This is a genomic window from Mesorhizobium sp. CA13 (assembly GCF_020165235.1).
Classification (GTDB): domain Bacteria; phylum Pseudomonadota; class Alphaproteobacteria; order Rhizobiales; family Rhizobiaceae; genus Mesorhizobium.
The window spans coordinates 334,457-387,662 of record NZ_JAIUHS010000001.1 but is presented as its reverse complement, the minus strand read 5'-3'; the positions used below and the strand labels follow the sequence as shown (position 1 = coordinate 387,662).

Here is a 53,206-nt window from a genome sequence, read left to right as displayed (position 1 = left end):
CTCGACCGGACCTCGCGGGTGCTGGTCGTCAACACCGAAGGCGCCACCGATCCCAAGCGTTATGCCGAACTCGTCGGCCTGGCCGCCGCGGACGTGCTTGCGGGTATGGTACTTTCTGGAGCAACGCCATGATCTCGGTTGACGCGCAGCGGCTGCTTGGCCGTATTCGGGACCTCGGCGCCATCGGCCGCGACGGCGAGGGCCGGCTGGTGCGGCTTGCCGCCTCGGACGCCGACCGGCAGGGCCGCGACCGCTTCGTCGGCTGGTTGCGCGAGGCGGGGCTCGAAGTCGCCATCGACCGCATGGGCAATATTTTCGGCATCTGGCGCACGCCTGAGAATGCCGGGCAGGCGCCGATCCTGATAGGCTCGCATATCGATACGGTCATAGATGCCGGCATTTATGACGGCTGCTACGGCGTACTGGCCGGGCTGGCGGCAATCGAGACACTGAAGGCGTCAGGCTTTGTCCCGTCGCGCCCGTTGGCCGTCGCCGCCTTCACCAATGAGGAAGGCGTGCGCTATTCCCCCGACATGATGGGCTCGCTGGTTCATGCCGGCGGCGTCGCGATCGAGGAGGCGCTGGCGGCCGTGGGGACCGACGGCAGCGTGCTCGGGCAGGAACTGGCGCGCATCGGCTATGCCGGCGACGAACAGCCGGGCTTCCTAAAGCCGCATACCTATCTCGAACTGCATATCGAGCAGGGCCCCGTGCTGGAGCGCGAAGGCGTGCCGATCGGCGCGGTAGAAAACCTGCAAGGCATCTCCTGGCAGCGCATCACCATCGACGGGGTCGCCAACCATGCCGGCACCACGCCGATGTCGATGCGCACTGACGCCGGCCATGCGGCCGCGCGTGTCGTCACCTTCCTGCACGATCGTGCCAAGGCTTCGAACACGCCGACCGTCGCCACCGTCGGCACGATGCATTTCGAGCCCAACGCCATCAACGTCATTCCCGCGCGAGCGGTCTTCACCATCGACCTGCGCGATCCTTTCGAGCACCGGCTGCAGGCGGAGGAAGCAGCACTCGCCGCTCAGCTCGAAGAACTCGCCGCCGCCGAAGGCGTGACGATCTCGGTCGAGCGGCTGGCGCGCTTCGAGCCGGTGATCTTCGACAGCCGCATCGTGGAGCTGATCGAGGCCGCTGCCATCAATCGCGGTCTGGTTTCGAAGCGCATGACGTCCGGCGCCGGCCATGATGCGCAGATGATGGCGCGTATCGCACCTGCCGCGATGATCTTCGTGCCGAGCGCCGGCGGCATCAGCCATAGTCCGCGCGAATACACCGAGGATACCGAGCTCGTCGCCGGCGCCAACATTCTGCTCGATGTCGTCACCCGACTTGCAACCTAGTTGAGAGGGGCGGAGAAATGGCCAAAATCGATCTCGATGCCTTGAAGCAGGAGATGACCGGCTGGCGGCGCGATCTGCATGGCCATCCGGAATTCGGGTTCGAGGAAAAGCGCACCGCGGCCTTCGTCGCCGCCAAACTGCGGGAATTCGGCCTCGACGATGTGACCGAGGGCGTCGGCGGCACCGGTGTCGTCGGCACGCTGAAGCGCGGCAGCGGCAACAGAGCGATCGCGCTCAGGGCCGATATGGACGCCCTGCGCATCACCGAGCAGTCGGCCGTGGCCTATCGCTCGCAAAATCCCGGCCTCATGCACGCCTGCGGCCATGACGGCCACACCACCATGCTGCTCGGCGCGGCAAAGCTGCTGGCCGGGGAGGGTGGGTTCAACGGCACGGTGCGCTTCATCTTCCAGCCGGCCGAGGAGTGGGGCAAGGGCGCGCTGGCCATGCTCGACGATGGCCTGATGCGCCGCTTTCCCTTCGATGAGATTTTCGGCCTGCACAATCTGCCCGGATTGCCGATTGGCCATTTCGAAACCCGCCCCGGCCCGATGATGTCGGCCGAGGACGTCTTCGAGATCGTTCTGAGAGGTCTTGGCGGCCACGCTGCCGGGCCGCAGGACGGCCAGGAGACACTGGTCGCCGCTTGCGCGCTGGTTACCAATCTGCAAACCATCGTCTCGCGCCGGCTGAGCCCGGCCGACATATCGGTGGTCTCGGTGACCGAACTGATCACCGACGGCACCCGCAACGCGCTGCCCGGCCTTGCCCGTATCCTGGGAGACGCCCGCAGCTTTCGCCCCGAGGTCAGCGCCGAGATCGAAAAGCAGATGCGCACCATCGCCGCCGGCACCGCCGCCGCCTACAACGTCACCGCCGAGGTCGCCTACAGCAGGGAATTCGTGCCGCTGCACAACGACGCCGAATTGGTCGACGAGGCCTTTGCAGCCGCCGGAAACGTGTTCGCGCCCGAAGACATCGCCGTCGCCCGCGAGCCGATGACCGGCTCCGAGGATTTTGCCCGTTTCCTCGATCACGTGCCCGGTTGCTTTGTCTTCCTCGGCAATGGCGACACGGCGCCGCTGCACAATCCGAGCTACGACTTCAACGATGACGGCCTGCTGTTCGGCACGAATTTCCATGCCGCGGTCGTCAGACGGCGATTGGGAGCATGAACGGCGCGGTCTTTCCAGAACTTTGCGGGAAGCCAAAGGGGTGGAATCCCCATGACGCTGCGGCAAGACTCAGCTAACATCCACTTGCGGCGGACCTGATATCCGCCTGGCCGGCGCTATCAGGCACCTCCCAAGCGGCGCCGGCCGTCCTTTCCAGGCTGTGCTTTGTGCTGTCCCGCTGTGGTCCGCGCCATTGCTGCACGTATGCCAACTCATTTGCCGGTCTTATCGGCTACAGGGTTGCCGGCGGCGTGCGGGTTTTCCGCTGCCGGAGCTTTGGTTGGCGGGACGTTGTTGTCGCAGGCCGAGACTGCCAGAATGATCAGCAAGAGGCCTAGGGAGAGCTTCTTCATCGCTACCTCCTCTCGCCTGACAACGGGACGACCTCGGTTTGGTTGCGACGATCAAGCCAGGGGAACAAAACCCCATGTCCCCGGTTGGATCAGGCAAAGGAGGACTGCTGGATGATCCGTCTGCTCTTGGCCTGCACCATCGCCTTTGTCACTTACCGCCTCGCGCGCAAGCTGATCGAGGACGTGCCCGACACCGTCGATCCCCTGTTGCTGCCGGTCCCAAAGAATGATCGGGAGGCATTGCGCAGGCAGTCTGCGGCCATGGGTGTCGATCCGGAACGCTGACCTGTCGACGCTGAGCTCGTTGCGCCGCTTCCTTGTTGCGAACAAAGCGGAAACGATGCTTGATGGGCGATGAACCTCGCCGCTCATGATTCGACATTTTCGGAATCGAGTTCCCAGCCCGCTTATCTCGCGAGGCTGAACGACGCCCAGCGCCAGGCCGTCGAGCATGGCGACGGCAGGATCGCCGGACCGCTCCTGGTCATTGCCGGCGCCGGCTCGGGCAAGACCAACACGCTGGCGCACCGCGTAGCTCACCTGATCGTCAAGGGCGCTGATCCGCGCCGCATCCTGCTGATGACGTTTTCACGTCGCGCCGCCTCCGAAATGGCCAGGCGCGTCGAGCGCATCGCCGGCGAGGTGCTCGGCCGCGACGCCTCTATCGTCACCGATGCGCTGACCTGGGCCGGCACCTTCCATGGCATCGGTGCGCGGCTGTTGCGCGATTACGCGCAGGAGATCGGTCTCGACCCGGCTTTCACCATCCACGATCGCGAGGATTCGGCCGACCTGATGAACCTGGTGCGCCACGAACTCGGCTTCTCGAAGACGGAAGCGCGCTTTCCCACCAAGGGCACCTGCCTTGCCATCTATTCGCGCGCCGTCAACGCGCAGGCGCCGCTCGGCGAGGTGCTGGGCTCCGCCTTTCCGTGGTGCGCCGGTTGGGCCGAACAGCTGAAGCAGCTGTTCGCCGGCTATGTCGAGGCCAAGCAGGCGCAGAACGTGCTCGATTACGATGACCTGCTGCTCTACTGGGCGCAGATGACGGCAGAACCGGAGATAGCGACGCACCTGGGCGGGCGCTTCGACCATGTGCTGGTCGACGAATATCAGGATACCAACCGGCTGCAGGCCTCGATCCTCATGGCGCTCAAACCCGATGGCGCCGGGCTGACGGTGGTCGGCGACGATGCGCAATCGATCTATTCGTTCCGCGCCGCTGAGGTGCGCAACATTCTCGATTTTCCCAAGCAGTTTGCGCAGGCCGCCGATGTGGTGATGCTGGAGCGCAACTACCGCTCGACCGAAACCATTCTGGCCGCCGCCAATGCGGTGATCGGCGAGGCCTCGGAGCGCTTCACCAAAAACCTGTGGTCGGAACGCAAATCCGCCGCCAAGCCGAGGCTGGTGACCGTCCGCGACGAGGTCGAGCAGGCCAATTTCGTCTGCGAGGCGATCCTGGCCGAGCGCGAGGCCGGCACGGCGCTGAAATCGCAGGCGGTGCTGTTTCGCGCCTCGCACCACAGCGGGCCGCTGGAAATCGAGCTGACGCGGCGCAACATTCCCTTCGTCAAGTTCGGCGGGCTGAAATTCCTCGATGCCGCTCACGTCAAGGATGTGCTGGCGGTGCTGCGCTTTGTTGAAAACCCGCGCGACCGCGTCGCCGGATTTCGCGTGCTGCAGCTTTTGCCGGGCATCGGCCCCTCGGCCGCCGCGCAGATCGTTGAGACGATGACATCGGCGCTGGATGAGGCGATGGGCCTCGCCGGCTGGCGGCCGCCCCAACGCGCGGCGGATGACTGGCCAGGCTTCGTCTCGCTCTACACCGGCCTGCGTGCAGGCGCCAAATGGCCGGCCGATCTCGAACAGGTCAGGCTCTGGTACGAGCCGCATCTCGAGCGCATCCACGAGGACGCAACCACACGCCGGGCCGACCTTCTGCAGCTCGAGCAGATCGGATCCGGCTACGCTTCGCGCGAACGGTTCCTGACCGAGCTGACGCTCGACCCCCCGGACGCGACCAGCGACCAGGCCGGGCCGCCGCATCGCGACGAAGACTATCTGATCCTGTCCACGATCCACTCGGCCAAGGGCCAGGAATGGAAGAACGTGTTTGTGCTCAACACTGTCGATGGCTGCATTCCGGCCGATCTTGGCGTTGGTACCAGGGAAGATATCGAGGAGGAGCGCCGGCTGCTTTACGTGGCGATGACAAGGGCCAAGGACAGCCTCAACCTGGTCATGCCGCAGCGCTTCTTTCCGCATGGCCAGGCGGCGCGCGGCGACCGCCATGTCTATGCCTCGCGCACGCGCTTCATCCCGGCTTCCCTCCTTGCGGCATTCGAACAGACGGTATGGCCGGCAGCGCAAGCAGCACCGGGCAGGGCACCTCGGCCGGAGATACGCGTCGACATTGGCGCGCGCATGCGCGGCATGTGGAAGTAGCCGCGGCGATGGCGCCAGTCAGGATCGCAATTGCCGGTGCGCTCGGCCGCATGGGGCGCCAGATGGCGGACGCCGTGCAGGCCGACTCTCGGCTGGCGCTCACCGCCCGCTTTCATCGAACGGGCATTGCCGGCGATGGCCTGGTCAGCCGCGACGAGGCGCTCGGCCTGGCCGATGTGGTCATCGATTTTACCGCGCCCGCGGCATCGGCCGATTGAAGGCTCGGGCCTGCCACGGCGAGTGCGACGCCACTCCGTGGAGAATACGGCGCGCCTCTGGGCCGTCCTCCACCCCGTTTGCAAGCCATAATCCTGACCCAGCTCAACGCCGGGATGCCGCTCGCGCGACCGCTCCTGTATAAAACCGAACCGTTCGGTTCGATTTCTGTTGACGGACCGTGCATCAAACGGTGAACGCAGGCTCCGCAAAAAAACGGGTAGGCGCAATAGAGTTCCCTCAATAAGTCACTGAATAGAAATGATAAAATTGTGGCACGAAGCGAGGGTTTTCAATTTCAAGGGTCATTCCCAGAGCTTTTTCGGCACATTTTCGTGACTGGAAACGACAACATCGCAGACCCATCTCGGGGTGGTCCGAGCGACGCGAAATCCTCCCAAGGGCACGCCACTAGACGGACAGAACAAACATACTGGAGTAACCAAAATGACCAAGATCGCTCTTACCGCCGCTGCCATCCTCGTTGCCACGGGCACCGCTTTCGCCGGCAGCGACAATTATGGTTCGGCCAACGCCAATCAGCCCGCCGCCGCTGTCGACCATTCCGTCACCGCTTCGACCTCGAAGACGAACGGAACCGTCCAGGCCCCGGCTTCGCAGGGCGCCGACCGCAACCTTTTCGGCCGTTGATCGCGACTGCCGACATCAATCACTTGAACTCAGGAGTAAAGAAATGACCAAGATCGCTCTCACCGCCGCCGCCATTCTCATTGCCACGGGCAGCGCCTTTGCCGGCAGCGACAATTATGGTTCCAACAATGTCAACCAGCCGGTTGCCAACCAGTCGACCTCCAACATCGACACCACGCATACCGGCTCGATCGCCAAGTCCGTAAAGGCGCAGGGCGACGCGAACGCCAACGTGCCGGCTCAGTCTGGCCAGGGCATCTGGGGCCGTTGATTCTGTAAGTCTTCGACCACAAAGAGCGGTGGGCTTGGCCCGCCGCTCTTGTTTTTTGCGCATGGCCAATCCTCCAAGCTCGGCAGAAAACAATCCGAGCCCAGGAATAAAACAGGACTGCCTGGGGTCTTGTCCTTAGCGGAACCGTCCTCCCAAGACGCCGCCTAACCGATGAACCCAGGAGATTGAAATGAACAAGATCGCCCTCGCCACCGCCGCCATCCTCGTTGCGACCGGCAGCGCCTTTGCCGGCAGCGACCACTATGGCTCCGACAATGCCAACCAGCCCGTCGCCCCGATAGCGGGCGTGGACCACGTTGTCACCGGTGCGCTCAAGGATACCGGCATGGCCGGCCACGAGACAGGCGATGCCGAGACGAAGCCCGCTACCGGCTGGCCCGAACCCGGCCAGGGCATCTGGGGCAATTAACGTCCCGCGCGTGCAGCGGCCTTTGGCTGCCAGCTTAACCCCGGATTTCTAGCGCAGGTCCTTCGGACGCAGGCAATGCGTCAGCCGCGCGGACGACAGGTTGGACCAGGCGCCCTCGAAAACGAAGCGCGCAAAGGCTGCCGTTGGAAATTTTCCTTCGAGCCTCCTGCGCGCCTTGGCCTCTGACCCTGGCCCGGCAAGTTGTTTCGCCAGATATTGCAGGCCGGGATTGTGGCCGACCACCAGCAAGCTGCCGTTCGAGGGATCGACGTGACGAATCTGGCTCAGAATATCCGTCGCCGAGGATTCATAAAGCGCGTCGGAGAACGCGACCCGTGGATGCGCCGGTAACTCCGCATCCACCAGCCGCCAAGTCTCGCGGGTACGCAGCGCCGGCGATACCAGCGCCTGGTCCGGCAACCACCCGCGCGCCGCGAGTTCGCGCCCTATCAATTGGGCCGCCTTCAATCCGCGTTCGGCGAGCGGCCGGGCGAAATCGTCGAGATCCGGGTCGTCCCAACTCGACTTGGCATGGCGAAGCAGCAGAAGCTGTTTCACCGGCATTGGTCAGGGCCGGCGAAGCTGGCCAGACGAGTGCGGGCCTTTTGCTTGATCGCCTCTATGTCGAAGGAATCGAATGGGTTCCAATCCTTCAAGCCAAGCTCTGCGTAGCCTATCCGTTTCGATCTGGTGTGAATTCTGATTTAGCGCTTCCGAGCCAAGCGACATGCCATCATTCCCGATCTGAGTCCTTACGGCGTGATCCGCGCCAATTGCTCGAAATCGATTTCCTCGCGCAGCGGGCTCGGTGCAATGATCGTCGAGGTTGCATTGTCGGCATCGTCGGCGAAGCGGGCAAACACGGCGCGGCCCTTTTCCATCCGGACCTTGCCCTCGGCGACCAGCCCCAGCGCCAGCGGATAGAGCTGGTGTTCCACCTTCAGCACCCGTGCGGCAAGTGTGTCGGCATTGTCGCCGACCATTACCGGCACCGCCGCCTGTGCGATGATCGGACCGTCATCCATCTCGGACGTGACGAAATGCACCGTGCAGCCATGGATGCGCATGCCCGCCGCAAGCGCGCGCGCATGCGTGTCGAGCCCCTTGAAGGCCGGCAGCAGGGCAGGGTGGATGTTGATCATGCGACCCTGCCATTTCTGGACGAGGCCGGTGGTCAGAATGCGCATGTAGCCGGCCAGCGCCACGATCTCGGCATTGAAGGCCGCGAGCGCCGCATCGATCGCGGCGTCATGGGCCTGCTTGCTGGCGTGGTCGGACCGGGAAATCACCTGGGTGGCGATGCCGCGCGCCCTCGCCATGCCGAGTCCGGCGGCATCCGCCTTGTCGGAGATGACGCCGACGATTTCGGCGGGGAAAGCCGGGTCGCTGGCGGCGGCGATCAGCGCCGTCATGTTGGAGCCGCGCCCCGAGATCAGGACGACAGTGCGTTTCTTCTGCGCGCTCATAGACCGATCGAACCCCGATAGATGACGCCGGCGTCGCGGCGTGGCACGATCCGGCCGATCGGCGTCACCGTCTCGCCGGCCTCCTGCAAGACGGCAGCGACCTGCGCCGCCTGGCCGGATGCCACCGCCAGGATCATGCCGATGCCGCAGTTGAAGGTGCGCATCATCTCTTCCGGCGCCACACCGCCGGTCTTGGCCAGCCATGAGAACACAGGCGGCACGTCGATGGCGTCGAGATCGAGCTCGGCCGAGAACTCCTTCGGCAGAACGCGCGGAATGTTTTCAGGGAAGCCGCCGCCGGTGATATGGGCCAGCGCCTTGATACCGTGCGTGTTGCGGATCGCCTTCAGGATCGATTTCACATAGATCCGGGTCGGCTCGAGCAGCGCCTCGGCCAATGTGGCCTCGTCATTGAAGGGAGCCGGATCGGTCCATGCCAGGCCGCTGGTCGCAACGATGCGGCGCACCAGCGAAAAGCCGTTGGAATGCAGGCCCGACGAACCCAGCCCCAGCAGCACGTCGCCCTCGACGATGTCGTCGGTGGGCAGAAGCTGGCCGCGCTCGGCCGCGCCCACGGCAAAACCGGCAAGGTCATAGTCCTTGCCGTGATACATGCCCGGCATTTCCGCCGTCTCGCCGCCGATCAGCGCGCAGCCGGCCTGCCGGCAGCCCGCGGCGATGCCGCCGACGATCGCCGCACCCTGGTCCGGGTCGAGCTTGCCGGTGGCGAAATAGTCGAGGAAGAACAGCGGCTCGGCACCCTGCACGACGATGTCGTTGACGCACATGGCTACCAGGTCGATGCCGATCGTGTCGTGCTTGCCGGCGTCGATGGCGATCTTCAGCTTGGTGCCGACGCCGTCATTTGCTGCGACCAGCACCGGATCGGTAAATCCGGCGGCCTTGAGGTCGAACAGGCCGCCGAAACCGCCGATCTCGCCATCGGCGCCCGGCCGGCGCGTGGCCTTGACCAGCGGTTTGATCTTCTCGACCATGAGATTGCCGGCATCGATGTCGACGCCAGCCTCGGCATAGGTGAGCCCGTTCTTACGCTTGACTGTATCGCGCTTCATATCTGGCTTGTCGCTGTTTCCTTTGCGGCTCTTCGCATGAACGGTTTCGGTCCGCAAGGAAAACGGCGCTGAAACTGCTGCTCCCCACCAGGGGGAAGCTCGGCAGCTTCTCTCTTGCGCCTATCCCTCATCTCCATCATCTATCGTTCAGACAGAAGCGACGGGACATGCGCTTGACCATCCCCAACCTGATCACAATCATGCGCCTTGTCCTGGTGCCTGCCGTGGTGCTGGCCATGTTTCAGGCGCGCTGGGATTGGGCCTTTGCCGGGTTCCTCGTTGCCGGCATCTCCGACGGCATCGACGGCTTCATCGCCCGCCGGTTCAACCAGCATTCCAAGCTCGGCGCCTATCTCGATCCGGTGGCCGACAAGCTGCTCCTGGTTTCCGTGTTCGTCGTCCTTGGCTTCATCGGGCAATTGCCGCTGTGGCTGGTCGTCACCATGGTATCGCGCGACGCGCTGATCATTTGTGCGGTGCTGTTGTCCACCGTGATGGCCCACCCCGTCGAGATGAAGCCGCTCCTCGTCTCCAAGGTCAACACCGCCATCCAGATTGTACTGGCGGCGCTGGTGCTGGGTGAGCTGGCTTTTTCGATCCATCTCGATCCACTTCGTCCCGCCCTCATAATGCTGTCCGGGGTCTTGACCGTGGCTTCGGCCGCAGCCTATCTCGTGGCTTGGCTGAGGCATATGAGCGGCTATGGCGAAGGCTCCACCCCGGGCACCTGACAAAGAAGTTGCGGCGAGCGCGCCGGCGGCAGCCGGTGATGATCCATCCGCCGGATTCCGCCGGCAGATCTTCTTCTGGCTGGCCGGCGTCGCCGCGCTCGCGCTTTTCCTTTATGTTTTCAGCGCCATCCTCTTGCCCTTCGTGGCCGGCATGGTGCTCGCCTATTTCCTCGATCCCGTGGCCGACCGGCTGCAGCGGCTCGGCCTCAGCCGTTTCATGGCAACGGTAGTCATCCTCATCACCTTCCTCGTCGTGCTGGTGCTGGCCTTCGTCATCCTCATCCCGGTGCTGGCGACGCAGATGGCCGATTTTGCCGGCAAATTGCCTGAGTACCTGACCCGGCTGCAGAGCCTGATCACCTCGTTCGATCCGAAATGGCTGGAACAGAAATTCGGCGTCAACGCCAATGGCCTGCGCGACGGATTGAACTCACTGCTGACATCCGGCTTCGGTCTGCTGACGACCGTGTTCACCTCGATATGGAGTTCGGGCGTGGCGCTGGTCTCGGTGGTCAGCCTCTTCGTGGTGACGCCGGTGGTCGCCTTCTACATGCTGCTCGACTGGGACCGCATGGTGGCGGTGATCGACAGCTGGGTGCCGCGCGACAATGTCGCCACCGTGCGCGCCATCGCCAGGGACGTCAACACGGCAACGGCCGGCTTCGTGCGCGGGCAGGGCACGCTGTGCCTGGTGCTGGGCGGCATGTATGCCACCGGCCTGACGCTAACCGGTCTCAATTTCGGCATCCTCATCGGCCTGTTCGCCGGGCTGATCTCCTTCATACCCTATGTAGGCTCGCTGACCGGGCTGGTGCTGGCCGTTGGCGTTGCCTTCGTCCAGTTCTGGCCGGACTGGACCATGATCGTCGCGGTCGCGGTGGTGTTCTTCATCGGCCAGTTCGTCGAGGGCAATATCTTGCAGCCGCGGCTGGTGGGCAAAAGCGTCGGCCTGCATCCGGTGTGGCTGATGTTCGCGCTGTTCGCCTTCGGCGCGCTGTTTGGCTTCGTCGGCCTGCTGATTGCGGTGCCTGCATCGGCCGCGGTCGCGGTGCTGGTGCGCTTTGCCATTGCGCGTTATCTGGAATCGCCGCTCTACAAGGGTCACGGCAAGGCCGTGCCGCCATTGCCGGCCGATCGTCGCAAAGGCATCAATCCATGATCCGGCCTGGCCGGGTCGCGCGGCTGAGCCTGGCATGAGCGACCAGAGGGCCGACCCGCCGCGCCAGCTGCCGCTCGATCTCGGCCATGGCACCGGCTATTCGCGAGACGAACTCGTCGTCTCCGGCACCAACAGCCAGGCAGTGGCGCTGGTCGACCGCTGGCCGGAATGGCCCTCGCCGGTTGTCGTGCTGGCCGGCCCGGCCGGCTCCGGCAAGACCCATCTGGCCTCGATCTGGCGGGCGCGGGCGGATGCCGTTCAGGTCGAGGCGCGCCGCGTCGGTGACAGCATCGCAAATCTCGGCGCCCGGCCGGCGCTGATCGACGATGTCGATACCGGCACCGTCGACCAGCAGGGTTTGTTTCATCTGATCAATGCGGTGCGCGGCAGCGGCTCGCACTTGCTTTTGACAGCGCGCCGCTTTCCCTCGGCCTGGGGCGTCACGCTGCCGGATCTGGCGTCGCGGCTGAAGGCTGCGGCAACCGTCGAGATCCACGAACCCGACGATCTCCTGCTGGCAGGTGTCATCACCAAGCTGTTCGCCGACCGCCAGGTCGAGGTCGAGCCGCATGTCGTGCAATATCTGGTGCGCCGCATCGAGCGGTCCCTGGCGACGGCCATGCGCGTGGTGGAGCGGCTGGACCGCGCCGCGCTCGAACGCAAGACGCCGATCACCCGGGCGCTGGCGGCTGAAACCGTCAGCGCCATGGACGAGGGGCAGGGCGAGTTCGAGGTCTAGCGCGCGATGGTCGCCGGCCAGCAAACGGTGGTTCCATGTCCCTTTAGCCGTCCCATTTCGGGAAACAAAAGCTGGCACCGATCTTGCGATATAAGCTTGCCGGCTGACCCCGGTCCTGATTGCGTTCCAAATCAGGTTGTAGGCTCGCCGGGAGTGGGGCGGTTGGGGTTCTCGCCCGGCGAGCTTGCCTTCATGTGACTTCAGTCACCCTCACTATTGCCGCGCGTTCGGTTTGCCTGCGCAAATGCCAAGCTGCGTGAGAGAAGAACGGGTATTAGTCAATTGGCGGTTACCCAAAACGGCGACGAGGCCACCGAGTCGCTGAAATGCCGGCGCTCGGTGAACTCCGTGGCTAAGGCGAACGAGCCATATGCCCGCTGCTTGGCGTTGATCTCGTCAGTTGGCCTTCTTCGCCTTGTTCACATAGTCGTTCGTGTACGTCTGCGTGATGTCGATCTTGGCGTTGGCCACATCGGGCGAACCGAGAGAGAAAACGTCGAGCACGGCCTGCGCGCCTTTTGGATCCATGAGCCCAGTGGTCGAATACATGGGGATCGCATTTTTCAAGGCGGCCAGGTAGGCGTCCTTGTCGCTGCCGATCAGATTGTCGGGGATCTGGGCCATGATCTCTTCGGCGCTGTGGGAGTGAATGTAATCCAGCGTGGCAAGCATGGCGTTGGTCAATCCCTGCGTTGCCTGGGGATGCGCGGCCATCCATTCCGGCCGGGTGTAAAGCGCTCCGCCGGGATAGTCGCCTCCGAATACCGCCTCCGTATCCTTCTGGGTGCGCGTGTCCGCCAGGATGGTCAGGTCCTTATGCCTGGCCTGAAGCACGGTGACGGCCGGATCGAGCGTCACCACGGCGTCGATCTGCCCTTGCTCCATGGCGGCGACGGCGGTAGCGCCCAGCCCAACGCCGATCACGGCGGCGGATGTCGGATCGATGCCGTTCCTCTGCAGAAGGAACTTCAGGAAGAAGTCGGTCGAGGAACCGGGAGCGGTCACGCCGACCTTTTTGCCAGCAAGGTCCTTCACTGACTTGATCTTGCCGGTCTGGCCCGGCGCCACCACCAGCACCAGTCCAGGGAACTGGTCGTAAACGACGAAGGATTGCAGGCGCTGGTTCTTGGCGGCCAATTTCACCGTGTGATCGAAATAGCCGGACACGACATCCGCGCTGCCGCCCAATACTGCGGTCAGCGATTGAGAACCGCCCTTGAAATCGACGAGGTCTGCATCGATGCCGGCTTTTTCGTAGGCGCCGATCTGTTTGGCGAGCACGGTCGGCATGTAGCAGAGGCATGACGCTCCGCCGATCGAAATGGTGACCTTTTCGGCAGCGCCTGCGCTTGTGGCCGCCGCAAGCAATACGACGGCGGCGCCCGCCAGTTTCGAAATGATCCTCATGATCTCCTCCTTGAGCTGGATTGGGCCCTATCGGCCTGGTTTCGAGAATTCAGGCCGCCAGACAAGCAGCCTTTTTTCGACCAGCGTGACGATCCAGTCGATCAAGAGCACAAAAGCGGCGAGGACGAACATTCCGGCAAAGACGCCCGCCACGTCGAACACGCCTTCGGCTTGCTGTATCAGATAGCCCAGTCCGCCGGCGGCACCGAGATATTCGCCGACCACGGCGCCGACCACGGCAAATCCGACGGAGATATGGAGCGATGAAAACACCCAGGACAATGCCGATGGCATATAGACGTGGCGCAGCAATTGCCGCTCGTTCATGCCGAGCATTCGAGCATTGGCCAGCACCGTCGTGTTCACCTCCTTTACGCCCTGGTAGACATTGAAGAAGACGATGAAGAAAACCAGCGTCACGCCCAAGGCAACCTTGGACCAGATGCCGAGACCAAACCAAAGCGTGAAGATCGGCGCCAGCACGACGCGGGGAAGCGCATTGGCCGCCTTCACATAGGGATCGAAGACGGCCGCAAGTGTCGGCTTGCGGGCAAACCAGAAGCCGATCGCGATCGCTGCCAGCGAGCCGATGGCGAAGGCCAGCATGGACTCCCACAGAGTGATCCACAGATGATGCCAGATCGTCCCGGTGGCAAACCACTTCCATATCTGGCCTGCCACCGCCAACGGGGTCGAGAAGAAGAAGGAAATGTTGTTCGGATCGCCGATCAGGTGCGTCGTTGACGCTGCCTGCCAGAGCGCGATGACGATGACGGCCACGGTTAGCTGTGCGAAAAACAGAGTCGTCCTTTTCATCAGATCGCTCCTTCTTCAATCTCGCCGTAAGCCTTGAGCACTTCCTTCTTCAGCATGTGCCAGATGTCGCGATGCAATTCCTGGAAGCGCGGTTCCAGCCTGATTTCCGAAATATCGCGTGGACGCGCCAGCGGGATTGGAAAGTCGCCGATGATGCGTGCGGAGGGACCGGCCGACATCACCACCACACGATCAGCCAGCGCGATCGCTTCCTCGAGGTCGTGGGTGACGAACATCACCGCCTTGCGGTCATCCGACCACAGCTTGAGCAGAAGGCCGCCCATGATCAGCCGCGTCTGTGCGTCGAGCGGTCCGAAGGGTTCGTCCATGAGGATGATCTTGGGGTCGCGGATGAGCACCTGCGCAAGAGCAACGCGCTTTTTCTGGCCGCCTGAAAGCATGTGAGGGTAGCGCTCGCAGAAAGCAGCCAGGCCGACGCGTCCGAGCCATGCTCGCGCGCGCTCCTTTGCCTCGGAAGAGGGCACGCCTGCCACTTCCAGCCCGATGGCCACATTGTCCAGAGCGGTCTTCCAGGGCATCAATGCATCCTGCTGGAAGAGGTAGCCAGCCTGTCTGTTGAGACCGCGAAGCGGGGCGCCGAACACACGGACGCTGCCTGCCGAAGGCACGAGAAGCCCTGCGCCGGCATTCAGCAGCGTTGACTTGCCGCAGCCCGTCGGACCAATGATCGCCACGAATTCCTGGTCGCCGACTTTCAGATCGGCGCGGGCGACCGCCTGGAAGCTACGCCCAGCCGCCAATGCGAAATCTATGGTCACTCCATCGAGATCGACGGCGATGCCGGGTCCGGCTGGCGGCTGCCTGAATTTTGTCTCCGTGCCGCCCGTGGCGGTTTCCGTCGTCATGCTGAATGCCGCCCTGCGCCGAGACGGGTGGGTGTCCAACTGTCGCTCATGGTTCCTCCGTGAGGCTTTAGCGGAGACCGTCGATGTCCGATGGTCATCTGTCGCCCCACACAGTGTCGTGTTCCGGCTCACAATAGTCGATGCGGTGGAGCAGGCAACTTTGCCGTCCGTGGCTTTTCTTGCGACCGTGACATGCAGCAGCAAAGACCACTGGGCGCGCGGAGATTGCCGACAGCCCCATTCTGCACCCGACACATTGCCATTCGCAGGCGCCAACGGCCCTCGATTGCCTTTTCTGTGTGAGGTGGTCGGAGTGGAGAGATTCGAACTCCCGACCCTCTGGTCCCAAACCAGATGCGCTACCAGGCTGCGCTACACTCCGAACGGTCTGTTGCCTATTCATTTCAGTGTTGCATGGCAAGTGCAAAAACCTGCAAGTGCAAAAACCTTGCCGCCGTCGGCATTGCGCAGTAATGACGGGCGAAGAGGCGGCCATGCTGCCTTGCACAGCAACGAGGTGGTCATGTCCGCGCGCATTTTCAGTCCAGCCAAAACCGCGATGCAGTCCGGCACGGCCAAGACCGGCCACTGGGTGCTGGAATTCGATCCCGAGATGCGCAAGAAGATCGACCCGCTGATGGGCTACACCACTTCCGGCGACATGAGGAGCCAGATCAAGCTGACCTTCGACACGCGCGAAGAGGCCGTGGCCTATGCCGAGAAGGAAGGGCTCGCCTACCGCGTCGAGGAGCCGAAAGAGCCCAAGCGCCGCCAGATTTCCTATGCGGAAAATTTCCGCTATGACCGTAGGACGCCCTGGACGCATTGACCGGCAAAGCCCGGGCGGGCGCCAGCGCAGACATCTTACCGGCTCCGAGCCGGCCAGCGGTCCCGTAGCTCAGCTGGATAGAGCACCGGCCTTCTAAGCCGATGGTCACAGGTTCGAATCCTGTCGGGATCGCCAATACTTTCAATGGCTTAGCTGCTCCGGAGGGGAAAAGTTCCAACGTGGGCAGGAACCCGGTTGGACCTTTTCATCCCTTTTCGTCTGAACGAATGCGCTTGCAGCCGAGTCGGCGGGATCCCCGCCGCCGCCGCGCCCTTTCCGTATTATTTCGTGACCTTGTCGCGCGGGAACCTTCGCAAGGATCAGGCGTTCGGGGCCTTGTATTCGCGGCGTCTCATAAACATAAGCATGCGGGCTGCGAATGGCGGGCAAACAAATATGGGTTGGGGAAGGAGAGAACGCCGTCATGTCGAAACGTGAAATTGGAACGTCGCCCGCCTTGGGGCGACGTATCGCCGAGCTCAAGGCCAAGATGCAAACCGCCCGGATTTCCGACCATGAGATGAAGGCCTTCCACAAGGTTGCCGCCATCATGGGGGCCGGCGAAGGCTCTCTAGGCCTGGATGCCGACGATCTGATCGCGGCATCCTTTGTTGCAGAGACGCTGGGCGAATCGGCGCCCAACGGCTGACGGCAGGACCCTCCTGTCGTAGGTCCGGATCGATCATCCGGACAAATCTTCCAAACGCAGGCCGGAGGCGGCCGCCGGTCCGGCGGCCGTGGTCCTGCGACTTCCGCTGTCGAATTGAAGGGAAAGTCTTATCCTTTTGTTTGCGTTAGCGCGTCATAGTAGACGCGGCTAACGGAGTACAAGGGAATGAAGCTCGACCTGTCGCCGACGAGTTGGGGCAGGGTGATCGCCGTCACCGCCGCCGGCACGGCCTTCTTCATTGGCGTGGCGTTTTTCGTTGATTCGTTCAATTTCCCCTATCTTTCGCCCGAGGCTGTGTGGCGGGCACAGCTGACCGACATTCTGTTGCCGCTGGTGCTAGGTGGATCGTTTCTCTTCTTCCTGATGTGGAAGATACGCCAGTTGGCCATTGCCCAGCGTGACCTCAGCGTCGTTGCCGCCACGGACAGCCTGACGGCGGTGCTCAACCGTGGCGCTTTCTCCATGCTTGTCGAAGCCTATCTCGAACAGGTCCGCAAACAGGCGTCGGCCAATTCCGGTGCGCTGCTGATCATCGACGCCGATCACTTCAAATCGATCAACGATCGGCTTGGGCATGACTGCGGCGACCAGGCGCTCAAACTGATCGCGCAGACGATCAAGGATCAGCTCCGCGGCACCGACATCGTCGGCCGCATCGGCGGCGAGGAATTCGGCGTGTTTCTTCCCGGCGTCGATCCCTCGCAATCCTGGCTGGTTGCCGAAAGCATCCGCCGGCGAATTCGTGAGGTGGAATTTTCGCCGGGCGGCCGGTCCTGTCCGCTTTCCGTCAGCATTGGCGGCACCGCCTTTAACGGCCCGACCACCTATGAGGAGATATTCTCGGCAGCCGACAGACGGCTCTATGCCGCCAAATCAAATGGACGCGACCAGGTCAGTTTCGATCCGATGGTTTCTCAGCAAACGCCGCCAGCCGCGACAATCACGGTTCACTGAGGCGGATCCGGCCAGCCACCGGCGCCGGGGGCGCGTTGCTGGGGATTTCTGCAGCCATCACGCAGAAGGTATTTTCGCTTTGCGCGCCGCCCGCTAAAGGTGGTGGCCACAGCTCCGGCCGGGGCTGAATGCATCGGGCAGGGCCTTCTTCGCATGACATTGATGGGCACGGCGGCACTGCTGATCCTGGTCCTGACCTATGCCGGCGTCGCTGTCGGCCGCATACCAGGCCTGCGTCTCGACCGGGCGGGCATCGCACTGCTCGGCGGGGCCGCGATGATAGCCATCGGCGCGATCAGCATGGAGGACGCCTATCGCGCCATCAATTTCGACACCATCACGCTTTTGCTCGGCATGATGATCGTGGTGGCGCATCTGAAGGTCTCGGGCGCCTTTCGCGGCCTTGGCGCCATTGCGATCGAGCACGCGCATGCGCCGTTGATGCTTTTGGTTATGGTGACGCTGCTGACCGGCCTGCTGTCGGCTTTCCTGGTCAATGATGCCATCTGTCTTGTCATGGCGCCGATCGTCGTTCACGTCACCCGCGCCATCAAGCGCAATCCGGTTCCTTACCTCATCGCGACCGCCACCGCGTCGAATTGCGGCAGTGTCGCCACCATCACCGGCAATCCGCAAAACATGGTCATCGGCGCGCTGTCGGGCATTTCCTATCCGGCCTTTTCAGCGGCTTTGGCTCCGGTTGCGCTGTTCGGTCTCGTCGCGGTCATCGCCATTGTTCGCATCGTCTACCGGGCCGAATTCACGCGCAACGGCGAATTGACGCCGCAGGTCTTGCGCGGCCGCATGCATCGCCGCCAGGTGCTGAAAGCGGTGGTGGTTTGCATCGGACTGGCCGTGGCCTTCTTCGCCGGTGTGCCTGTCGCCAAGGCGGCGCTCATCGGCGGCGCCATCCTCCTGCTCACCCGCGCCATCAAACCAGAGCGCATCTATCGCGAGATCGACGGGCCATTGCTATTCATGTTCGCCGGCCTGTTCATCGTGGTTGCCGGCGCCGAAAGGACTCTGCTGACACCGGACATCGTTGCCTCGGCCAAGAACCTCGGGCTGGACGACGTCTGGCGCCTGTCCGGCTTCACCGCCTTGCTCTCCAATGTAATGAGCAACGTGCCGGCCGTGCTGGCGCTGCGCCCCTTCATCCCCGGCCTGGAAAACCCCGAGCGCGCCTGGCTGGTCGTCGCCATGAGCTCGACGCTGGCCGGCAATTTCACGCTCCTGGGTTCGGTCGCCAACCTGATCGTTGCCGAGCAGGCGCGCGCGGCCGGCACGTCGCTGTCGTTCGGCGCTTTCTTCAAAGTCGGCCTGCCATTGACGCTGCTGACGCTGGCGGCCGGCACGGCATGGCTGGCGCTCTGATCCCGCGACTGTTCCGTGCTCAATTGCTCCGGAGTGACGGTGCTCCGGAGTGACGGGGCTTGGTTTTTGCCGCCAAGTCCCGCCACTGGCCTAGATTTTCAGGGCGCCACTACCAATCGGCCTTTCATGTTGGGATGGAAGCGGCAGAAATAATCAACCGCTCCCGCTGTCTTGAGGGTCAGTTTTCCCTTCGCCTTCGGCGGGATCATCACCTCCCAGCCGCCCTTCACCGTGGCCGTGTGGGCGAATGCGTCCTTGTTGACCCACTCGATCGTATCGCCAACCTTGGCCTCGATATTTACCGGCGAGAAGACGAGTTTGTCGATCGTCACCTCGATGGTCGCGGCCGGCGCCGGGCCGGCGGCAAGCACCAGCGCCAGCCCGGCAAGGAGCGGTCGGATCAGCGCGGCCGCTTTCATTTCAACATGCCGGCGACATGTTCGGCATGCTGCTCATGCCCCTGGAAGATCTTGAGGCCGGTTTCGAGCAGGCTCTTCAGCTCGGCATTGCTGGCTGACGGAATGAGCAGGGTTTCGAGCGCTCCATTGACCTGCTTGTGGTAGGCCACCTCGTTTTCGATATAGGCCTTGTCGAAGGCAGCCCCTTTCAGCTTGGCGAGCTTGGCATGTTCCTCTTTCGCCGCCTTGGTCAGCGCCTGGCTGGTGGCATTGTCTTCCGGCTTCACCTTGAGCTTCTTGAGCAGGTCGAGCGCCTGCTTGTTCACCGCTTCGTGGTCGCGCTCCATGTCCTTGGCGAAATCGACAACCTGCTTGTTCTTGGATTTCTTGATTGCCTGCTTGGCCGCCTCGATGTCGATCATGTCGGCGGTGTAGGCGATGTGGGCGATCTGTGGGTCGGTCGGCTTGTCGGCCGCTTGCGCGAATGGGGCAGCGCCAAGCAGCAAGAGGGCGGCAAGCGCTGCGGTGTGTCGGATAAGCATGGCATCTCCTTCCGCCCGACAGCCTGGGCAGCGGGCTTCATCTGGGTTGACATTCATTGGATGAGGATGGCGCCGAAACGTTCCCGACAATCGGCGAAAGATCCGGCCTTGAAAATCACCCCTCGAATCCGAGCCGCTTCATCACGGCCTGCGTCAGCCGCTCGCAGCGCCGGCCGGCGAAAGGGAAGGCGTCGAGCAGCACCGGCCCGATCTCGTCGTCCAGCGCCTTGCGCAGTAAAGCGCGGGCGCGGTGCAGTCTCGTCTTGACGGTCTCTGGCCGCACGCCAAGCAGGTCGGCGGTCTCCTCGATGCTGAGGCCCTCGATGACGCGGGCTACGAAAACCGCGTGATAGGCGTCGGGCAGGCTGTCGGTCGCCCGCTCGACAAGAGCAAGAATCTGCCGCTGCGCCATCGTCCGCTCCGGATCGTCGCTTGGGTTGAGGGGAAACCGGATGATCTGCGCTTCCGGGTTTTCAGACATTGCCACGGTTCGCCGTCCTTTGCGAAGCCGCCCGAGCGCTTCATTGATGACGATGCGCGACAGCCAGGTGGAAAGCGAAGCATCGCCGCGATAGGTGCCGAGATTGGCGAAGGCCCTGACATAGGCCTCCTGCACGATGTCCTCGGCCTCGCTGTCATTGCGTACCATGCCGCGCGCCAGTCGGTAGAGCCGCTGGTTGTTCAGCTTCATGATCTTGCGAAAGGCATCGCTGTCGCGGGCGAGCGCGCGGGCTACGAGCCGCAGCTCGTCCGTCGCGGTTGATGCTGCCGTCAGCGCGGGCATGTGTCCTCCATCGATCCTTGCACGGAAGATTGGATGCAGGTTTCGAAAAAAGGTTCCCGAAAAGTCACGCCAGGCGCTCGCCTGGCGGCCTATGCTAGCACTTTGGCCGGCTCCCTGCCGGTGTTTTGCATACGCGCCGTCGCGGCCAGCAGGTCGGTCTGCGTGATCAGCCCGAGGATGTGGTTTTTATCGTCGACGATGATGACGGCGTGGCTACGCCCATCGGTCAGCACCGGCAGCAGCGCCATGGCGGCCGAGCCGGCAGGCGCGGTTGCAGCCGGCGAAATCACGGTTCCGACCGTCCCGGCCGCCAGCGTCAGTTCCCGCAAGCCCACGGTTCCGGCCAGCCTTGCCTCGGCATCCACCACCGGCAAGGTGCGTATGTTGTGGTCAAGCAGCAATTGGCGCGCAGCTGCGGCTGACGTGTGCTCGTCCACCGAGATGACGTCGCGCGACATGATGTCTTGGCACCGCAACGTCGCATGCTCGCGCACCATGGCCTGCAATTCGACCTGCCGCAGCAGCCGGTCGAGATCCCCCCGGTCGATGTCGAAGGTCTCGTCGAGCGCTCCAAGCGCGGCATCGATGTCCTCGGAGCGAAAACCGACGCGCAATTGCGCCGGCGGATCGATGGTGCCGTGACTGTTTACCGGCGCCGGGGCCGGCACGTGCGGGTAGTTGCGCCGGGCCAGCTTGTGGAAGCCGTAGCCAAGCGCCACCAGCAGCATCGAATTGACCGCCACCGGGACGAAGGGAAACAGGAAGCCGGCGCTGATGACGGCTGGACCGCCGAACACCGCGGTCAATGCCGCCGCACCCCCGGGTGGATGCAGGCAGCGCGTGAACGACATGGCGGCGATCGCCAGGGCCACTGCAATGCCGGTGGCGAGCACAGGCTGGTGGACGAACTGCACCACGATCACGCCGACAAGCGCCGAGATCGTGTTGCCGCCGATGATCGACCAGGGCTGCGCCAGCGGGCTGGCGGGCACAGCGAACAACAGCACCGCCGATGCTCCCATCGGCGCCACCAGCAGCGGCACATGTGGCCCGCTGCCCAGCGTAAGCCCGCTGATCGCGCCAGTCAGCGCAATGCCGATCATCGCGCCGACACAGGCGATGATGCGTTCGCGCAGCGTCGCGCCGGCAAGAATGGGAACAAAGAGGCGGAACGCCATGGGCAGGCTCTTGGTGCGGTGGCTGGGGAATGATTTCCGCTGCCGCAATGAAGCGGAAGCCGGCAATTTGGAAGTCAAACAAATCCGCAAAACTGCGGATGGGGAGAATAATATTGCCGACATGGCCAAGCCGGGGTGCCGCGAGCGGCCCCCGTTTGCTCAATCGCGTCAAGGCGTTGCGGGCGTTGCTGGTATGGTCCGGAAGGTCGCGTCAGGCCGCTGCGGCGGCGGCGAGCCCGCGAAGAATATCGGTCATGAGGTCCTCGACATCCTCGAGGCCGATCTGCAGACGAATCAACGGCCCTTGATAGGGGCCCTTGGCAACGACGCGGTCGCCGAGCCAGACCGGCACGGCAAGGCTCTCGTAACCGCCCCAGGAGTAGCCGAGACCGAAGATCCGCAATGCGTCGAGGAACGCGTGCTGCTGTTTCTGGCCGCCGCCGGCAAGCACGATGGAAAAGATGCCGCTGGAGCCGGAAAAATCACGCTTCCACAGCGCGTGGTCGGGATGGCTGGGAAGGCCGGGGTGGAGCACGCGCGCCACGCCCTTCTGGCCTTCCAGCCATGCCGCGATGGCAAGCGCGCTGCGCTGATGGTGATCGAGGCGCACGCCCATGGTGCGCAGGCCGCGCAGCACCTGGTAGACGTCGTCGGGTCCGGCGCAGCAGCCAAGCGTGCAGAAGCTTTCATACAGCTGTTTCCAGCAGGCCTCGGTGGCCGACACCGTACCCAGCAGCACGTCCGAATGACCGGCGGGATATTTCGTCGCCGCATGGATCGAGATGTCGACGCCATGGTCGAGCGGACGGAAATAAAGCGGCGTCGCCCAGGTATTGTCCATCATGACGATGGCACCGGCGGCGTGCGCGGCCTTGGCGATGGCTGGTATGTCCTGCACCTCGAAAGTGTTTGAGGCCGGCGATTCCGTGAACACCACCTTGGTGTTCGGCTTGATCAACGCGGCGATGCCCGCGCCGATGCCGGGAGCATAATACTCGACCTCGACGCCGAGCCGCTTCAGCATCGTGTCGGCGAAGTTGCGCGTCGGATGATAGACGCTGTCGACGATCAGCAGGTGGTCGCCCGCCGAAACGAAGGCGAGCAGCGGCACCGTCACCGCCGCCAGGCCCGACGGGACCACGATCGTGCCGGCCGACCCCTCCAGCGCGTCTATGGCCTGGGCCAAGGCGTCGGTGGTCGGTGTGCCGCGCGTGCCGTAGGTGTATTTCTGGTCCCGTCCAGCCATCGAGGCGGCATTGCGGAACAGCACCGTGGAGGCGTGCACGACAGGCGGATTGACGAAGCCGAAATAGTCGTGCGGGTTGTTGCCTGAATGGGCAAGCCGCGTGTTGATGCCCGTTTTGCCAGTCACCGGCTCGTTGCCGTCTTTTGCCATTCGTCGTCGCCTTTTTGGTAAGCCGCTAGCCATAGTGCGGCGACATGGACCGCGCAACAGCCTGCTTTCGCCAGGAGCCGGACTTCGAATGTGCCAATTGCCGAGCCGCCGCGGGCCGACTGCAAGCGGCAATGCCGCGGCCAGAAAGCCTGCCGACGGCAGCGGCATGCGTCGCTTGATAGCGCAAAGCGCACCTCGCCATAAGCCAGATCCAGCCAGAGGGCGCAGACATCGGCACGCAACCGGCCGGCGGAGCACAGTAACGCAGAGTAATCCCGGCGGATGGATTTTTGCCGACAGAGCGCAGCCTGGCGTAGGGCGAGCTTCGCCGGCTTTATTCGCCCTTGTGACTAAATTGCGGGCGCGTTTGTCTGCGATTCAGGCAATTGCGGCAAACGATTTTCAAACCCATCCGAATTCGGTCATTTTCCTTGACCTCACAGGAATTATCGCCTTCGATGCTGTTCGTGAATGGGAGGCGGCGCGTCGACTGCGATGCGGGGTTCCGGAAATGGGCTGGAACGGAAAGCTGCGTTCACGCGGGAAAAAAGATCAGGTTTACCTGAAAACAGAAAAGGGTCTGTGGGTCATGAAACACATTGCAATCGGCATCCTTGGGGCCGCCGCGCTTGGAGCCGTGGCGTCAACGGCTTCAGCCACCACGCTCGACACGGTTAAGCAGAAGGGCTTCATCCAGTGCGGCGTCTCGACGGGCCTGGCCGGTTTCTCGGCGCCGGACGACAAGGGTGACTGGCAAGGCATCGATGCCGATTTCTGCCGCGCCGTGGCGGCAGCCGTCTTTGGTGACGGCTCCAAGGTCAAGTTCACGCCGCTCAGCGCCAAGGAGCGCTTCACCGCGCTGCAGTCGGGCGAGATCGACATCCTGTCGCGCAACACCACCTGGACCATAAACCGCGACACGGCGCTTGGCCTGAACTTCATCGGCACCACCTACTATGACGGCCAGGGTTTCATGATCAACGCCAAGAAGCTGCCGGGCGTCAATTCGGCGCTTCAGCTGTCCGGCGCCGCCGTCTGCGTGCAGAGCGGCACCACCACCGAGCTCAACCTCGCCGACTACTTCAAGGCGAACAAGATGGAGTACAATCCGGTCGTTTTCGAGAAGCTCGAAGAGGTCAACGCGGCCTATGATGCCGGCCGCTGCGACGTCTACACCACCGACCAGTCGGGCCTTTACGGCATCCGCCTGACGCTGGGTTCGCCGGCCGATCACGTCGTGCTGCCGGAGATCATCTCCAAGGAGCCGCTCGGACCGGCGGTGCGCCAGGGCGACGACCAGTGGTACCATATCGTCAAGTGGACCTATTTCGCGCTGCTCGACGCGGAGGAACTCGGCATCACCAAGGCCAATGTCGACGAGATGAAGAACTCGGCCAGCCCTGAGATCAAGCGCGTGCTCGGTCAGGAAGCCGACACCAAGATCGGCACCGATCTCGGCGTCTCCAACGACTGGGTCGTCAACATCGTCAAGGCGGTCGGCAATTACGGCGAAATGTTCGACCGCAATGTCGGCTCGGGCAGCCCGCTGAAGATCGCCCGCGGCATCAACGCGCTGTGGACCAAGGGCGGCCTGCAATACGCTCCGCCGATCCGCTGATCGAAATGTGATCCGGAAGGCAGAACCATCTGCCTTCCGGTTTCTCTTTCACAGGGGACGGTGATATGGCATCGCAGGAAATCCTTCGCGAGGACACAAGTCGCGGCTCCTTTATCAACGACCCGAAAGTCCGCAGCCTCTTCTTCCAGACACTGGTCGTCGTCGTCCTGTTCGGCTCGGTCTGGTGGATCGTGCAGAACGTCATCGACAATCTGCAGCGTCTTCACATCGCCTCCGGTTTCGGCTTCCTCAGAGGCCGCGCCGGATTCGACATCTCGGACACGCCGATCGCCTACACGTCCGATTCGACCTATGGTCGCGCCATCATTGTCGGCCTGATCAACACCATCATCGTCGCCGTGGCCGGCATCGTCACCGCGACCATCATCGGTTTCGTCATCGGCATTGGCCGGTTGTCGCAGAATTGGCTGATCCGCAAGATCTGCACGGTCTATGTCGAGATCTTCCGCAACATCCCGCCGCTGCTGGTCATCTTCTTCTGGTATTCGGGCGTGCTGGCCGTGCTGCCGCCGCCGCGCGAGAGCTATAATCTTCCGTTCGGCTCCTTCCTCAACCAGCGCGGCTTCTATTTCCCGCGTGCCGTCTGGGGCGAGGGTTCCTGGCTGATCTTCGTCGCGTTCATCGTGGGCATCGCCATGGCCTGGTTCGTCGCCCGCAAGGCGCGCCAGCGGCAGATGGCGACGGGTCAGCAGTTTCCCGTGTTCTGGACGTCCGTCGCGCTGATCGTCGGCCTGCCGCTGCTCGCCTACGCGCTGAGCGGGTTTCCGCTGAGCTTCGATTTTCCCAAACAGTCGACCTTCAACCTGACCGGCGGCTTCCAGGTCAAGCCGGAGTTCCTGTCGCTCTATCTGGCGCTGTCCTGCTACACAGCGGCCTTCATCGCCGAGATCGTGCGTGCCGGCATCAGGGGTGTCAGCAAGGGCCAGACCGAGGCCGCCGCCGCACTTGGCCTGCGCTCGGGATCGATCCTGCGGCTGGTCGTGGTGCCGCAGGCCATGCGCATCGTCATCCCGCCTTTGACCAGCCAGTATCTCAACCTGACCAAGAACTCCTCGCTCGCCATCGCCATCGGCTATCCGGACCTGACGGCGACCGCCGGCACGGTGCTCAACCAGACCGGCCAGGCGGTCGAGGGCGTGCTGATCATGATGATCGCCTATCTCATACTCAGCCTGGTGACCTCCGCCGTGATGAACGTGGTCAATGCCAGAATGGCGCTGGTGGAAAGGTAGGGCCATGCAGGAACACGACATGTCCTGGGTGCGCACCGAAATGGCCCTGGCGGAGCCGGCGCCGATCAGCGAGCGTGGCCTGTATGCCTGGGTCCGCAAGAACCTCGTCGGTTCGGTCGGCGACACCATCCTCACCATCCTCGGCATCATCATCGTCGCCTGGGTCCTGCCGCAGGTCATCAACTGGGCCTTCATCAATGCCCAGTGGACCGGGCCGGACCGGACCGTCTGCGCGACCGTGGCGCAGGGCGGCATCCAGCCCGACGGCTGGAGCGGTGCCTGCTGGGCCTTCGTCAACGCCAAGTTCGGCCAGTTCATGTTCGGCACCTATCCGGTCGAGGAGCGCTGGCGGCCGATCCTGGTCGCCATCCTGTTCGCGGCGCTGCTGGTGCCGATGCTGATCCCCAGCGTGCCGCGCAAGGGCCTGAACGCCATCCTGCTGTTCCTGGTACTGCCGATCGTCGCCTTCTTCCTTCTGGTCGGCGGCGTGTTCGGCCTGCCGCATGTCGAGACCTCGCGGTGGGGCGGACTCCTGATCACGCTCAGCCTGTCCTTCGTTGGCATCGCCGTGTCGCTGCCGCTGGGCACCGTGCTGGCGCTCGGCCGGCGCTCCAAGATGCCGATCGTCAAGATGTTGTGCATCATCTTCATCGAAGCCGTGCGCGGTATCCCGCTGATCACAGTGCTGTTCTTCGTCAGCGTCATGCTGCCGCTTTTCCTGCCGGCTGGCGTCACCTTCGACAAATACCTGAGGGCCCTGATCGGCGTGTCGCTGTTTGCCGCCGCCTATATGGCCGAGGTGGTGCGCGGCGGCCTGCAGGCGATCCCCAAGGGCCAATATGAGGGCGCCGATTCGCTCGGCCTCGGCTATTGGCAGAAGATGGGACTGATCGTGCTGCCGCAGGCGCTGAAGCTGGTCATTCCCGGCATCGTCAACACGTTCATCGGCATGTTCAAGGACACCAGCCTGGTCCTCATCATTTCGATGTTCGACCTGCTCGGCGTGGTCAAGCAGAACTTCTCGGACGCCAACTGGGCGACGCCGCAGACCGCGAAATCCGGTCTCGTGTTCGCCGCCTTCGTGTTTTGGCTGTTCTGCTTCGGCATGTCGCGCTATTCAATGTATACGGAACGCCGGCTCGACACCGGTTACAAACGATAAAAAGGGGATTGATTCATGGCCACCGAAAACGCCGTCAGCGCGGAAGAGATCAAGGTCAATGCCGCGAAGATGCACATCTCGACCACCGATGTCGCCATCGACATCATCGCCATGCACAAATGGTATGGCGAGTTCCATGTGCTGAAGGACATCAACCTCAAGGTGATGCGCGGCGAGCGCATCGTCATCTGCGGCCCGTCCGGCTCCGGCAAGTCCACCATGATCCGCTGCATCAACCGGCTCGAGGAACATCAGAAGGGCAAGATCTTCGTCGACGGCAAGGAATTGACCAACGATCTCAAGAAGATCGACGAGGTCCGCCGAGAGGTCGGCATGGTGTTCCAGCACTTCAACCTGTTTCCCCACCTGACCATCCTGGAGAACTGCACGCTGGCACCGATCTGGGTCCGCAAGACGCCGAAGAAGCAGGCCGAGGAAATCGCCATGCATTTCCTCAAGCGCGTCAAGATCCCCGAGCAGGCCAACAAATATCCGGGCCAGCTCTCCGGCGGCCAGCAGCAGCGCGTGGCGATTGCCCGTTCGCTGTGCATGAACCCGCGCATCATGCTGTTCGATGAGCCGACCTCCGCTCTCGACCCGGAAATGATCAAGGAAGTACTGGAGACCATGGTTAGCCTTGCCGAGGAAGGCATGACCATGCTGTGCGTCACCCACGAAATGGGCTTTGCGCGGAAAGTCGCCAACCGGGTGATCTTCATGGATCAGGGCCAGATCGTCGAGCAGAACACGCCGGCCGAGTTCTTCGATCACCCGCGCCACGAGCGCACGAAGCTGTTCCTGTCGCAGATATTGCACTGAGCGCGCTGTTTCGTCGAAATGGAAGGAGCCCGGCCGCCACGGTCGGGCTTTTTCACATTTGGCCGACCGGATCGTTTCGATTGAAACGTGATGGAATCGCAAGAACTATGCCCGGATGAGAAAACGCCTTCGTTTGCTGGCCGTGCTGGTTGCCGCGGTGGTGCTGGTCGCGGCACTCGGCACGCTGGTGCCGCGACCGCTCTGGCCGGCTGCCGCGGCCGGCGAGGGCGTCAGGCACATTCTGGTGCTGAGCAATCCGATCCACACCGACATCGCCATTCCCGTCGATGACGGCGTGCGCCGGCGCTTTCGCTTCCTCGCCGCTGCCGGCCAGCCTTCCGATGCGCCCGAGGTGCGCTACATCGTCTTCGGCTGGGGCGGCCGCGCCTTCTACCTGGAGACGCCGACCTGGTCGCAGCTGAAGGCGATGCCCGTATTCAAGGCCTTGACGCTTGACGCTTCAGTGATGCACGTCGAGGTCGCCGGCGATATCTCCGGACCCGATGTCGCCGGCTTCGACATCCCGGAAGACCGTTTTGCCGCATTGCTCGACTTCATCGATGCGAGCTTTCAGCAAGGACCAGGCGGGCCGATCGTCATCGCCGGGGCCGCCTATTCCGATTTCGACCGCTTCTATGAGGCGAACGGCCATTTCAATGCGCTGGCCGGCTGCAACACCTGGACGGCCGCCGCCTTGCGAACCGCCGGCCTGCGCACCGGTTGGTGGAACCCGCTGCCGGTCTCGCTCGACCTGTCGATGCGGCTGTATAATTGATGATCCGGCCATCAGCCGATGTCACATGGCTGAAGAGCGCAGTTCAAAACATGGGCGCTGTCCCGCCAGCCTGTCGCGGCTGCGTTTCACCGTCACACAATTTTCCGCTCCTCCCATCCATAGAGCCAGTCCAGATCCGCCGCGAGCTTCTCCGCCGGCCGCGTCGCCAGGATCAGGTTGCGGGCGATCGCCACCGGGCCCGAGGCATGCCAGGCGAGGCGATTGAGGGCTCCACGCCGGATGACCTTGGCGACGCGCGGTCGCCGCAGGTTCTCCCATATGCTCAGGCTTTGGGCGGGATTGCCCGGGAAATCGGCAACCAAACCGGCAAGCGTGGCGGCATCCTCGATCGCCATCGCGGCGCCCTGTGCCGCAAACGGCGTCATGGCATGCGCTGCGTCGCCGACCAGCGCGATGCGGCCCGACCTTACCCATGGCTGCTTCTGATCGACCGTATGGACCGGCCAGGCCGCCCACGGGCCGGCCAACTCCGCAAGCCTTGCCAGCGCCGGCGCGGTGCGGCGCATGGCGCCGGCCAGGATTGCGGGATCGGCATGGCCGGACCAGCTTTCGGCGATGCGCTCGCCCTTGGTGAAAGCGACGAGGTTGATGGCGCTGCCCTTGCTGACGGGGTAGGCGACCATGTGAAAGCCGGGATGCAGGAAGGTGGTGACGCAGTCCGGTGCACCGATCTCTGCAAAAGCTTGCCCGGCAGGACCGTCTGCGCTGACGGTTGCCCGCCAGGCCAGTTCGCCGGAGAAGTGGCTTTTCGCAGGCCTGGGTTTCCTTCGTTGGTCTGCAAGTGCGCGCACCGACGACCAGACGCCATCGGCGCCGACCAGAAGGAAACCTTCCGCCGCGACGGGCCTGCCACCCACATCGGCTGCCGCGGTGATGCCGGAACTGCTGGTCGCGACGCTGCCAAGGCGCGCGCCGGTGGTGAGATGAACATGCGGCATGGCAGCAACGCGCGCCATCAGCGCGTTTTGCAGGTCCGCTCGATGCGCCACGAGGTAGGGCGCACCCCAGCGCGCCTCGCCGGCTTGCCCAAGCGGCACGCGCGCCAGTTCACGCAGACTTGCGGCATCCTTCAGCACCACGGCTTCCGGCTTGACGGCATTGGGAAGAAGTACGTCGAGTACGCCGAGCCCACGCAGGATGCGCGTGGCGTTGGGCGAAAGCTGGATGCCGGCGCCCGCCGCCTCGAGGCGCTGCGCCTGTTCGAAGATCCGTACGGGATATCCGCGCTCGGCGAAAGCCAGCGCCGCGGTCAGCCCGGCAATACCCGCCCCGGCGATGATGACTTGCCGGGACTGTGCGTCTGCCATTGGCCCGGCCGCTGAAGGTCAGGCGGCCTGGTCGATGTAGAGGCAGCCGGCCGGCAGCGTTTCCATCGCCGTCAGCTTCGGCGAATAGCGGTAGAGCGTCGAGCAGTAGGGGCAGACTTTCTCATTGTCGTCGCCCATGTCGAGAAACACATGCGGATGGTCGAAGGGCGGGTTGGCCCCGGTGCACATGAATTCCTTGACGCCGATATCGATCGCCGGATGGCCCGCATCGTTCTGGAAATGGGGAATGGAACCGCCTGCCATCGTCGTCTCCTTTAGCGCAGTCTGCTCAGCGTTTGGATCATAACCGGCCTGTTTGCAAGTTCGATGAAATGAAACTGTCGCAAAAGCCTGTCAGAGGATAAGTTAAGCCGGTTAACCGGCTGGAGCATCGCAGCCAGGCGCAACAGCCTGGGCGCCGCCCGAAAGCGGCGAAGCAACCAGACGTGGGAAGAGCAGGAACCATGAACGAATTGAAGCCGGTCCAGAGCGAATTCATCAATGCGGAAGCGGCAAGCCCGGAAGGCAATCCGGATCGTTTCGTCAATCGCGAGTTCTCCTGGTTGCAGTTCAACCGCCGCGTGCTCGAGGAATCGCAGAACACAAACCATCCGCTGCTGGAGAGGGTACGTTTCCTGTCGATCTCCGCAGCCAATCTCGACGAGTTCTTCATGGTGCGCGTAGCCGGTCTCGCCGGCCAGGTTCGCGAAGGCATCGTGTTGAGAAGCCCGGACGGGCGTACCCCCGAACAGCAGCTCGAACAGCTGCTGCGCGAGGTCGAACGGTTGCAGGAAGACCAGCAGAAAAGCCTCTCGGCGCTGACCGTGCTGCTCAACAAGGAAGGCATCGAGAGCATCACCCGCGACGCGCTGACGAAGGACGAGAAGGCCTGGCTGGAGGAGCACTTCCAGGATCAGGTGTTTCCTGTTCTCACGCCATTGTCGATCGACCCGGCGCACCCATTCCCGTTCATCCCCAATCTCGGCTTCTCGATGGCGCTGCAGCTTCGCCATCGCAAGAACGGCGAGGAGATGAGCGCGCTCCTGCGCCTGCCGGTGGCGCTGAAGCGCTTCATCCGCCTGCCGGACCGCAAGCACCATGTCCGCTTCATCCCGCTGGAAGAGGCGGTCGGCCTTTACATCGGCAAGTTGTTCCCGGGATACGAGGTCAAGGGCTCCGGCACGTTCCGCATCATCCGCGACAGCGACATCGAGGTCGAGGAGGAATCGGAAGATCTCGTGCGCCTGTTCGAGACCGCGCTGAAGCGCCGCCGCCGCGGCTCCGTCATTCGCATCGAGTTCGACATGCTAATGCCGGCCGAACTGCGCGAATTCGTCGCCGGCGAACTCGGCGTTTCGTCGAGCCGCATCAGCGTCCTGACCGGCCCGCTGGCGCTCAGCCAGATTTCGGAGATCGTGGCCGTTGCCCGCGACGACCTCAAATTCACGCCCTACAATCCGCGTTTCCCCGAGCGCATCCGCGAGCATGGCGGCGACTGCTTCGCCGCCATCCGCGAGAAGGACATCATCGTCCACCATCCCTACGAATCCTTCGACGTGGTGGTTCAGTTCCTGCGCCAGGCGATGGCCGACCCGGAAGTGGTGGCGATCAAGCAGACGCTTTACCGCACCTCCAATGACAGCCCGATCGTGCGTGCGCTGGTCGACGCGGCCGAGGCCGGCAAGTCGGTGACGGCCCTGGTCGAGCTCAAGGCCCGCTTCGATGAGGAGGCCAACATCCGCTGGGCGCGCGACCTCGAACGCGCCGGCGTCCAGGTCGTGTTCGGCTTCCTCGAGCTCAAGACCCACGCCAAAATGTCTCTTGTAGTGCGGCGCGAGGACGGCAAGCTGCGCAACTATGTGCATCTGGGCACCGGCAATTACCATCCCGTGACCGCGCGCATCTACACCGACCTGTCCTTCTTCACCACGGATGCCACGATCGCGCGCGATGTCGCCCAGCTTTTCAACTTCATCACCGGCTATGCCGAGCCGACCGCGGAAATGCGGCTGGCGATCTCGCCCTTCACGCTGAGGAACCGTATCCTGCAGCACATTTCCGATGAGGTCGCCCATGCACTCGAGGGACGGCCGGCACGCATCTGGATGAAGATGAACGCCCTTGTCGATCCGATCGTCATCGACGCGCTCTACGACGCCAGCCGCGCCGGCGTCGAGATCGACCTCGTCGTGCGCGGCATATGCTGTCTGCGGCCGCAGGTACCGGGCCTGTCGGAAAACATCAGGGTCAAGTCGATCGTCGGCCGTTTCCTCGAGCACAGCCGCATCTATTGCTTCGGCAATGGCCATGGCTTGCCGTCGGACGAGGCGGTCGTCTACATCTCCTCGGCCGACCTCATGCCGCGCAATCTTGACCGTCGCGTCGAGACCATGGTGCCGATCACCAACCCAACTGTGCATGAACAGGTTCTGGGCCAGATCATGCTCGGCAACATCATGGACAATCAGCAAAGTTTCGACGTATTGGCTGATGGAACCTCCCGGCGCGTCGTGCTCGAGGAGGGCGAGGAACCGTTCAACGCACAGGAATATTTCATGACCAATCCGAGCCTGTCGGGACGGGGTGATGCGCTGAAATCGCATGCGCCGAAGCGGATCGCGCAATTCAAGCGCCGCAAGAAGAACGCCGCCGCCTGATGCTGTCCGATTCCCAGGGCCGGCTGCAGGATCGCCGACCGCTGTCCATCATCGACATCGGCTCGAATTCGATCCGCCTTGTCGTCTATGAGGGGCTGGCGCGCTCGCCGACCATGCTGTTCAACGAAAAGATGCTGGCGGGCCTCGGCCGCGGCATCGTGTCGACGGGGAAGCTCGACCCCGAGGGCGTGACACGGTCAATGGAGGAGTTCCGCCGCTTCCGCGCGCTCTCCGACCAGGCCGGCGCCGAGCACATGTACGTGCTGGCGACCGCGGCGGCCCGCGAGGCCGTCAACGGCCCCGATTTCATCCACCGCGCCGAAGACGTGCTCAAGACCGAGATCCGCGTGATCAGCGGCCGCGAGGAAGCCTATTATTCCGCGCTCGGCGTCATCTCCGGCTTTCATCCGGCCAACGGTATTGCGGGTGACCTCGGTGGCGGCAGCCTTGAACTGGTCGACGTCAATGGCGAAGCGATCGGCGACGGCATAACGTTACCGCTGGGCGGCCTGCGCCTGCAGGACATGGCCAAGAACTCCCTCACGCAGGCGGCGAAAATCGTGCGCGACGAGCTGGGGCGGGCGAAGCTGCTGAAAGGCGGGCAGGGCAGGCCTTTCTATGCCGTTGGCGGCACCTGGCGAAATCTCGCCCGGCTGCACATGGAGATGACCAACTATCCGCTTGGCGTCATGCACCACTACGAGGTCGGCGTCGAAAGTGCCGCCAATTTCCTGCGGCAAGTGGCGAAAGGCGAGATCGAGAAGATCAAGGGCATCGAGGGCGTTTCGAAGAACCGCCGCTCGCTCCTGCCTTACGGCGCCATCGTGCTGCAGGAAATCATGGCGGCGATGCAGCCGTCGAAGATCATCGTCTCGGCGCTCGGCGTGCGCGAAGGCTTCCTCTATTCCCTGCTCGACCAGGCCGAGCAGAAGGCCGATCCGCTGATCTCGGCATCGGAGGAACTCGCCCGGCTGCGCTCGCGCTCGGTCACCCATGCGCATGAACTCGTCGACTGGACGGCCAGGACCTTTGCCGCTTTCGGCATCGACGAGACCGAGGACGAGGCGCGCTACCGCCACGCCGCGGCATTGCTGGCCGACATCGGTTGGCGCGCGCATCCCGAATATCGCGGCAAGCAATCGCTCAACATCATCGCGCATGCCTCCTTTTTCGGCGTCGACCACCCTGGCCGCGCCTATCTGGCGATGGCCAACGCGTATAGGCACGACGGCATCTTCAACGAAGCCATCGCGCCCGAGATCAAGGCGCTGGCGACACCGCGCTATCTGGAGCGGGCGCGGGTGCTGGCGGCGTCGATGCGCGTCGTCTACCTGCTGACCGCCTCGATGCCCGGCGTCATGCCCAGGCTGAAATGGGAACAGCGCGGCAATGGCGTGCTGGCGCTGGTCTTGCCGGCATCTCTGGCAGATCTCTATGGCGAGCGGCCCGCCGGGCGCTTGGCGCAACTGGCGCGAATTACCGGCCGCCGCCTGGTGCTGGCGGTCGAAGGCGGCCCGAGCGTTTCGGTGAAGTAGGGCCTCACGCCGAACCGCGGCCGTCGATCGACCAGGCGCCGGCCCCGGCCATCGCCAGCGCCAGGAAACCGCCCGCAATGGCGATGTCCTTCATCAGCATCTGCGAATGCAGCAAGGCGAGCATCGCGTCGTCGCCGCCTTGGCCGTAATGGCCGATGAAACCAGCGACGATGCAGAAGGCGGCGAGCAGCAGCGCAACGATCCTGGTCTGGAAACCGACCAGGATAAGCAATCCGGCGATCAGCTCGAACAAGCCGGTTCCCCAGGCGGCAAGCGTCGGCAACGGCAGGCCGAGGCCGGAGAAATAGCCCGCCGTGCCGGCAATGTCGCTCAAGGCATGAAAGCCGGACGGGACAAACAATGCGGCCAGCAGCAGCCGGGAAAGCAGAAGCAGCGCGTTGCGAGGCATGTTGGTTATCCTCCATCGTCGGCGTCGCCGGCTCTGCTCGACCATCCCGATTCTAGCAGAAATTGCCGACTGGCGGAAAATTCCGGCCGGTATATCCCGACAACGAAAAGGCGGCGCGGAAAATTCCGCGCCGCCTTTTGGTTCAGCTATTTGCCAGGGTGGCTTCAGCCGCGCTTGGCGTCGATCGAATAGGCGCCGGCGCCTGAGGAAGCCAGCACGAGGAAGCCGCCGGTGATCGCCAGGTTCTTCATGAAGTTGATCATCTGCATCTGGTCGGCCCAGCCGGTGTGGGCGACCAGGGCCGTGGCGACGGTGAAGATCGCCAGCACCCAGGCGGCAATCCGGGTCTGGAAGCCGACGAGAATGGCCAGACCGCCGAGCAGTTCGATGAGGCCGACGACGAGGGCCGTCACGGTCGGCAAGGGCAGGCCGAGGCCGCCGAAATAGGCCGCGGTGCCGGAAAGGGCGCTGAGCTTGCCGAAACCGGAAAGCAGGAAAATGACCGCGAGCAGGATGCGGCCGAGCAGGATCGTGACAGAACTGTTGGACGCGGTGCCGGTGCCGGCGAAGGAAGTGTTGGTGGACATGGTGGCTCTCCGAATAGGTTGATCGCCCGTCAGATAGACCATGCCGACTGTTCACCAAAGCCGCCTGTCTGGCGACACATTGTTCACAGTGCATACATTTCCGTGAACCGGTGAAAAACGGAAATTCGTGCCGGTTGATGCGGGAGCGGGAGGATATTCTCCCGCCGAAAACAATGCCTTTATCCCGGATGGGTCATATCTTCGGGCCGCACGATCCGGTCATAGTCGGCTTCGCTGACCAGCCCGGTGGCCAGCGCTTCCTCGCGCAGCGTGGTGCCGTTCTTGTGCGCGGTCTTGGCGATCTTGGCAGCGTTGTCGTAGCCGATGGTGGGTGCAAGCGCCGTCACCAGCATCAGCGAGCGGTCGAGGGCCGTCTTGATGTTGTCTTCACGCGCCTCGATGCCGACGACGCAATTGTCGGTGAAGGAGACCGAAGCGTCGGCGAGCAACTGCACCGACTGCAGGAAGTTGTAGGCCATCAGCGGGTTGTAGACGTTGAGCTCGAAATGGCCCTGGCTTCCGGCGAAGGTGAGGGCTGCATTGTTACCGAACACCTGCACGCAGACCTGGGTCATCGCTTCGCACTGCGTTGGGTTGACCTTGCCCGGCATGATCGAGGAACCCGGCTCGTTTTCCGGCAACGACAACTCGCCAAGACCCGAGCGGGGCCCTGAACCGAGGAAGCGGATGTCGTTGGCGATCTTGAACAGCGCGGCGGCAGCGGCGTTGATGGCACCATGTGAGAACACCATGGAATCATGGGCTGCCAGCGCCTCGAACTTGTTCGGGGCAGTGACGAAGGCGATGCCGGTGATGGCGGCGATGCGGTCGGCCACCCGCTCGGCGAAGCCGACGGGCGCGTTGAGGCCTGTGCCGACCGCGGTGCCGCCCTGCGCCAGTTCCTGAAGGCCGGGCAGCGTCAGCTCGATGCGTTTGATCGACGAAGCGACCTGCGCGGCGTAGCCCGAGAATTCCTGGCCCAGCGTGAGCGGGGTGGCGTCTTGCGTGTGGGTGCGGCCGATCTTGATGATATGGTTGAACTCTCTGCTCTTGGCGGCGAGCGCCTTGTGCAGGTGCTTCAGCGCCGGCAACAGGTCATGCACGATGCGCTCGGCGCAGGCGACGTGCATGGCGGTCGGGTAGGTGTCGTTCGACGACTGGCTCATATTGACGTGGTCGTTCGGGTGCACCGGCTTCTTGGAGCCCATGACGCCGCCCAGCATCTCGATCGCCCGGTTGGAGATCACCTCGTTGGCGTTCATGTTGGACTGCGTACCCGAGCCGGTCTGCCAGACCACCAGCGGGAAATGGTCGTTGAGCTTGCCGTCGATGACTTCTTGGGAGGCTTCGACGATGGCCTTGCCGATCGCCGGGTCGAGCCGCTTCAGCTCCATATTGGCTTCCGCCGCCGCCCGCTTGACGATGCCGAGCGCACGCACGACGGATGCCGGCTGCTTCTCCCAACCGATCTTGAAGTTGCCGAGCGAACGCTGCGCCTGCGCGCCCCAATAACGGTCGGCGGCGACCTCGATGGCACCGAACGTATCGGTTTCGGTTCTGGTCTTTGCAGCGCTCACGGCAAGTCTCCGGTCTGTCGATTTGGGCAACGGCGTATCGCGTTGCACAAAACGCATCAAGCGGAGATTGCGGGCGGTGAAGATGCAAATCGGTTGAAGACGGAGCCGATCTCTCCGCTCGCGGGGAGATCGGCTGTCCCGCTCACCCGGCCGTATATCCGCCATCCACCGCGAAAATCCCGCCGCTGGTCCATGCCGCCTCGTCGCTGGCGAGATAGATCGCCATGCCGGCGAGATCCTCAGGGCGGCCAATGCGGCCAAGCGGGTAGCTGCGCTCGACATAGGCCTCGAGCTCAACCTTTGCCTGCGCCGGCAGATTGTCGACGGTCCTGCGCCGCATGGCGGTGTCGACGGTGCCGGGCGCTATGGCGTTGACCCTGATGCCACGCGGACCGAGTTCGAAGGCGAGTGACTTGGTCAGCGAATTCAGTGCGCCCTTCGACAGGGAATAGAGGCTAGACGGCCGGTTGGGGATCATCTTGTTGGCGAAGTAGGAGGAGATGTTGATCACCGATGCGCCGACCGGGAGATGCGGCAACAGCCCTTGCGTGAGGAAGAACGCCGCCGCCACATTGAGCGCGAAAGATTGCTGGAATTGGTCAATGCTGACAGTCTCGAACGGCATGAGATAGGCGACACCGGCATTGTTGACGAGGATGTCGGGTGGTCGGCCGGATCCATTCACGTAGTCGACAACCGCCGCGACGCCGGTGCTGGTGGCGAGGTCGGCCGACAGCGTTTCGACGGCGCCGTTCGGATGGGAAGCCGTGAGTGTTTCGCGGGCCGCCTCGAGTTTTGCGATGTCGCGCCCGATGATCAGGGCCTCGGCACCCTCGCGCAAGAAGGCGTCCGCTATGGCAAGGCCGATGCCGTCCGAACCGCCGGTCACCAGCGCGCGTTTGCCGGAAAGTCTCATTGAACACTCCAAGCCTGTTGGTGACGAGAGCACCGCATATCGGCGGTCGAGGTCAAGCCGGCTGCCTATCCCATGGTATGAACTTCGGCGGCGGCCGGCATCCGGCCAACTGCCGGCGCTTGCATTCGCAAACTGGGCAGCGAGCCAGTGGGCATTTACGCCCGCCTCGATGGAGGGGAGATTCGGTCGAGCTTACGCCGCCTCCGCGCGGACTGGGGATCAGCAACAAAGCCGCGAGCGCGATGTCGCCGACAGGCGCAAGATTTCGGTCGGTCTGGTCAGGTCATGTCGGACGCCGTGCGAGAAGGCCTGCCATGCAGGTGAGGCGGCAAGCGCGGTTTCATGCAGGGCGTGCGCTTCTTCGCCATCAAAACCCATCACGCTGATGAAAACATTCTCAGTCGCTCGCACCGGCAGGCGTGGAAAGCTGTTTTCCGCATGATCCGTGACGAAAGCGGCGAGCAGCCGCGCACCGGGCGACGCCGTCATCGGTGCGACTTCGGCCTCGAAGCGGCTGGCGAACGCGGCCTCTGCGCCCGGCCGCAAATGATAAATCTGGATCACGACAATGCCCGACAACGGGGTGCCTCTACCTGGCTTTTCGTCTGTGGCCAAATCCGCGCGCAAGGCGCCGGAGAGATCGAAGCCAGCCCCGGGCCACGCAGGTTTGAGCAGCAGCACATCGTCGGAATCGATCATTGTGGCGTTGGCGGCATTGCGGTGCGCTGCCCATACCGGACCGTCATAGAAGGCGCTCAGCGCACGTTTCCGCGCCTCCATGTCCTCGAAGCCGCGCAGCCAGACGAACATGTCGGGGCGATCGAGGTCCCGGAACTGGCCGATGATGGTCATCCCGGCCTCTTCCTGGCCTTCGATCAGCTTGCCGTCGAAGAGGTCGATAAGGGTATCGCGCTTGCCGGGCTTCAGCGTGTACTGCCGCAGTTCGACGACCGGGGAGGCGAGCGCTGCCGTCTCCGATGTGGCACTCAGGGGCAGGCTCATAAGCTCGTCTCCAAAACAGGGTGATCATCCTGTTTGTAAAACAGACCGGTTGTCCTGTTTTGTCAATCTGCTACCTTCTTTTTCTTCCCTCCTGGAAGGAGAAGGCGGAGATTCGCGATGGCAGGGCATGCCCAGAAGCGCACCAATGATCCCGAAGGCATGCGCAACAGAGTGCTCGATGCCGCGCAGGAGTCATTTCAGACGCGCGGCTATCACGCCTCCAGCCTCGGCGACCTGATGGCGGCGGCGGGTGTCAGCGGCGGCGCATTGCATCATCATTTCCCGACCAAGAAAGCGTTGGCGCTGGCGGTGATCGAAGAGCGTGTGGCCGCGGCGGTCGAAGAGACATGGGTGGCGCCTTTGCGGGCGGCGGCTTCGGCGCGCGAGGGCGTGCGTGCAGCCTTCGAAGCCGTGGCGGCGGAGCTTGAGCGGCAAGGTTTCGTGCGCGGCTGCCCGCTCAACAACCTTGCGCAGGAACTGTCGCTCGCCGATGCCGAATTGCGCGCCGCCCTTGCCTGCATTTTTGCCGGCTGGCGCCAGGCGATCGCCGACAAGGTCCGGGCCGATCAGCAGGCGGGCAGGGAGCAGGACACCGACCCGCAGCGTTTCGCCGCCCTGGCGGTCGCGGCCTATTCCGGCGCGATGTCGATGGCCAAGACGGCGCAGGATGCCGGCATGTTGCGCGATTGCCTGGCGGGGCTGGAGCAGAATGTCGCCCAAGCTTCGCCCGTGGCTGCAACGAGGCGGCGTCGCAGGATATTGCTGCCACCGGGAAACCTTTGATGCCGAGGACGAGAACGATCCCTACAACTCGGTTCGGTCTGGGGGAGGGCAGCCGTGGGCCGGGCGCTGAACTTTACTGCTGACCGGTGTCCGTGCTGAACTTCAACCCATGATGAAGCGCTTCTCACCAAAATCGGTATCACGACGCCGTTTTCTGGCGCGAGCTGCCGGTCTTGCCACGGCCCTTGCACTTCCACGCCCGGTGCTCGGCCAGACCGGGCAGCGCATTCAGCCTGTCGACGCCACCTTCCTGTTCATCGCCGATGTCCATGCCTGCCGCATGGCCAGCGGCTTGAGCCCCAATTGCCAGCAGGAAGGCAAGACCGATGCTGCCTTGCTGCGCAATGTGGCGGCTCTGAACGGCATTGGCGACAAGACATGGCCCCTCGAGATCGGCGGCGTCCCGACGGGCCTGCGCTCCGCCGGCAGCCGGATAGGCACGCCGCTCGGCCTCGTCGTCGGCGGCGACATGACCGACGATGGTGGCGGCCAGATCACCCAGCCGAGCGAAGGCACGCAATTGCTGCAATTCAGCCAGCGTTACCAGCAAGGCATGGGGCCTGACCGCGTGCATGTTCCAGTCTATGTCGGGCTCGGCAATCATGACCTCGACCAGAACGGCCCGCGGCATCACGTCGACTGGTACCGGCGCGAAATGCGCGACTATGTCGAAGTCAATCACCGTGCCGGCGTGTTCTTCAAGCCGCCGGTTCCGGCCACCGACTATGATGTCGAGACCGACTGCTATGCGTGGGACTGGGGCGGGCTGCATCTTGTCCAGACGCACCGTTTCGCCGGCGACACCGGCCATGGCGCGGACAGCAGCCTGCCCTGGCTGAAGCAGGATCTGGCGACCTATGCGGCGGACGGCCGCCCGGTCATCCTGTTTCAGCATTATGGCTGGGATAGTTTTTCGACTGAGCGATGGGATCCCGCAAAAAAAGCCTTCGACGACGACGGCAAGGGGCCGCCGCATTGGTGGAGCGATGCGGACCGTCAGGCACTGCTTGCAGCTCTGAAGGGCTATAACGTAATTGCCGTCTTCCATGGCCATCGGCACGAGGTGCCGATGATCTATCAGCGCGACGGCCTTGATCTCTTCAAGCCAAAGGCGGCCTATATGGGCGGGTTCGCACTGGCGCGGGTCACCAATGATGGCATGGACGTCGTGCTGGGCGAAGCCAGCGACGATCACGGCGAGGTCACATTCACCAACGCCTTCAGCAAACCGTTTCAGACATGAAAGCCCGCAGCCCCGGACGCTGACTGACGCGATGCGGCGGTGGCTCGGGCGGCGGCTTTCGCTACGAGATCCTGCCGATGACGGCCGCCGTGACGTAAGGGCCGAGAGAAAACGCCCCTCGCACCTTTTATCGTGCGGGGGGCGTCTTTGCCGTCAACTTTTCCTTCGATTGCTCTCGTGAATTGCTGACGACAACCATGAAACGCGCTTCGACCGAAATGGCTCCCGGCGCGTCCGGATTTTTTTGAGGGCTGCCACCTTGTTCAGTGCCCGGTTGGCGTGGACCGTTGCGGCGGATGAGCCAAGAATTGACATGGCCGTTTAAATAGCTTACAAGACCTTTGTCGATATTTGTTGACCGACTTTTGTTATCCGCGTTTTGCAGCGCGCTTTTGACGAACTTCCCACACAAAAAATCGAGACAAACGACGTTATGCATCCGCATGGCGGCGAACGAGTATTTGCCATCGAAAGGGTTCGTCATGAGCACCGGCACAGTTAAATGGTTCAACGCCACCAAAGGTTTTGGTTTTATTCAGCCTGACGACGGCTCTGCCGACGTTTTCGTCCACATCTCGGCCGTAGAGCGCGCCGGCATGCGTGACATCGTCGAGGGCCAGAAACTCGGCTACGAGATGGTCCGCGACAACAAGTCCGGCAAGATGTCGGCCGACCAGTTGAAGGCGGCCTGAAAAAGGATTCAGCCCTCCCGGTGACCACGGATGTACTGGCACCGGTGAATGGCGAATTCGGGCGCATGGCGGCGGAAACCTGAGTTTTCGCACCGCGCGCACCGGGGCGTCCTGTGCATCCACTGGATGCGCGACGCTCTCATGGAAGGTCAGGCGGTGCCTGGCCTTTTTTATTTTACGCGTCCCGCCGCCGAAAATGCGCTGCATCCCGGCCTGAACGTGCTAAGGGACGCTTAAACAATTGATCCGCCGCCCCAATGCTTTTGCGCAGGGTCCTGACTGAAGACCGGTCTTGCCCTATCGGCACGAGACTCCTGACAGGAGAAAGATTTTGACCGCCAATTCGAAAACAGCTGCTGATCAGGCAGTGCCCTTGTTCAGCAAGACGCAAACTCAGTCGATGTCGCTCAACCGCATCATTTCCGAACGCGATGCCGTCACCGAGGCGCGTGAAGCCAAGACCGCGCGGTTGCGGGAACTGCGTCTGGAAAAAGAGGCTGATGAAATGGCTGCGGCGGCCGCCCAGGCGGCGTTGCCGAAACGGGTCGGAAGACGCTGATGGCCACCAAGCGCGTATCTCAGACACCCATCGCCACGGACGCGACCATCGCCGACATGGTCGAAACATTGGACAAGCCGGTCGAATATGTCCGGCGTGTGCTGGAAAAACTCGAACGCTGCAAGCGCGCCCATGGCGATGCACAGGTGCGCGTTGGCGTGCGCGGCCGCGCCGAGTGCCCGAACTATTTGATCGAATATGTCCGGCAAGACGCCAAGACCCGTGAACCGGTGATCCATCAAGACGCCGCCTACAGCGGCAGCACGCATCGCGAATTGGCGCCGCATCACATCGCGGAGGCGAGAAACTGGTCGCCTGAGGAAATGAACATAACGGCGGTTTCGGCTCTGATCGGCCGTTTGCGCAGTCCGCGCACACCGTCGCGCTTCGCCGACGAGGACTGACATGGCCATAAAATTCTCCGCCAAGGACCACCCGCCGGCGCCAGCCGCCGCTGCAAAGCCGGTCAAGCCGGGCGCTGCGCCGAAGGCCGACGCAACTGCCGAGGCCGCGACCGATCTATTCAAGTCGCCGGCCGAGGCGCCGTCCCGCAAGGCAGGCAAGAAGAAATAGCGCCTTGCCGCAAGACGCCGACCGCAATCCTGCCGCGCAGGGGCTGTTCGCCTCGGTGACCGCGGCAGGTCTTTCCTCGTTGCAACGAGACACCGTCCCCGCATTCGATTGCCAGAGCTGCGGCGCCTGTTGTTCCTACTCGGCCGAGTGGCCGCGCTTTTCCACCGAGGACGACGCGCAGCTCGACCGTATTCCTGCCAAGTATGTCGCGGCCGATCTGTCGGGTATGCGCTGCGAGGGCGCGCGCTGTTCGGCCCTCTGTGGCGAAGTCGGCAAGGCAACCGTTTGCGGCATTTACGAGCTTCGCCCGGACGTCTGTCGCGCCTGCATGCCCGGCGACGAGGATTGCCTGATGGCGCGCCGGGCGCACGGGCTGCCTGTCCTCTGAAGCTGACGGCACCGGCTTGTGCGCGGGGATTTCGCTGCTACGCTGGGTCAGGCAGGACAGCGGAGGATCAAATCGTGAGCATCGAATTCTTGTTGACGTCGCTGATCGTGGTGGCTTCGCCCGGCACCGGCGTTCTCTACACGCTGAGCGCCGGGCTTTCCCGCGGCGCCCGCGCCTCAATCGTCGCCGCTTTCGGCTGCACGCTCGGCATCATCCCGCATATGGCTGCCGCCATCACCGGCCTCGCCGCGCTGCTGCACACCAGCGCGATCGCTTTCGAGACGCTGAAATATCTGGGCGTCGCCTATCTCCTTTACATGGCCTGGAACACGCTGAAGGAGAGGGGCGGCCTGAGCGTCGAGGACAATGTCGCGCCGCGTTCCACCGGCAAGGTGATTGCCACCGGCATCCTCGTCAATGTGCTCAACCCGAAGCTGTCGATCTTCTTCTTCGCCTTCCTGCCGCAGTTCGTCAGCACGACCGAGCCGCACGCATTGTCGAAGATGCTGGAACTGAGCAGCGTCTTCATGCTTTTGACCTTCGTCATCTTCGTCGGCTATGGCATCTTCGCCGCCTCGATCCGCAGCCATGTCGCGTCGCGGCCGATGGTGCTGACCTGGATGCGCCGCACCTTCGCCGGCGCGTTCGTCATGCTCGGCGCCAAGCTTGCCCTGGCGGACAGGTAGAATTTGTTCGCCTCGCCTCGGCACGCAATCGATGCCAAACAATGAGAAGGCGAGCCGGGGCCCGCCTTCTTCTGTTCTTCAACTCCGGGCCAGCCGGCAATCACTTGTTCGCGCCGCCGAGCGCCTTCAATTTTTCGCAGAACGGGGCATACGGCTTGCTCATCGCCGCATCCTGGCATTCCTTCATCATCATGGCCTGGTCGTCCTTGGACATTGCTGACCAGGCAGCCTTCATCTCGGCGTCGGATTTCATCGTCTTCATGTTCGCATCGGTGAAGAACGGTTCCATCATCTTGGGCGAGTCGAGCGCCCCGGCAAGTGCCGTGCCGCTGAGGACGGTCAACGCGAGTGCTCCAAAGCAGGCGGTTCTGATGTTCATGACATTAGTCCTCCCTATGGTCTTTCTCGATCGTCGAATGGCGGTCGGGCTCAATTCCTAGCACAAACCGGTGTGTATTAGGAGTAACTCATATGGTGAAGCCGGCCTATCCCTTGACGTAGCCCATGGCCTCGACGATCCGGCCGCCCTCGACGCGCATCAGATTGACGCCGCGCAATGAATTGCCGTCCGCCATCCAGTAGCGCCAGCGGATCGTCGCCCGCTCGCCCGCCACAAAGGTCTCCTCGAGGCCGAAGCGCGTGCCGGCCTGGGTCGCGATCGCCGTCCATAGTCCGACGCAGGCTGACTTGCCGGCATGGCGCGCGCCGTCCGGCGCCGGCACGGTGTTTTCGATCACGCAATCCTCGCCCACCAGTTCGGCCAGCGCCGACGGGTCGTGCAACTGGAACACATCGTTGAAGCGCCGCATGATTTCGGCTGTCCGCCGCGACTCTGGATGGCTGTCCATGATGCTGTCTTGTCTCATCTCGTGCTTCTCCTGATTCATTGTTGCGTGGCGGTACCCAGGAGGGTCGCCTTGAGGTTGATCCGGGGCACGCCGGCCAGCGCGCGCGAGACGAGACAGCTTGCCTTGGCGGACTGGGCAAGGCGCTCGAACTGGTCTTCGGCGAGCCCCGCGACCTCGACCGCCGTTTCAAGGTCGATGCGGGTGATGGTCGGCCCGGCCTCCGTCGCTCCGAGGTGCACCCTGGCGATGGTGCGGATGTCCTGCGGAATATGACCTCCCTGGCCCAGGATGAAGGTCAGCGCCATAGAGAAACAGCCTGCATGCGCGGCCGCGATCAGTTCTTCCGGGTTGGTGCCGGGGCCGTTCTCGAAACGCGACGGAAAGGAATAAGCGCCTTCGAACACACCGCTGCCGAGCCGCAGCCGGCCTGAACCTTCCCTCAGCGTGCCTTGCCACTCGGCCGAAGCTTCACGAATTGTCATTGCTGTTCTCCCCTTCAGGTTCGATCGATGTTGAAGATCAGGCGCCGTCGATGACGACCTTCCCGAACACGTCGCCTTGCTGGAAATAGCGGTAGGCATCGCGGGCCTCGGCGAAGGGGAAGATTTTGTCGATCACCGGCCTCAACCGGTGCGCCGAGACGGCGTTGAGCATCGTTTCGAGGTTCGCGCGGCTGCCGACGAACAGACGGCCGATGGTGGCGAGGCTGCGCTGATAGACGGCGCCCGGGATCTGCACCGTTGCGCCCTTCGCATCCTGAATGGTGAGCAGCACGATGCGCCCGTAAAGCGCGCTGGCGATCATCGACTGCGCGAAGGTCGGCGGGCCGCCGGTTTCGACGGCAAGGTCGACACCGCCGGTCTCGCCACGCACCATCGCCCCCCATTCCGGCATGTCGATCGAGGAGACGACGAGGTCAGCCCCCATCGCCCGCAGCCTGCCGGCCTTCTCGGCGCGAGAGGTGACGGCGACGACGCGGCAGCCGAGCAGCTTGGCGAACTGCAACGCGAATAGCGAGACGCCGCCCGAGCCGATGACCAGAACCCATTGGCCGGGCTTGGGAATCTCCGCCCCGGTCAGTGCGTTCCAGGCTGTCAGGCCGGCGCAGCTCAGCGTTGCCGCCTCGCGCCAGTCGAGATGCTCGGGAAGTCGCACCGCCCATTGCTCGTCAAGCACGGCATATTCGCCGAGCATGCCATCCAGCGTGCAGCCCAACTGGTCGATCGGTCCGGCATTGATGCGGCCATCGATCCAGCGGGCGAAATAACTGCCGGTGACGCGGTCACCGACGGCAAAGCGTGTGACATCATCGCCGATGGCGACAACCTCGCCGGCGCCGTCGCTCAGCGGAACGATCCCGCGGCGCGGCGTCAAGGGGTAGGTGCCATTGAGGATCATCGTGTCGCGTCGGTTGAGCGAGGTGGCGCGCACCCGCACCACGATCTCCTGGGGCCTTGGCTCCGGCCGCACCTCTTCCCGCATCACCAGACATTCGGTTCCGCCCGAACCTTCAAGACGATAGCTGCGCATTTGGGTTCCGCTGAATATATAGACTGGTCTACATATTATGTAGACCAGTTGTCATATTCCTGGCAAGGGTTATAACGATCTCTCCTGACAGAGGTTGACATGGCAAACGACACGAGAGCCCGCATACTCGAAACGACCGGATTGCTGCTCAGGCGGCGCGGCTATCACGGCACTTCGCTCAACGATATTTTGAGCGCCAGCGGTGCCCCGCGCGGCTCGCTCTATTTCCACTTTCCCGGTGGCAAGGATCAGCTGGTCGTAGAAGTGACGCGCGCCAGCGTGGCCGAGGTGACTGAGAGGCTTGGCGCCGAGCTGGCGGCGGAAAGCGATCCGGCGGTTGCCGTCCACCACATTTACCAGTCGGTCGCTCGCATGCTGGAGGACAACGAATTCTCGCTCGGCTGCCCGGTCGCGCCGGTCGTGCTGGATGCGCCGAACGACGTGCCGGACTTGGAGGAAATCTGCCGCTCCGCTTTCGAGCAGTGGATTGGCCTGCTGCGCCAGGCGTTTGCTAAGGCAGGGGTGGTCGAGCGCCGCGCCCGGGCGCTGGCGCTGTTGGTCGAGTCCTCGCTGGAAGGCCTGATGGTGATTGCCCGCGCCACCCGCGATCGCTCATCGATCAACGTCGTGGCCGATGAGGTGGCTGCCCTGATCGAGCAGGCAGTCCTCGCGGGCAAGGCGACGCGGCAAGCAGAGAACACTGCTGTCTGACGCTGGTTCCAACCGACTACGGTGGAGCAAAGCCTGAATGTGCAAAGAAAAGGGCGGCATCGCTGCCGCCCTTTCCGCATGCATAAAGCAGATGGCTGGATTAGAAATCCATGCCGCCCATGCCGCCCATGCCGCCGCCGGGCATACCGCCAGGCATACCGCCAGCCGACTCCTTCTTCGGAGCCTCGGCGATCATGGCTTCGGTGGTGACCAGCAGGCCGGCGACCGAGGCCGCGTCCTGGAGAGCCGTACGCACGACCTTGACCGGATCGACGATACCCATGGCGATCATGTCGCCATATTCGCCGGTCTGGGCGTTGTAGCCGAAGGTCGCGCCCTTGTTCTCGAGGATCTTGCCAGCAACGATCGATGCTTCCGCACCGGCGTTGGCAGCGATCTGACGGGCCGGAGCCTGCAGTGCGCGGCGCACGATGTTGATGCCGGCGGCCTGGTCGGAGTTGACGCCGGTGGCCTTGAGGTTGCCCGAAGCGCGCAGCAGGGCCACGCCACCGCCGGCAACGATGCCTTCTTCCACGGCCGCGCGGGTCGCGTTGAGGGCGTCATCGACGCGGTCCTTCTTTTCCTTCACTTCCACTTCGGTCGCACCGCCGACGCGGATCACGGCAACACCGCCGGCGAGCTTGGCCAGACGTTCCTGCAGCTTCTCCTTGTCGTAGTCCGAGGTGGTCTCCTCGATCTGCTGCTTGATCTGGGCAACGCGGCCCTGGATCTCGGCCTTCTTGCCGGCGCCGTCGACGATGGTGGTGTTCTCCTTCGAGATCGACACCTTCTTGGCGCGGCCGAGCATGTTGAGGCCGACATTCTCGAGCTTGATGCCGAGGTCTTCGGAGATGACCTGGCCACCGGTCAGGATGGCGATGTCTTCCAGCATGGCCTTGCGGCGGTCACCGAAGCCCGGAGCCTTGACGGCGGCGATCTTCAGGCCGCCACGCAGCTTGTTGACGACCAGCGTGGCCAGGGCCTCGCCTTCGACGTCTTCGGAGATGATGAGCAGCGGCTTGGAGGTCTGCACGACCGCTTCCAGGACCGGCAGCATGGCCTGCAGGTTGGAGAGCTTCTTCTCGTGGAGCAGGATGTAGGCGTCCTCGAGATCGGCAACCATCTTATCGGGGTTGGTGACGAAGTAGGGCGAGAGATAGCCGCGATCGAACTGCATGCCTTCGACGACCTCGAGTTCGGTCTCGGCGGTCTTGGCTTCCTCGACGGTGATGACGCCTTCGTTGCCGACCTTCTGCATCGCTTCCGCGATCATCTTGCCGACCGACTCGTCGCCATTGGCCGAGATCGTGCCGACCTGGGCAACTTCCTCGGAGGTCTTGATCTTCTTGGCGGCCTTGCCGAGAGCTGCGACCACTTCGGTCACGGCCAGGTCGATGCCGCGCTTCAGGTCCATCGGGTTCATGCCGGCGGCAACCGCCTTGTGGCCTTCCTGGACGATCGACTGCGCCAGAACGGTCGCGGTCGTGGTGCCGTCGCCGGCGATGTCGTTGGTCTTCGAAGCGACTTCGCGGACCATCTGCGCGCCCATGTTCTCGAACTTGTCCTCAAGCTCGATTTCCTTGGCGACGGTGACGCCGTCCTTGGTGATGCGCGGTGCGCCGAACGACTTGTCGATGACGACGTTGCGGCCCTTGGGGCCGAGCGTGACCTTCACCGCGTCGGCGAGGATGTTGACGCCGCGCAGCATGCGCTCACGGGCGTCGCGGGAGAATTTTACGTCTTTGGCAGCCATGTTCAACTCCTGGCAGGGGCTCGGATTGAGCCCGAAGATTCAAGATTCAGGTGACGGAAAGGCCGATATTCAGCCGATGATGCCCATGATGTCGGATTCCTTCATGATCAGAAGGTCTTCGCCATTGAGCTTGACTTCGGTGCCCGACCACTTGCCGAACAGGATGCGGTCGCCAGCCTTGACGTCCAGGGGCACGAGCTTGCCAGCTTCGTCGCGGGCGCCGGAGCCGACGGCGATGATCTCGCCTTCCTGCGGCTTTTCCTTCGCCGTGTCCGGGATGATGATCCCGCCGGCGGTCTTGGATTCGGATTCGACCCGGCGTACGACCACGCGGTCATGAAGCGGGCGGAACTTCGACTTTGCCATGTTTTCTTCCTCGATGAGAACGGTGAGAAACAGTTCCTCCGTCCGGCGAAGCCGGACAATCTACAAAGCCCGGCGGAGCCGGGCCTGTGGTTAGCACTCACCAAGGGCGAGTGCTAACGTGGCGGTGAAATAGGCTGCTGGCCGGCGAGAGTCAAGGCGCGTGCGATCGGACAGCGGCGCGAAATTTGTTTTCCGTCAGAGCCTCCTCGCAGAACGCGCCGGTTGCCGCTGGCCTCTCATGCAAAATGCGCCGGTTCCGCCGGCAATCGACGGCAGAACACGGCGCGAAGGGGGGCTCTGCCGCTGCCGGTCAGAGATCCATGCCGCCCGACACTTCGATACGCAAGACGTGTCGACGTCACGGGAGAGTGGGGCGCGAAAGCCGCCGCCGGAAAACTATAGAAACAATCTCAGTTGCGCATGGATGATGGACCTGTAGTCGTCGATCGTGCGGCGACCCTCCTTCTCGTCCTGCGTCAGTGCCAGCCGCACGACCCCGCCGGCAAGCTGGAAGATCAGGAACACCACGCGCGCGAAGTCTTCGCGCCGGTCGGGCCGCAGCATCGGAGCGACGTGGTCGCAGAACATCTTGGCCTGGTGCCTTGTCTCTGCGATGTCGAGGTTCTGCAGCGCCTTGTCGGCCTGGATCGCGTTCTGCAGATCCTGGATGGCCGGGTCGTCGGCAACGCGCCGGTAATAGTCCTCGAGCATGCGGTCCGCGGCAGTCGTTACGTCCTCAAGCCCGCTTATTTCTGTGATGATCGCACCGAAGCGTGCTCGGCTTTCCTCCGAGAAGCGCTCATAGAGCATCGCCAGGATCGCCGATTTGTTGGGAAAATAATGGTAGACGGTGGCGATCGGTCCACCCGCCAGAGCGCCCACCTCCTTCATCGTCACGGCGTCGATGCCTTTTTCGCCGATCAGCCGCATGGCCGTCGAAAGGATCGCGTCGATGCGTTCGCGGCTCCGCTCCTGCTTTGGCCTGCGCCTCGGCTCCGTCCCCGTCCGCCTTGCTTCCGCCATGCGCCCAATCTCTCGCGAGAGCTTCAACATTCCCGGTTGACAAGAAACATGATCAAGTATCAGTTTCGTAATGCTGACAAGTTGTCAGTTTTTTTATCGCGCTGCAAGGACGTTGGGAGGCGCCTCGTGACTGCGACACAAGCCGCACAAGCGGAAAATGGCGATTGGCTGGTCGGCAATCCGACCGGCGTCGAGCTCGGCTCCGCATTATGGATCGGCTCGGTCGGGCTGCTGATCCTCGGGCTTCAGCCCGTGCTGCTTGGCGCGCTCTACACCGAGGGCCATGTCAGTGGCGATGAGCTGGCGCTGGTCGCCACGGCGGAGATGATCGCGATCGCCATCGGTTCAGCCGTGGTGGCGATGCTGCTTTCCGCGCGCAACATGCGCTGGAAAAGCGCCGTCCTTTTGATCCTACTGGCCCTGGCGAATGTATGGACCGCCCATGCCGCAAGCGCCAATGCGCTGATCGCCGCCCGCGCCATCGCCGGGCTGGCTGAGGGCGGCCTGGTCGCGATCGCCACCGAACTGATCGCCCGTTCGCGCCGGGCCGAGCGCATCGGCGGCTATTTCGTGACGCTGCAGACCCTGGCGCAATGCGCGCTCGCTCTGCTTTTGGCGCTCTATGTCATCCCCGCCGCCGGGTCGTCCGGCGGCTTCATCGTGCTTGCCGTCGTCTGCGTCGTTTCGCTGGCGGCCGCTTTCACCGTACCCGGTGACTACGCCGACCTGCCGAAAGAGGAGAACCTGGCCAATGTGCTGACGGTTCCGTCGATCACCGCGCTATTCTCGGTCTTCTGCTACTTCATGTTCTTCGGCGCGATCTGGGCCTTCCTGGAGCCGCTCGGTGCGCAGTATGGGATTGATAGCTGGACGGTCGGCCTGATCGTCTCGGCCAGCCTGGCGACGCAGGTTCTGGGCGCGATGACGGCAACCGTATTCGAGGCGCGCATCGATTACCGGATCGCCATTACGGCCATCGGTGCCGTCGCGCTGGTCTCCTCCCTTGTTCTTGCCAGCGCACCTGGCCTGACGACATTCTGGATCGCCGCCTTGGTCATGGGCTTCATCCTGTTGTTCATCGTGCCCTACCAGATCCGCCTGGCGATCACCGCCGACGAGACGCGCACGGCCGTGCTGCTGGTGCCGGCGGCACAACTGCTCGGCCTGGCGATAGGCCCGATCGCGGCGTCGTTGCTGATCGTCGGCAAGGATTTCCGGCCGGTGCCCGAATTCGCCGCTGCAAGCGCCTTTGCCAGCGTGGCGCTGCTTGGTCTGTTCGTGACCATTAAGCGCCGTCGGCGCGCGTGACGGGACGGCCGGATGTCGACAATCACCGCGCAAAACTGGAGCAACTGGTCAGGCTTCGTGCGCGCCGAGCCGAAGCTGGTCGCCGCCCCCGCCGACGCCGGTGAGCTTGCCTACCTGGTGCGCACGGCACCCGGACCTCTGCGCGTGGCGGGTGCTGGCCACTCCTTCACGCCGCTGGTGGCATCGCAAGGCTCGATCGTTTCCCTGGAAAAGATCGAGGGGCTGGTCTCGCACGATGTGCAAAGCCATCACGCGCGGGTGCGGGCAGGGACGCGGCTTGGTCCGCTGATGCACATGCTGCAAGGCATCGGGCAGGGCCTGCCCAATATGGGCGACATTGACCGCCAGGCGATCGGCGGCGCACTGGGCACCGCAACCCATGGTTCCGGACTGACGCTGGGTGCTTACCACACCCGGTTGGAGACGGTGCAGATCGTGGACGGGCGGGGCGAATTGCGCGAATTCGATCGGACCCGCGACCAGGACATGATCCATGCGATGGGCGTTGCGCTCGGCGCCTTCGGCATCTTGAGCGAAGTCACGCTGAACAACATCGCGACCTACCGGTTGCGCCGCCGCAAGTGGGTGCTGCCGATCGCCGACATGCTGCGCGATTTCGAGACGATGATGGCCGCGCACCGCTCGGCCGAATTCTACTACATTCCGTTTTCCGGCTACGCGCAGTTCATCGCCAGCGACCTCAGCGACGCGAACTCGACCACCAGGCCTACCGAGGACGACGAGGCCGGCCTGGCGACGCTGCGCAAGCTGAGCAGGGCACTGCGCCGGTTGCCGTGGCTGCGCCGCTCATTGATCCGCGGCGCCGTGAAAAAGGTGCCGGCCGAGGATTATGTGCAGGACTGGCTCAAAGTCTATGCCAGCGACCGCCAGACCAAGTTCAACGAGATGGAATATCATCTGCCCTTCGAGGAGGGGCCGAAGGTGATCACGCAGATCATCGAGCTGACCGAGAAGCACTTTCCGGAGGTTTATTTTCCGATGGAGGTGCGCTCGGTGGCACCCGACATGTTCTGGCTTTCGCCCTTCTACAAGCGTCTGACCTGCTCGATCGCCATTCACCACGATGCCGCCAATGACCCTGAGCCCTTCATGCGGGCGGCCGAGCCGATCTTCCGCAGGCATGGCGGCCGGCCGCATTGGGGCAAGATGCACAGCCTGAAGGCGGCGGATTTCAAAAAGCTCTATCCGCGCTGGGATGAGGCCATGGCCGTTCGGCGAGACATCGATCCTGAGAACCGTTTCGTCTCGCCCTACATGGCCGGCCTGTTCGGCATCGGCCAATGAGCGGCTATTTCACCGCCCTGTCGGATGCTTTGAGGGCGGCCGGCGTCTTTCAGCCTTGTCTCGTGCTCGACCGCGACCGGCTGGACCGCAACATCGACCTGGTGAAGCAGAGACTGGCGCCCGGCCTTGCCGTGCGGCTGGTCGACAAGTCGCTTGCTTGCCTGCCGCTGCTTTCGCACATCGCCGGGGCGCTCGGCACCCGTCGCTTCATGACGTTTCATCCGCCGATCACAAGGGCCGTGCTCAACGCTTTTCCCGATGCCGACATGCTCTACGGCAAGCCGATGCCGGTCGGCGCGGCAAAGCAAGCGATTTCAAGCGGCACCGCCGACTGGTCGCGCGTCTGCTGGCTGATCGACAGCGAGGAGAGACTGACGGAATACGGCGCTCTGGCCGCCGAACTGGACATCGGCTTGCGCATCGCTTTCGAGATCGATGTCGGGCTGCATCGGGGCGGGTTCGCCGAACCGCAGGCCCTGTCGAAGGCATTGAACGCGCTGCCCGCCCGGTTGCGCTGCG

At 63.3% G+C, this 53,206-nt stretch carries 62 protein-coding genes and 2 tRNA genes (2 of these 64 cut by a window edge); 36 read left to right on the top strand and 28 right to left on the bottom strand.

Translation table 11 applies throughout. From position 1 onward, the window contains the following. The 3 genes in view from LB566_RS02020 to LB566_RS02010 are tightly spaced (at most 17 nt apart) and all read left to right on the top strand, a layout consistent with a single transcriptional unit that may run on beyond the window. Positions 1–132, top strand: the final stretch of a protein-coding gene (locus LB566_RS02020; protein ID WP_224622778.1) for a diaminopropionate ammonia-lyase. It extends 1,077 nt beyond the left edge of the window; the window shows 132 of its 1,209 coding nt (coding positions 1,078–1,209); its start codon lies off the left edge, out of view; its stop codon occupies positions 130–132. After that, positions 129–1,355, top strand: a complete 1,227-nt coding sequence (locus LB566_RS02015; RefSeq protein ID WP_224622776.1) for a Zn-dependent hydrolase — start codon at positions 129–131, stop codon at positions 1,353–1,355. Before LB566_RS02020 ends, LB566_RS02015 begins: the two co-directional genes overlap by 4 nt. 17 nt (positions 1,356–1,372) lie before the next feature. Continuing rightward, entirely contained in the window at positions 1,373–2,530 is a 1,158-nt protein-coding gene (locus tag LB566_RS02010; protein ID WP_224622774.1) for a M20 aminoacylase family protein, read from the top strand. 212 nt (positions 2,531–2,742) lie between these two features. Here the strand turns inward: LB566_RS02010 and LB566_RS02005 are convergent, their stop codons facing one another. Next, entirely contained in the window at positions 2,743–2,883 is a 141-nt protein-coding gene (locus LB566_RS02005) for a hypothetical protein (protein WP_224622772.1), read from the bottom strand. 111 nt (positions 2,884–2,994) lie between these two features. Between LB566_RS02005 and LB566_RS02000 the strand changes: the two genes are divergently transcribed. The 6 genes from LB566_RS02000 to LB566_RS01975 all read left to right on the top strand — a co-directional run bounded on the left by LB566_RS02000 (position 2,995) and on the right by LB566_RS01975 (position 6,899). Next, complete coding sequence (locus LB566_RS02000; protein WP_181169231.1) at positions 2,995–3,168, top strand: hypothetical protein; 174 nt, start codon at positions 2,995–2,997, stop codon at positions 3,166–3,168. Positions 3,169–3,237: 69 nt separating this feature from the next. Next, a complete protein-coding gene (locus LB566_RS01995) occupies positions 3,238–5,331 on the top strand; it encodes an ATP-dependent helicase (RefSeq protein WP_224622770.1) in 2,094 nt (697 codons plus the stop codon). Positions 5,332–5,339: 8 nt separating this feature from the next. Next, positions 5,340–5,549 (top strand): hypothetical protein, encoded by a 210-nt coding sequence (locus LB566_RS01990; RefSeq protein WP_224622768.1) that lies wholly within the window; start codon positions 5,340–5,342, stop codon positions 5,547–5,549. A gap of 445 nt (positions 5,550–5,994) precedes the next feature. Next, a complete protein-coding gene (locus LB566_RS01985) occupies positions 5,995–6,198 on the top strand; it encodes a DUF680 domain-containing protein (protein WP_140515477.1) in 204 nt (67 codons plus the stop codon). Between the two features lie 43 nt (positions 6,199–6,241). Beyond that, positions 6,242–6,469 (top strand): DUF680 domain-containing protein, encoded by a 228-nt coding sequence (locus LB566_RS01980; RefSeq protein ID WP_140549242.1) that lies wholly within the window; start codon positions 6,242–6,244, stop codon positions 6,467–6,469. A gap of 190 nt (positions 6,470–6,659) precedes the next feature. Further along, the gene (locus tag LB566_RS01975) at positions 6,660–6,899 is read left to right on the top strand and encodes a DUF680 domain-containing protein (protein ID WP_140549241.1); all 240 of its coding nucleotides are present in this window, start codon (positions 6,660–6,662) and stop codon (positions 6,897–6,899) included. Positions 6,900–6,947: 48 nt separating this feature from the next. Here the strand turns inward: LB566_RS01975 and LB566_RS01970 are convergent, their stop codons facing one another. The 3 genes from LB566_RS01970 to purM form a co-directional block, all read right to left on the bottom strand. Beyond that, complete coding sequence (locus tag LB566_RS01970) at positions 6,948–7,463, bottom strand: SixA phosphatase family protein (RefSeq protein ID WP_224622765.1); 516 nt, start codon at positions 7,461–7,463, stop codon at positions 6,948–6,950. 188 nt (positions 7,464–7,651) lie between these two features. Continuing rightward, entirely contained in the window at positions 7,652–8,365 is a 714-nt protein-coding gene (purN, locus tag LB566_RS01965; RefSeq protein ID WP_224622763.1) for a phosphoribosylglycinamide formyltransferase, read from the bottom strand. Then, positions 8,362–9,438 carry a phosphoribosylformylglycinamidine cyclo-ligase gene (gene purM, locus LB566_RS01960; protein WP_140494348.1) on the bottom strand — a complete coding sequence of 359 codons (1,077 nt, stop codon included), beginning with the start codon at positions 9,436–9,438 and terminating at the stop codon, positions 8,362–8,364. Before purM ends, purN begins: the two co-directional genes overlap by 4 nt. A gap of 173 nt (positions 9,439–9,611) precedes the next feature. Here purM and LB566_RS01955 point away from each other — a divergent pair, with 173 nt between their 5' ends. From LB566_RS01955 to hdaA, 3 genes are read left to right on the top strand one after another with little or no spacing between them, the layout of a single operon-like run. After that, entirely contained in the window at positions 9,612–10,169 is a 558-nt protein-coding gene (locus LB566_RS01955; protein WP_224623619.1) for a CDP-alcohol phosphatidyltransferase family protein, read from the top strand. Continuing rightward, on the top strand, positions 10,141–11,328 hold the full coding sequence (locus LB566_RS01950; protein WP_224622762.1) for an AI-2E family transporter: 1,188 nt from the start codon (positions 10,141–10,143) through the stop codon (positions 11,326–11,328). The genes LB566_RS01955 and LB566_RS01950 overlap by 29 nt, the downstream gene beginning before the upstream one ends. Before the next feature lie 34 nt (positions 11,329–11,362). Continuing rightward, a complete protein-coding gene (gene hdaA, locus LB566_RS01945) occupies positions 11,363–12,067 on the top strand; it encodes a DnaA regulatory inactivator HdaA (RefSeq protein ID WP_224622760.1) in 705 nt (234 codons plus the stop codon). A 396-nt stretch (positions 12,068–12,463) separates the two neighbouring features. Here hdaA and LB566_RS01940 read toward each other — a convergent pair whose 3' ends face one another. The 4 genes from LB566_RS01940 to LB566_RS01925 all read right to left on the bottom strand — a co-directional run bounded on the left by LB566_RS01940 (position 12,464) and on the right by LB566_RS01925 (position 15,538). Continuing rightward, positions 12,464–13,474 (bottom strand): ABC transporter substrate-binding protein, encoded by a 1,011-nt coding sequence (locus tag LB566_RS01940; protein WP_263497949.1) that lies wholly within the window; start codon positions 13,472–13,474, stop codon positions 12,464–12,466. Positions 13,475–13,501: 27 nt separating this feature from the next. Next, positions 13,502–14,290: an ABC transporter permease gene (locus tag LB566_RS01935; protein WP_140549235.1), complete on the bottom strand. Its 789-nt coding sequence runs from the start codon at positions 14,288–14,290 to the stop codon at positions 13,502–13,504. Then, positions 14,290–15,156: an ABC transporter ATP-binding protein gene (locus LB566_RS01930; protein ID WP_224622758.1), complete on the bottom strand. Its 867-nt coding sequence runs from the start codon at positions 15,154–15,156 to the stop codon at positions 14,290–14,292. The genes LB566_RS01935 and LB566_RS01930 overlap by 1 nt, the downstream gene beginning before the upstream one ends. A gap of 305 nt (positions 15,157–15,461) precedes the next feature. Further along, positions 15,462–15,538: transfer RNA gene (locus tag LB566_RS01925), tRNA-Pro, on the bottom strand. 141 nt (positions 15,539–15,679) lie between these two features. On the opposite strand from LB566_RS01925, the gene LB566_RS01920 reads away from it, so the two are divergent. From LB566_RS01920 to LB566_RS01900, 5 genes are all read left to right on the top strand, one after another. Beyond that, entirely contained in the window at positions 15,680–15,985 is a 306-nt protein-coding gene (locus LB566_RS01920; protein ID WP_140494338.1) for an ETC complex I subunit, read from the top strand. A gap of 58 nt (positions 15,986–16,043) precedes the next feature. Further along, a tRNA-Arg gene (locus LB566_RS01915) sits at positions 16,044–16,120 on the top strand. A gap of 289 nt (positions 16,121–16,409) precedes the next feature. Then, positions 16,410–16,634 carry a hypothetical protein gene (locus LB566_RS01910; RefSeq protein WP_140549395.1) on the top strand — a complete coding sequence of 75 codons (225 nt, stop codon included), beginning with the start codon at positions 16,410–16,412 and terminating at the stop codon, positions 16,632–16,634. Positions 16,635–16,820: 186 nt separating this feature from the next. Continuing rightward, the gene (locus tag LB566_RS01905) at positions 16,821–17,609 is read left to right on the top strand and encodes a GGDEF domain-containing protein (RefSeq protein ID WP_140549233.1); all 789 of its coding nucleotides are present in this window, start codon (positions 16,821–16,823) and stop codon (positions 17,607–17,609) included. A gap of 153 nt (positions 17,610–17,762) precedes the next feature. Next, entirely contained in the window at positions 17,763–18,983 is a 1,221-nt protein-coding gene (locus tag LB566_RS01900; RefSeq protein ID WP_224622756.1) for an anion transporter, read from the top strand. 98 nt (positions 18,984–19,081) lie between these two features. Here LB566_RS01900 and LB566_RS01895 read toward each other — a convergent pair whose 3' ends face one another. The 5 genes from LB566_RS01895 to LB566_RS01875 all read right to left on the bottom strand — a co-directional run bounded on the left by LB566_RS01895 (position 19,082) and on the right by LB566_RS01875 (position 23,281). Continuing rightward, entirely contained in the window at positions 19,082–19,402 is a 321-nt protein-coding gene (locus tag LB566_RS01895; RefSeq protein WP_140549231.1) for a cupredoxin family copper-binding protein, read from the bottom strand. Then, entirely contained in the window at positions 19,399–19,923 is a 525-nt protein-coding gene (locus LB566_RS01890) for a DUF4142 domain-containing protein (protein WP_140549230.1), read from the bottom strand. The genes LB566_RS01895 and LB566_RS01890 overlap by 4 nt, the downstream gene beginning before the upstream one ends. 115 nt (positions 19,924–20,038) lie before the next feature. Further along, complete coding sequence (locus LB566_RS01885; protein WP_224622754.1) at positions 20,039–20,707, bottom strand: RNA polymerase sigma factor; 669 nt, start codon at positions 20,705–20,707, stop codon at positions 20,039–20,041. 89 nt (positions 20,708–20,796) lie between these two features. After that, a complete protein-coding gene (locus LB566_RS01880; protein WP_224622752.1) occupies positions 20,797–21,885 on the bottom strand; it encodes an HPP family protein in 1,089 nt (362 codons plus the stop codon). A 211-nt stretch (positions 21,886–22,096) separates the two neighbouring features. Then, positions 22,097–23,281: a cystathionine beta-lyase gene (locus LB566_RS01875; RefSeq protein WP_224622750.1), complete on the bottom strand. Its 1,185-nt coding sequence runs from the start codon at positions 23,279–23,281 to the stop codon at positions 22,097–22,099. Positions 23,282–23,870: 589 nt separating this feature from the next. Here LB566_RS01875 and LB566_RS01870 point away from each other — a divergent pair. From LB566_RS01870 to LB566_RS01850, 5 genes are all read left to right on the top strand, one after another. Beyond that, positions 23,871–24,899, top strand: coding sequence for an amino acid ABC transporter substrate-binding protein (locus LB566_RS01870; protein ID WP_140549226.1), 1,029 nt, complete (start codon positions 23,871–23,873; stop codon positions 24,897–24,899). Between the two features lie 65 nt (positions 24,900–24,964). Further along, the gene (locus tag LB566_RS01865; protein WP_140549225.1) at positions 24,965–26,152 is read left to right on the top strand and encodes an amino acid ABC transporter permease; all 1,188 of its coding nucleotides are present in this window, start codon (positions 24,965–24,967) and stop codon (positions 26,150–26,152) included. Between the two features lie 4 nt (positions 26,153–26,156). Continuing rightward, on the top strand, positions 26,157–27,314 hold the full coding sequence (locus tag LB566_RS01860) for an amino acid ABC transporter permease (protein ID WP_140549224.1): 1,158 nt from the start codon (positions 26,157–26,159) through the stop codon (positions 27,312–27,314). Positions 27,315–27,383: 69 nt separating this feature from the next. Further along, positions 27,384–28,133, top strand: coding sequence for an amino acid ABC transporter ATP-binding protein (locus LB566_RS01855; RefSeq protein WP_181172374.1), 750 nt, complete (start codon positions 27,384–27,386; stop codon positions 28,131–28,133). 115 nt (positions 28,134–28,248) lie between these two features. Beyond that, positions 28,249–28,908: a TIGR02117 family protein gene (locus LB566_RS01850; protein WP_224622747.1), complete on the top strand. Its 660-nt coding sequence runs from the start codon at positions 28,249–28,251 to the stop codon at positions 28,906–28,908. Positions 28,909–29,000: 92 nt separating this feature from the next. On the opposite strand, the gene LB566_RS01845 is transcribed toward LB566_RS01850, so the two are convergent. Both LB566_RS01845 and LB566_RS01840 read right to left on the bottom strand, forming a co-directional pair. After that, a complete protein-coding gene (locus tag LB566_RS01845) occupies positions 29,001–30,236 on the bottom strand; it encodes an FAD-dependent monooxygenase (protein ID WP_224622745.1) in 1,236 nt (411 codons plus the stop codon). An 18-nt stretch (positions 30,237–30,254) separates the two neighbouring features. Next, entirely contained in the window at positions 30,255–30,500 is a 246-nt protein-coding gene (locus LB566_RS01840; protein ID WP_140494310.1) for a zinc-finger domain-containing protein, read from the bottom strand. A gap of 200 nt (positions 30,501–30,700) precedes the next feature. Here LB566_RS01840 and LB566_RS01835 point away from each other — a divergent pair, with 200 nt between their 5' ends. Beyond that, a complete protein-coding gene (locus LB566_RS01835) occupies positions 30,701–32,893 on the top strand; it encodes an RNA degradosome polyphosphate kinase (RefSeq protein ID WP_224622743.1) in 2,193 nt (730 codons plus the stop codon). After that, positions 32,893–34,428 (top strand): exopolyphosphatase, encoded by a 1,536-nt coding sequence (gene ppx / locus LB566_RS01830; RefSeq protein WP_224622741.1) that lies wholly within the window; start codon positions 32,893–32,895, stop codon positions 34,426–34,428. The genes LB566_RS01835 and ppx overlap by 1 nt, the downstream gene beginning before the upstream one ends. Positions 34,429–34,432: 4 nt before the next feature. Here the strand turns inward: ppx and LB566_RS01825 are convergent, their stop codons facing one another. The 5 genes from LB566_RS01825 to LB566_RS01805 form a co-directional block, all read right to left on the bottom strand. Beyond that, complete coding sequence (locus tag LB566_RS01825) at positions 34,433–34,837, bottom strand: DoxX family protein (RefSeq protein ID WP_224622739.1); 405 nt, start codon at positions 34,835–34,837, stop codon at positions 34,433–34,435. Positions 34,838–35,001: 164 nt separating this feature from the next. Further along, positions 35,002–35,424 (bottom strand): DoxX family protein, encoded by a 423-nt coding sequence (locus tag LB566_RS01820; protein ID WP_224622737.1) that lies wholly within the window; start codon positions 35,422–35,424, stop codon positions 35,002–35,004. 179 nt (positions 35,425–35,603) lie between these two features. After that, a complete protein-coding gene (fumC, locus tag LB566_RS01815) occupies positions 35,604–37,001 on the bottom strand; it encodes a class II fumarate hydratase (protein ID WP_224622736.1) in 1,398 nt (465 codons plus the stop codon). A gap of 142 nt (positions 37,002–37,143) precedes the next feature. Further along, positions 37,144–37,917 carry an SDR family NAD(P)-dependent oxidoreductase gene (locus LB566_RS01810; protein WP_224622734.1) on the bottom strand — a complete coding sequence of 258 codons (774 nt, stop codon included), beginning with the start codon at positions 37,915–37,917 and terminating at the stop codon, positions 37,144–37,146. Between the two features lie 219 nt (positions 37,918–38,136). After that, the gene (locus tag LB566_RS01805; RefSeq protein WP_224622732.1) at positions 38,137–38,919 is read right to left on the bottom strand and encodes an NIPSNAP family protein; all 783 of its coding nucleotides are present in this window, start codon (positions 38,917–38,919) and stop codon (positions 38,137–38,139) included. Between the two features lie 117 nt (positions 38,920–39,036). Here LB566_RS01805 and LB566_RS01800 point away from each other — a divergent pair, with 117 nt between their 5' ends. Together LB566_RS01800 and LB566_RS01795 are read left to right on the top strand one after the other, a co-directional pair. Further along, a complete protein-coding gene (locus LB566_RS01800) occupies positions 39,037–39,702 on the top strand; it encodes a TetR/AcrR family transcriptional regulator (RefSeq protein WP_224622730.1) in 666 nt (221 codons plus the stop codon). Positions 39,703–39,811: 109 nt separating this feature from the next. Continuing rightward, positions 39,812–40,945 carry a metallophosphoesterase gene (locus LB566_RS01795; RefSeq protein WP_224622728.1) on the top strand — a complete coding sequence of 378 codons (1,134 nt, stop codon included), beginning with the start codon at positions 39,812–39,814 and terminating at the stop codon, positions 40,943–40,945. Between the two features lie 127 nt (positions 40,946–41,072). Here LB566_RS01795 and LB566_RS01790 read toward each other — a convergent pair whose 3' ends face one another. Then, a complete protein-coding gene (locus tag LB566_RS01790; protein WP_224622726.1) occupies positions 41,073–41,429 on the bottom strand; it encodes a hypothetical protein in 357 nt (118 codons plus the stop codon). Here LB566_RS01790 and LB566_RS01785 point away from each other — a divergent pair. From LB566_RS01785 to LB566_RS01760, 6 genes are all read left to right on the top strand, one after another. Further along, positions 41,428–41,637: a cold-shock protein gene (locus LB566_RS01785; protein ID WP_010915421.1), complete on the top strand. Its 210-nt coding sequence runs from the start codon at positions 41,428–41,430 to the stop codon at positions 41,635–41,637. The two genes, LB566_RS01790 and LB566_RS01785, sit on opposite strands and share 2 nt — an antisense overlap. Before the next feature lie 331 nt (positions 41,638–41,968). Then, entirely contained in the window at positions 41,969–42,196 is a 228-nt protein-coding gene (locus LB566_RS01780) for a hypothetical protein (protein ID WP_224622724.1), read from the top strand. Next, positions 42,196–42,600, top strand: coding sequence for a hypothetical protein (locus LB566_RS01775; protein WP_224622722.1), 405 nt, complete (start codon positions 42,196–42,198; stop codon positions 42,598–42,600). The genes LB566_RS01780 and LB566_RS01775 overlap by 1 nt, the downstream gene beginning before the upstream one ends. A 1-nt stretch (position 42,601) precedes the next feature. After that, positions 42,602–42,769 carry a hypothetical protein gene (locus tag LB566_RS01770; protein WP_181172353.1) on the top strand — a complete coding sequence of 56 codons (168 nt, stop codon included), beginning with the start codon at positions 42,602–42,604 and terminating at the stop codon, positions 42,767–42,769. 4 nt (positions 42,770–42,773) lie between these two features. Next, the gene (locus LB566_RS01765; protein WP_224622720.1) at positions 42,774–43,157 is read left to right on the top strand and encodes a YkgJ family cysteine cluster protein; all 384 of its coding nucleotides are present in this window, start codon (positions 42,774–42,776) and stop codon (positions 43,155–43,157) included. A gap of 74 nt (positions 43,158–43,231) precedes the next feature. Further along, positions 43,232–43,843, top strand: a complete 612-nt coding sequence (locus LB566_RS01760) for a LysE family translocator (RefSeq protein WP_224622718.1) — start codon at positions 43,232–43,234, stop codon at positions 43,841–43,843. 100 nt (positions 43,844–43,943) lie between these two features. Here the strand turns inward: LB566_RS01760 and LB566_RS01755 are convergent, their stop codons facing one another. The 4 genes from LB566_RS01755 to LB566_RS01740 all read right to left on the bottom strand — a co-directional run bounded on the left by LB566_RS01755 (position 43,944) and on the right by LB566_RS01740 (position 46,221). After that, complete coding sequence (locus tag LB566_RS01755) at positions 43,944–44,222, bottom strand: hypothetical protein (RefSeq protein ID WP_140549208.1); 279 nt, start codon at positions 44,220–44,222, stop codon at positions 43,944–43,946. Between the two features lie 106 nt (positions 44,223–44,328). Then, on the bottom strand, positions 44,329–44,709 hold the full coding sequence (locus LB566_RS01750) for a nuclear transport factor 2 family protein (RefSeq protein WP_224622716.1): 381 nt from the start codon (positions 44,707–44,709) through the stop codon (positions 44,329–44,331). A 17-nt stretch (positions 44,710–44,726) separates the two neighbouring features. Continuing rightward, positions 44,727–45,173, bottom strand: a complete 447-nt coding sequence (locus LB566_RS01745) for an OsmC family protein (protein WP_224622714.1) — start codon at positions 45,171–45,173, stop codon at positions 44,727–44,729. Positions 45,174–45,210: 37 nt separating this feature from the next. Next, positions 45,211–46,221, bottom strand: a complete 1,011-nt coding sequence (locus tag LB566_RS01740) for a zinc-dependent alcohol dehydrogenase family protein (RefSeq protein ID WP_224622712.1) — start codon at positions 46,219–46,221, stop codon at positions 45,211–45,213. Between the two features lie 99 nt (positions 46,222–46,320). On the opposite strand from LB566_RS01740, the gene LB566_RS01735 reads away from it, so the two are divergent. Then, positions 46,321–46,932 carry a TetR/AcrR family transcriptional regulator gene (locus tag LB566_RS01735; RefSeq protein WP_224622711.1) on the top strand — a complete coding sequence of 204 codons (612 nt, stop codon included), beginning with the start codon at positions 46,321–46,323 and terminating at the stop codon, positions 46,930–46,932. A 100-nt stretch (positions 46,933–47,032) separates the two neighbouring features. Here LB566_RS01735 and groL read toward each other — a convergent pair whose 3' ends face one another. The 3 genes from groL to LB566_RS01720 form a co-directional block, all read right to left on the bottom strand. Continuing rightward, positions 47,033–48,685 (bottom strand): chaperonin GroEL, encoded by a 1,653-nt coding sequence (gene groL / locus LB566_RS01730; protein ID WP_224622708.1) that lies wholly within the window; start codon positions 48,683–48,685, stop codon positions 47,033–47,035. Between the two features lie 69 nt (positions 48,686–48,754). Then, positions 48,755–49,051 carry a co-chaperone GroES gene (groES, locus tag LB566_RS01725; RefSeq protein WP_006203049.1) on the bottom strand — a complete coding sequence of 99 codons (297 nt, stop codon included), beginning with the start codon at positions 49,049–49,051 and terminating at the stop codon, positions 48,755–48,757. Positions 49,052–49,447: 396 nt separating this feature from the next. Then, positions 49,448–50,074 carry a TetR/AcrR family transcriptional regulator gene (locus LB566_RS01720; RefSeq protein WP_224622706.1) on the bottom strand — a complete coding sequence of 209 codons (627 nt, stop codon included), beginning with the start codon at positions 50,072–50,074 and terminating at the stop codon, positions 49,448–49,450. Between the two features lie 126 nt (positions 50,075–50,200). Here LB566_RS01720 and LB566_RS01715 point away from each other — a divergent pair, with 126 nt between their 5' ends. The 3 genes in view from LB566_RS01715 to LB566_RS01705 are tightly spaced (at most 12 nt apart) and all read left to right on the top strand, a layout consistent with a single transcriptional unit that may run on beyond the window. Next, positions 50,201–51,382, top strand: a complete 1,182-nt coding sequence (locus tag LB566_RS01715) for an MFS transporter (RefSeq protein WP_224622704.1) — start codon at positions 50,201–50,203, stop codon at positions 51,380–51,382. A gap of 12 nt (positions 51,383–51,394) precedes the next feature. Next, positions 51,395–52,687: a D-arabinono-1,4-lactone oxidase gene (locus tag LB566_RS01710; protein WP_224622702.1), complete on the top strand. Its 1,293-nt coding sequence runs from the start codon at positions 51,395–51,397 to the stop codon at positions 52,685–52,687. Continuing rightward, positions 52,684–53,206 carry the beginning of a DSD1 family PLP-dependent enzyme gene (locus LB566_RS01705; protein WP_224622700.1) on the top strand. 617 nt of this gene lie beyond the right edge of the window, so only the first 523 of its 1,140 coding nucleotides appear in the window; it begins with the start codon at positions 52,684–52,686; the stop codon falls past the right edge of the window. The genes LB566_RS01710 and LB566_RS01705 overlap by 4 nt, the downstream gene beginning before the upstream one ends.

What these genes read in the sequence shown, in the direction of transcription:
- LB566_RS02015 (WP_224622776.1), top strand. Translation starts at nt 129, where the DNA reads ATGATCTCGGTTGACGCGCAGCGGCTGCTTGGCCGTATTCGGGACCTC.
- LB566_RS02010 (WP_224622774.1), top strand. Translation starts at nt 1,373, where the DNA reads ATGGCCAAAATCGATCTCGATGCCTTGAAGCAGGAGATGACCGGCTGG.
- LB566_RS02005 (WP_224622772.1), bottom strand. Translation starts at nt 2,883, where the DNA reads ATGAAGAAGCTCTCCCTAGGCCTCTTGCTGATCATTCTGGCAGTCTCG.
- LB566_RS02000 (WP_181169231.1), top strand. Translation starts at nt 2,995, where the DNA reads ATGATCCGTCTGCTCTTGGCCTGCACCATCGCCTTTGTCACTTACCGC.
- LB566_RS01995 (WP_224622770.1), top strand. Translation starts at nt 3,238, where the DNA reads ATGAACCTCGCCGCTCATGATTCGACATTTTCGGAATCGAGTTCCCAG.
- LB566_RS01990 (WP_224622768.1), top strand. Translation starts at nt 5,340, where the DNA reads ATGGCGCCAGTCAGGATCGCAATTGCCGGTGCGCTCGGCCGCATGGGG.
- LB566_RS01985 (WP_140515477.1), top strand. Translation starts at nt 5,995, where the DNA reads ATGACCAAGATCGCTCTTACCGCCGCTGCCATCCTCGTTGCCACGGGC.
- LB566_RS01980 (WP_140549242.1), top strand. Translation starts at nt 6,242, where the DNA reads ATGACCAAGATCGCTCTCACCGCCGCCGCCATTCTCATTGCCACGGGC.
- LB566_RS01975 (WP_140549241.1), top strand. Translation starts at nt 6,660, where the DNA reads ATGAACAAGATCGCCCTCGCCACCGCCGCCATCCTCGTTGCGACCGGC.
- LB566_RS01970 (WP_224622765.1), bottom strand. Translation starts at nt 7,463, where the DNA reads ATGCCGGTGAAACAGCTTCTGCTGCTTCGCCATGCCAAGTCGAGTTGG.
- purN (WP_224622763.1), bottom strand. Translation starts at nt 8,365, where the DNA reads ATGAGCGCGCAGAAGAAACGCACTGTCGTCCTGATCTCGGGGCGCGGC.
- purM (WP_140494348.1), bottom strand. Translation starts at nt 9,438, where the DNA reads ATGAAGCGCGATACAGTCAAGCGTAAGAACGGGCTCACCTATGCCGAG.
- LB566_RS01950 (WP_224622762.1), top strand. Translation starts at nt 10,141, where the DNA reads ATGGCGAAGGCTCCACCCCGGGCACCTGACAAAGAAGTTGCGGCGAGC.
- hdaA (WP_224622760.1), top strand. Translation starts at nt 11,363, where the DNA reads ATGAGCGACCAGAGGGCCGACCCGCCGCGCCAGCTGCCGCTCGATCTC.
- LB566_RS01940 (WP_263497949.1), bottom strand. Translation starts at nt 13,474, where the DNA reads ATGAGGATCATTTCGAAACTGGCGGGCGCCGCCGTCGTATTGCTTGCG.
- LB566_RS01935 (WP_140549235.1), bottom strand. Translation starts at nt 14,290, where the DNA reads ATGAAAAGGACGACTCTGTTTTTCGCACAGCTAACCGTGGCCGTCATC.
- LB566_RS01930 (WP_224622758.1), bottom strand. Translation starts at nt 15,156, where the DNA reads ATGACGACGGAAACCGCCACGGGCGGCACGGAGACAAAATTCAGGCAG.
- LB566_RS01920 (WP_140494338.1), top strand. Translation starts at nt 15,680, where the DNA reads ATGTCCGCGCGCATTTTCAGTCCAGCCAAAACCGCGATGCAGTCCGGC.
- LB566_RS01910 (WP_140549395.1), top strand. Translation starts at nt 16,410, where the DNA reads ATGTCGAAACGTGAAATTGGAACGTCGCCCGCCTTGGGGCGACGTATC.
- LB566_RS01905 (WP_140549233.1), top strand. Translation starts at nt 16,821, where the DNA reads ATGAAGCTCGACCTGTCGCCGACGAGTTGGGGCAGGGTGATCGCCGTC.
- LB566_RS01900 (WP_224622756.1), top strand. Translation starts at nt 17,763, where the DNA reads ATGACATTGATGGGCACGGCGGCACTGCTGATCCTGGTCCTGACCTAT.
- LB566_RS01895 (WP_140549231.1), bottom strand. Translation starts at nt 19,402, where the DNA reads ATGAAAGCGGCCGCGCTGATCCGACCGCTCCTTGCCGGGCTGGCGCTG.
- LB566_RS01890 (WP_140549230.1), bottom strand. Translation starts at nt 19,923, where the DNA reads ATGCTTATCCGACACACCGCAGCGCTTGCCGCCCTCTTGCTGCTTGGC.
- LB566_RS01885 (WP_224622754.1), bottom strand. Translation starts at nt 20,707, where the DNA reads ATGCCCGCGCTGACGGCAGCATCAACCGCGACGGACGAGCTGCGGCTC.
- LB566_RS01880 (WP_224622752.1), bottom strand. Translation starts at nt 21,885, where the DNA reads ATGGCGTTCCGCCTCTTTGTTCCCATTCTTGCCGGCGCGACGCTGCGC.
- LB566_RS01875 (WP_224622750.1), bottom strand. Translation starts at nt 23,281, where the DNA reads ATGGCAAAAGACGGCAACGAGCCGGTGACTGGCAAAACGGGCATCAAC.
- LB566_RS01870 (WP_140549226.1), top strand. Translation starts at nt 23,871, where the DNA reads ATGAAACACATTGCAATCGGCATCCTTGGGGCCGCCGCGCTTGGAGCC.
- LB566_RS01865 (WP_140549225.1), top strand. Translation starts at nt 24,965, where the DNA reads ATGGCATCGCAGGAAATCCTTCGCGAGGACACAAGTCGCGGCTCCTTT.
- LB566_RS01860 (WP_140549224.1), top strand. Translation starts at nt 26,157, where the DNA reads ATGCAGGAACACGACATGTCCTGGGTGCGCACCGAAATGGCCCTGGCG.
- LB566_RS01855 (WP_181172374.1), top strand. Translation starts at nt 27,384, where the DNA reads ATGCACATCTCGACCACCGATGTCGCCATCGACATCATCGCCATGCAC.
- LB566_RS01850 (WP_224622747.1), top strand. Translation starts at nt 28,249, where the DNA reads ATGAGAAAACGCCTTCGTTTGCTGGCCGTGCTGGTTGCCGCGGTGGTG.
- LB566_RS01845 (WP_224622745.1), bottom strand. Translation starts at nt 30,236, where the DNA reads ATGGCAGACGCACAGTCCCGGCAAGTCATCATCGCCGGGGCGGGTATT.
- LB566_RS01840 (WP_140494310.1), bottom strand. Translation starts at nt 30,500, where the DNA reads ATGGCAGGCGGTTCCATTCCCCATTTCCAGAACGATGCGGGCCATCCG.
- LB566_RS01835 (WP_224622743.1), top strand. Translation starts at nt 30,701, where the DNA reads ATGAACGAATTGAAGCCGGTCCAGAGCGAATTCATCAATGCGGAAGCG.
- ppx (WP_224622741.1), top strand. Translation starts at nt 32,893, where the DNA reads ATGCTGTCCGATTCCCAGGGCCGGCTGCAGGATCGCCGACCGCTGTCC.
- LB566_RS01825 (WP_224622739.1), bottom strand. Translation starts at nt 34,837, where the DNA reads ATGCCTCGCAACGCGCTGCTTCTGCTTTCCCGGCTGCTGCTGGCCGCA.
- LB566_RS01820 (WP_224622737.1), bottom strand. Translation starts at nt 35,424, where the DNA reads ATGTCCACCAACACTTCCTTCGCCGGCACCGGCACCGCGTCCAACAGT.
- LB566_RS01810 (WP_224622734.1), bottom strand. Translation starts at nt 37,917, where the DNA reads ATGAGACTTTCCGGCAAACGCGCGCTGGTGACCGGCGGTTCGGACGGC.
- LB566_RS01805 (WP_224622732.1), bottom strand. Translation starts at nt 38,919, where the DNA reads ATGAGCCTGCCCCTGAGTGCCACATCGGAGACGGCAGCGCTCGCCTCC.
- LB566_RS01800 (WP_224622730.1), top strand. Translation starts at nt 39,037, where the DNA reads ATGGCAGGGCATGCCCAGAAGCGCACCAATGATCCCGAAGGCATGCGC.
- LB566_RS01795 (WP_224622728.1), top strand. Translation starts at nt 39,812, where the DNA reads ATGATGAAGCGCTTCTCACCAAAATCGGTATCACGACGCCGTTTTCTG.
- LB566_RS01785 (WP_010915421.1), top strand. Translation starts at nt 41,428, where the DNA reads ATGAGCACCGGCACAGTTAAATGGTTCAACGCCACCAAAGGTTTTGGT.
- LB566_RS01790 (WP_224622726.1), bottom strand. Translation starts at nt 41,429, where the DNA reads ATGACGAACCCTTTCGATGGCAAATACTCGTTCGCCGCCATGCGGATG.
- LB566_RS01775 (WP_224622722.1), top strand. Translation starts at nt 42,196, where the DNA reads ATGGCCACCAAGCGCGTATCTCAGACACCCATCGCCACGGACGCGACC.
- LB566_RS01770 (WP_181172353.1), top strand. Translation starts at nt 42,602, where the DNA reads ATGGCCATAAAATTCTCCGCCAAGGACCACCCGCCGGCGCCAGCCGCC.
- LB566_RS01755 (WP_140549208.1), bottom strand. Translation starts at nt 44,222, where the DNA reads ATGAACATCAGAACCGCCTGCTTTGGAGCACTCGCGTTGACCGTCCTC.
- LB566_RS01750 (WP_224622716.1), bottom strand. Translation starts at nt 44,709, where the DNA reads ATGAGACAAGACAGCATCATGGACAGCCATCCAGAGTCGCGGCGGACA.
- LB566_RS01745 (WP_224622714.1), bottom strand. Translation starts at nt 45,173, where the DNA reads ATGACAATTCGTGAAGCTTCGGCCGAGTGGCAAGGCACGCTGAGGGAA.
- LB566_RS01740 (WP_224622712.1), bottom strand. Translation starts at nt 46,221, where the DNA reads ATGCGCAGCTATCGTCTTGAAGGTTCGGGCGGAACCGAATGTCTGGTG.
- LB566_RS01735 (WP_224622711.1), top strand. Translation starts at nt 46,321, where the DNA reads ATGGCAAACGACACGAGAGCCCGCATACTCGAAACGACCGGATTGCTG.
- groL (WP_224622708.1), bottom strand. Translation starts at nt 48,685, where the DNA reads ATGGCTGCCAAAGACGTAAAATTCTCCCGCGACGCCCGTGAGCGCATG.
- groES (WP_006203049.1), bottom strand. Translation starts at nt 49,051, where the DNA reads ATGGCAAAGTCGAAGTTCCGCCCGCTTCATGACCGCGTGGTCGTACGC.
- LB566_RS01720 (WP_224622706.1), bottom strand. Translation starts at nt 50,074, where the DNA reads ATGGCGGAAGCAAGGCGGACGGGGACGGAGCCGAGGCGCAGGCCAAAG.
- LB566_RS01710 (WP_224622702.1), top strand. Translation starts at nt 51,395, where the DNA reads ATGTCGACAATCACCGCGCAAAACTGGAGCAACTGGTCAGGCTTCGTG.